The sequence below is a fragment of the Pseudomonas sp. NPDC089741 genome (assembly GCF_044748825.1).
GTDB lineage: Bacteria > Pseudomonadota > Gammaproteobacteria > Pseudomonadales > Pseudomonadaceae > Aquipseudomonas > Aquipseudomonas helmanticensis.
Genome location: NZ_JBIVGT010000035.1, coordinates 1 through 57,671, shown reverse-complemented (window position 1 = coordinate 57,671; position 57,671 = coordinate 1). Strand labels below are relative to the sequence as shown.

General features: G+C 60.4%; 47 protein-coding genes and 2 pseudogenes. 35 read left to right on the top strand and 14 right to left on the bottom strand.

What is annotated here, in order from left to right:
* Positions 1-129: 129 nt before the first annotated feature.
* The 3 genes from ACIPZE_RS24505 (at position 130) to msrA (ending at position 5,320) form a co-directional block, all read left to right on the top strand.
* Entirely contained in the window at positions 130-1,527 is a 1,398-nt protein-coding gene (locus ACIPZE_RS24505) for an alkaline phosphatase D family protein (protein WP_283438663.1), read from the top strand.
* A gap of 247 nt (positions 1,528-1,774) precedes the next feature.
* Complete coding sequence (locus ACIPZE_RS24500) at positions 1,775-4,471, top strand: bifunctional diguanylate cyclase/phosphodiesterase (protein WP_283437947.1); 2,697 nt, start codon at positions 1,775-1,777, stop codon at positions 4,469-4,471.
* 183 nt (positions 4,472-4,654) lie between these two features.
* Positions 4,655-5,320: a peptide-methionine (S)-S-oxide reductase MsrA gene (gene msrA / locus ACIPZE_RS24495; protein ID WP_283437948.1), complete on the top strand. Its 666-nt coding sequence runs from the start codon at positions 4,655-4,657 to the stop codon at positions 5,318-5,320.
* Between the two features lie 129 nt (positions 5,321-5,449).
* On the opposite strand, the gene ACIPZE_RS24490 is transcribed toward msrA, so the two are convergent.
* Positions 5,450-6,289 carry a 23S rRNA (adenine(2030)-N(6))-methyltransferase RlmJ gene (locus ACIPZE_RS24490; protein WP_053116708.1) on the bottom strand — a complete coding sequence of 280 codons (840 nt, stop codon included), beginning with the start codon at positions 6,287-6,289 and terminating at the stop codon, positions 5,450-5,452.
* 330 nt (positions 6,290-6,619) lie between these two features.
* Here ACIPZE_RS24490 and ACIPZE_RS24485 point away from each other — a divergent pair, with 330 nt between their 5' ends.
* Positions 6,620-7,036, top strand: a complete 417-nt coding sequence (locus ACIPZE_RS24485) for a hypothetical protein (RefSeq protein WP_400775827.1) — start codon at positions 6,620-6,622, stop codon at positions 7,034-7,036.
* Between the two features lie 97 nt (positions 7,037-7,133).
* Here the strand turns inward: ACIPZE_RS24485 and ACIPZE_RS24480 are convergent, their stop codons facing one another.
* The 4 genes from ACIPZE_RS24480 to putP form a co-directional block, all read right to left on the bottom strand.
* The gene (locus ACIPZE_RS24480; protein WP_283437950.1) at positions 7,134-7,454 is read right to left on the bottom strand and encodes a hypothetical protein; all 321 of its coding nucleotides are present in this window, start codon (positions 7,452-7,454) and stop codon (positions 7,134-7,136) included.
* 333 nt (positions 7,455-7,787) lie between these two features.
* A complete protein-coding gene (locus tag ACIPZE_RS24475; RefSeq protein WP_400775837.1) occupies positions 7,788-8,492 on the bottom strand; it encodes a DUF4123 domain-containing protein in 705 nt (234 codons plus the stop codon).
* Positions 8,482-10,497, bottom strand: coding sequence for a type VI secretion system tip protein VgrG (locus ACIPZE_RS24470; protein ID WP_400775825.1), 2,016 nt, complete (start codon positions 10,495-10,497; stop codon positions 8,482-8,484). Before ACIPZE_RS24470 ends, ACIPZE_RS24475 begins: the two co-directional genes overlap by 11 nt.
* Before the next feature lie 353 nt (positions 10,498-10,850).
* Positions 10,851-12,335: a sodium/proline symporter PutP gene (putP, locus tag ACIPZE_RS24465; protein WP_129388105.1), complete on the bottom strand. Its 1,485-nt coding sequence runs from the start codon at positions 12,333-12,335 to the stop codon at positions 10,851-10,853.
* A gap of 458 nt (positions 12,336-12,793) precedes the next feature.
* On the opposite strand from putP, the gene putA reads away from it, so the two are divergent.
* Positions 12,794-16,747 (top strand): trifunctional transcriptional regulator/proline dehydrogenase/L-glutamate gamma-semialdehyde dehydrogenase, encoded by a 3,954-nt coding sequence (gene putA / locus ACIPZE_RS24460; protein WP_283437952.1) that lies wholly within the window; start codon positions 12,794-12,796, stop codon positions 16,745-16,747.
* A gap of 278 nt (positions 16,748-17,025) precedes the next feature.
* Positions 17,026-18,828, top strand: a complete 1,803-nt coding sequence (locus ACIPZE_RS24455) for an acyl-CoA dehydrogenase (protein ID WP_400775822.1) — start codon at positions 17,026-17,028, stop codon at positions 18,826-18,828.
* 201 nt (positions 18,829-19,029) lie between these two features.
* Here ACIPZE_RS24455 and ACIPZE_RS24450 read toward each other — a convergent pair whose 3' ends face one another.
* The 3 genes from ACIPZE_RS24450 to ACIPZE_RS24440 form a co-directional block, all read right to left on the bottom strand.
* A complete protein-coding gene (locus ACIPZE_RS24450; protein WP_129388097.1) occupies positions 19,030-20,967 on the bottom strand; it encodes a methyl-accepting chemotaxis protein in 1,938 nt (645 codons plus the stop codon).
* A gap of 99 nt (positions 20,968-21,066) precedes the next feature.
* Complete coding sequence (locus ACIPZE_RS24445) at positions 21,067-21,369, bottom strand: cell division protein ZapA (RefSeq protein WP_129388094.1); 303 nt, start codon at positions 21,367-21,369, stop codon at positions 21,067-21,069.
* On the bottom strand, positions 21,366-21,596 hold the full coding sequence (locus ACIPZE_RS24440) for a hypothetical protein (protein ID WP_129388091.1): 231 nt from the start codon (positions 21,594-21,596) through the stop codon (positions 21,366-21,368). Before ACIPZE_RS24440 ends, ACIPZE_RS24445 begins: the two co-directional genes overlap by 4 nt.
* 247 nt (positions 21,597-21,843) lie before the next feature.
* Between ACIPZE_RS24440 and ACIPZE_RS24435 the strand changes: the two are divergent.
* From ACIPZE_RS24435 to trxC, 6 genes and pseudogenes are all read left to right on the top strand, one after another.
* A pseudogene (locus ACIPZE_RS24435) lies at positions 21,844-22,596 on the top strand (MCP four helix bundle domain-containing protein); the annotation flags it as partial.
* A gap of 30 nt (positions 22,597-22,626) precedes the next feature.
* On the top strand, positions 22,627-23,499 hold the full coding sequence (locus ACIPZE_RS24430) for a methyl-accepting chemotaxis protein (protein ID WP_371042268.1): 873 nt from the start codon (positions 22,627-22,629) through the stop codon (positions 23,497-23,499).
* A 533-nt stretch (positions 23,500-24,032) separates the two neighbouring features.
* On the top strand, positions 24,033-25,775 hold the full coding sequence (locus ACIPZE_RS24425; protein WP_283437956.1) for a potassium/proton antiporter: 1,743 nt from the start codon (positions 24,033-24,035) through the stop codon (positions 25,773-25,775).
* Between the two features lie 34 nt (positions 25,776-25,809).
* Positions 25,810-29,163, top strand: coding sequence for a mechanosensitive channel MscK (gene mscK, locus ACIPZE_RS24420; RefSeq protein ID WP_400775818.1), 3,354 nt, complete (start codon positions 25,810-25,812; stop codon positions 29,161-29,163).
* A gap of 48 nt (positions 29,164-29,211) precedes the next feature.
* The gene (gene selO, locus ACIPZE_RS24415; RefSeq protein WP_400775816.1) at positions 29,212-30,675 is read left to right on the top strand and encodes a protein adenylyltransferase SelO; all 1,464 of its coding nucleotides are present in this window, start codon (positions 29,212-29,214) and stop codon (positions 30,673-30,675) included.
* 80 nt (positions 30,676-30,755) lie between these two features.
* Positions 30,756-31,182: pseudogene (gene trxC, locus ACIPZE_RS24410) on the top strand (thioredoxin TrxC).
* Positions 31,183-31,309: 127 nt separating this feature from the next.
* Here the strand turns inward: trxC and ACIPZE_RS24405 are convergent.
* On the bottom strand, positions 31,310-32,080 hold the full coding sequence (locus ACIPZE_RS24405; RefSeq protein WP_283437960.1) for a ParA family protein: 771 nt from the start codon (positions 32,078-32,080) through the stop codon (positions 31,310-31,312).
* A 352-nt stretch (positions 32,081-32,432) separates the two neighbouring features.
* On the opposite strand from ACIPZE_RS24405, the gene ACIPZE_RS24400 reads away from it, so the two are divergent.
* From ACIPZE_RS24400 to ACIPZE_RS24300, 21 genes are all read left to right on the top strand, one after another.
* Positions 32,433-33,161, top strand: a complete 729-nt coding sequence (locus ACIPZE_RS24400) for a beta-ketoacyl synthase chain length factor (RefSeq protein ID WP_400775814.1) — start codon at positions 32,433-32,435, stop codon at positions 33,159-33,161.
* A complete protein-coding gene (locus ACIPZE_RS24395; protein ID WP_400775811.1) occupies positions 33,137-33,946 on the top strand; it encodes a lysophospholipid acyltransferase family protein in 810 nt (269 codons plus the stop codon). Before ACIPZE_RS24400 ends, ACIPZE_RS24395 begins: the two co-directional genes overlap by 25 nt.
* On the top strand, positions 33,927-34,187 hold the full coding sequence (locus ACIPZE_RS24390) for a phosphopantetheine-binding protein (protein ID WP_110719529.1): 261 nt from the start codon (positions 33,927-33,929) through the stop codon (positions 34,185-34,187). Before ACIPZE_RS24395 ends, ACIPZE_RS24390 begins: the two co-directional genes overlap by 20 nt.
* Positions 34,188-34,196: 9 nt before the next feature.
* Entirely contained in the window at positions 34,197-34,451 is a 255-nt protein-coding gene (locus tag ACIPZE_RS24385; protein WP_064388843.1) for an acyl carrier protein, read from the top strand.
* A complete protein-coding gene (locus tag ACIPZE_RS24380; protein WP_400775809.1) occupies positions 34,448-34,993 on the top strand; it encodes a hypothetical protein in 546 nt (181 codons plus the stop codon). The genes ACIPZE_RS24385 and ACIPZE_RS24380 overlap by 4 nt, the downstream gene beginning before the upstream one ends.
* The gene (locus tag ACIPZE_RS24375) at positions 34,990-36,669 is read left to right on the top strand and encodes an AMP-binding protein (RefSeq protein ID WP_400775806.1); all 1,680 of its coding nucleotides are present in this window, start codon (positions 34,990-34,992) and stop codon (positions 36,667-36,669) included. The genes ACIPZE_RS24380 and ACIPZE_RS24375 overlap by 4 nt, the downstream gene beginning before the upstream one ends.
* Before the next feature lie 77 nt (positions 36,670-36,746).
* Positions 36,747-37,481 carry a glycosyltransferase family 2 protein gene (locus tag ACIPZE_RS24370; protein WP_400775803.1) on the top strand — a complete coding sequence of 245 codons (735 nt, stop codon included), beginning with the start codon at positions 36,747-36,749 and terminating at the stop codon, positions 37,479-37,481.
* The gene (locus tag ACIPZE_RS24365) at positions 37,478-38,425 is read left to right on the top strand and encodes a glycosyl transferase (RefSeq protein ID WP_283437966.1); all 948 of its coding nucleotides are present in this window, start codon (positions 37,478-37,480) and stop codon (positions 38,423-38,425) included. The genes ACIPZE_RS24370 and ACIPZE_RS24365 overlap by 4 nt, the downstream gene beginning before the upstream one ends.
* The gene (gene hutH, locus ACIPZE_RS24360) at positions 38,406-39,950 is read left to right on the top strand and encodes a histidine ammonia-lyase (RefSeq protein WP_129388042.1); all 1,545 of its coding nucleotides are present in this window, start codon (positions 38,406-38,408) and stop codon (positions 39,948-39,950) included. The genes ACIPZE_RS24365 and hutH overlap by 20 nt, the downstream gene beginning before the upstream one ends.
* Positions 39,943-40,368, top strand: coding sequence for a thioesterase family protein (locus ACIPZE_RS24355; protein WP_201230110.1), 426 nt, complete (start codon positions 39,943-39,945; stop codon positions 40,366-40,368). The genes hutH and ACIPZE_RS24355 overlap by 8 nt, the downstream gene beginning before the upstream one ends.
* Positions 40,365-40,967 carry an outer membrane lipoprotein carrier protein LolA gene (locus ACIPZE_RS24350; RefSeq protein ID WP_400775799.1) on the top strand — a complete coding sequence of 201 codons (603 nt, stop codon included), beginning with the start codon at positions 40,365-40,367 and terminating at the stop codon, positions 40,965-40,967. The genes ACIPZE_RS24355 and ACIPZE_RS24350 overlap by 4 nt, the downstream gene beginning before the upstream one ends.
* Positions 40,951-43,290 (top strand): MMPL family transporter, encoded by a 2,340-nt coding sequence (locus ACIPZE_RS24345; RefSeq protein WP_283437968.1) that lies wholly within the window; start codon positions 40,951-40,953, stop codon positions 43,288-43,290. Before ACIPZE_RS24350 ends, ACIPZE_RS24345 begins: the two co-directional genes overlap by 17 nt.
* Complete coding sequence (locus tag ACIPZE_RS24340; protein ID WP_400775796.1) at positions 43,287-44,450, top strand: sodium:proton antiporter; 1,164 nt, start codon at positions 43,287-43,289, stop codon at positions 44,448-44,450. The genes ACIPZE_RS24345 and ACIPZE_RS24340 overlap by 4 nt, the downstream gene beginning before the upstream one ends.
* Complete coding sequence (locus tag ACIPZE_RS24335) at positions 44,437-45,684, top strand: NAD(P)/FAD-dependent oxidoreductase (protein WP_400775794.1); 1,248 nt, start codon at positions 44,437-44,439, stop codon at positions 45,682-45,684. Before ACIPZE_RS24340 ends, ACIPZE_RS24335 begins: the two co-directional genes overlap by 14 nt.
* Entirely contained in the window at positions 45,681-46,406 is a 726-nt protein-coding gene (locus ACIPZE_RS24330; protein WP_400775792.1) for a class I SAM-dependent methyltransferase, read from the top strand. The genes ACIPZE_RS24335 and ACIPZE_RS24330 overlap by 4 nt, the downstream gene beginning before the upstream one ends.
* Positions 46,406-47,002 carry a hypothetical protein gene (locus ACIPZE_RS24325; RefSeq protein WP_400775791.1) on the top strand — a complete coding sequence of 199 codons (597 nt, stop codon included), beginning with the start codon at positions 46,406-46,408 and terminating at the stop codon, positions 47,000-47,002. Before ACIPZE_RS24330 ends, ACIPZE_RS24325 begins: the two co-directional genes overlap by 1 nt.
* Positions 46,999-48,195 (top strand): beta-ketoacyl-[acyl-carrier-protein] synthase family protein, encoded by a 1,197-nt coding sequence (locus tag ACIPZE_RS24320; protein ID WP_400775788.1) that lies wholly within the window; start codon positions 46,999-47,001, stop codon positions 48,193-48,195. The genes ACIPZE_RS24325 and ACIPZE_RS24320 overlap by 4 nt, the downstream gene beginning before the upstream one ends.
* Positions 48,192-48,656, top strand: coding sequence for a hotdog family protein (locus ACIPZE_RS24315; RefSeq protein WP_400775786.1), 465 nt, complete (start codon positions 48,192-48,194; stop codon positions 48,654-48,656). The genes ACIPZE_RS24320 and ACIPZE_RS24315 overlap by 4 nt, the downstream gene beginning before the upstream one ends.
* Entirely contained in the window at positions 48,649-49,377 is a 729-nt protein-coding gene (fabG, locus tag ACIPZE_RS24310; protein WP_129388015.1) for a 3-oxoacyl-ACP reductase FabG, read from the top strand. Before ACIPZE_RS24315 ends, fabG begins: the two co-directional genes overlap by 8 nt.
* Positions 49,377-50,612: a beta-ketoacyl-ACP synthase gene (locus ACIPZE_RS24305; RefSeq protein ID WP_129388012.1), complete on the top strand. Its 1,236-nt coding sequence runs from the start codon at positions 49,377-49,379 to the stop codon at positions 50,610-50,612. Before fabG ends, ACIPZE_RS24305 begins: the two co-directional genes overlap by 1 nt.
* 20 nt (positions 50,613-50,632) lie before the next feature.
* Positions 50,633-51,076, top strand: coding sequence for an excinuclease (locus ACIPZE_RS24300; RefSeq protein WP_400775783.1), 444 nt, complete (start codon positions 50,633-50,635; stop codon positions 51,074-51,076).
* A 48-nt stretch (positions 51,077-51,124) separates the two neighbouring features.
* On the opposite strand, the gene ACIPZE_RS24295 is transcribed toward ACIPZE_RS24300, so the two are convergent.
* Together ACIPZE_RS24295 and ACIPZE_RS24290 are read right to left on the bottom strand one after the other, a co-directional pair.
* Positions 51,125-51,412, bottom strand: a complete 288-nt coding sequence (locus tag ACIPZE_RS24295; protein ID WP_400775781.1) for an addiction module antidote protein — start codon at positions 51,410-51,412, stop codon at positions 51,125-51,127.
* Complete coding sequence (locus ACIPZE_RS24290; RefSeq protein ID WP_400775778.1) at positions 51,409-51,714, bottom strand: type II toxin-antitoxin system RelE/ParE family toxin; 306 nt, start codon at positions 51,712-51,714, stop codon at positions 51,409-51,411. Before ACIPZE_RS24290 ends, ACIPZE_RS24295 begins: the two co-directional genes overlap by 4 nt.
* Before the next feature lie 129 nt (positions 51,715-51,843).
* Between ACIPZE_RS24290 and ACIPZE_RS24285 the strand changes: the two genes are divergently transcribed.
* Entirely contained in the window at positions 51,844-52,281 is a 438-nt protein-coding gene (locus ACIPZE_RS24285; protein WP_400775775.1) for an excinuclease, read from the top strand.
* A gap of 53 nt (positions 52,282-52,334) precedes the next feature.
* On the opposite strand, the gene ACIPZE_RS24280 is transcribed toward ACIPZE_RS24285, so the two are convergent.
* Positions 52,335-53,231: a LysR substrate-binding domain-containing protein gene (locus ACIPZE_RS24280; RefSeq protein WP_400775773.1), complete on the bottom strand. Its 897-nt coding sequence runs from the start codon at positions 53,229-53,231 to the stop codon at positions 52,335-52,337.
* Between the two features lie 118 nt (positions 53,232-53,349).
* Here ACIPZE_RS24280 and ACIPZE_RS24275 point away from each other — a divergent pair, with 118 nt between their 5' ends.
* On the top strand, positions 53,350-54,624 hold the full coding sequence (locus ACIPZE_RS24275) for an MFS transporter (RefSeq protein WP_400775770.1): 1,275 nt from the start codon (positions 53,350-53,352) through the stop codon (positions 54,622-54,624).
* Positions 54,625-54,801: 177 nt separating this feature from the next.
* Here the strand turns inward: ACIPZE_RS24275 and hemE are convergent, their stop codons facing one another.
* Positions 54,802-55,869 (bottom strand): uroporphyrinogen decarboxylase, encoded by a 1,068-nt coding sequence (hemE, locus tag ACIPZE_RS24270; RefSeq protein ID WP_016983859.1) that lies wholly within the window; start codon positions 55,867-55,869, stop codon positions 54,802-54,804.
* A 361-nt stretch (positions 55,870-56,230) separates the two neighbouring features.
* Entirely contained in the window at positions 56,231-57,649 is a 1,419-nt protein-coding gene (locus tag ACIPZE_RS24265; protein WP_400775834.1) for an FAD-dependent oxidoreductase, read from the bottom strand.
* Positions 57,650-57,671 lie beyond the last annotated feature (22 nt).

Here is a 57,671-nt window from a genome sequence, read left to right as displayed (position 1 = left end):
CTACGACCTGAGTCCACTTCACAGCGATCTTTTTATTCTGTCGGCAACTAGTCTTGCGACAACAAAGTCAGCGCATCGACTTTTTCGCAGTGTATGCACTTCGCCTTACTCTTTCGAATGGATTCGAATATGTTAAAACCCGTTATCGGCCCGATTATTGGCCACACCACAACTAACCACGCACGCATCTTCGTTCGTGGCGAATATCAAAAGAACCTGCAAGTGTTTGCCGGCTTGCGTTATCGTCCGAGCAATTCACAACTATGGTCAACCGCCCTGTTTAGCAAACTGGGTGAATTAGGCGACATGTGCAAAGTGTTCATCCTGAATGATTTGCTGGAAGACACCGAGTATGAATTTCAAACCGGCTGGTTCAGCCCGATGAGCCCGGTACATACCGTGGACAGCGTCGCGGAACTGCCGCTGCAATGGCCGAGGGAAATTTATCGCTTGCGTACTCGCAGCAGCGAGCCGTTGCGGCCACGCGCCTATATTCTCGGCTCCTGTCGCTATCTGCGCCTGACAGCAGGCGTGCCGGTATTGCCATTACTGGGGGATCGGATCTTTACGTCCATCAACCAATTGATCGAAGGCCAGCAACCGCCGATCAGCGCAACCATCATGAGCGGCGACCAGATTTATGTCGATGACCTGAACCGGATCGGTCCCGATCGCAGTTATAAAGATATCCTCATTAAATACCGCGCTGCCTTTTCACAACCGGGCATAAAACGCCTGATGTCCGGCACATCAACTTACATGATACTTGACGACCACGAGATTGAAGACAATTGGCCAGCGAATGCCGAACCGGCTGACGACGAGTTATATCGCAACGCCATGGCGGCATACGAGTTATACCAGGCCAGCCATAGCCCGGCCTATGCACTGACAACTAACGGACAACTTGATCATGCTTCACTGGAGCATTACTGGTACCAATTCAGCGAAGCCGATATCGAATGGTTTGTGACCGACACGCGCACCCGACGCGACCTGTCGAACAATGAGCGACGCATCCTCGATGAAGCTCAGGAACTGGCCTTGTGCCAATGGCTGATCAACAGCACGGCGCGGGTCAAGTTTGTGGTGACCAGCGTGATGTTTTTCCCGGATCGCCAAGCCAATGGCGACGATGGCTGGCAGGGCTTTGCCGAGCAACGACTGCGCCTGCTGGAAACCGTGCGCACGCACAAAATCAGCAATGTCGTGATCATTTCCGGCGATGTCCACGGCTCGCTGACTGCGCGCCTGAGCCATAGCGAGGATGCCGATTTCGCAATCCACACCGTGGTGTCTTCGCCGCTGTGCAACAGCAAACTGCTGCCGTATGCCAAGGCGTCGACGTTTGCCCTCAATCAACCGTTGGCGCGCACCGCGGCGGGTGACTATGTGCACGAATTGACCAGCGAGGTGATCAGCCAAGACAACTTTGCGCATATGCTGGTCGAGAGTGATCATATTTTGATCAATTATCATGACCGCGATGGCAAGCCACTGCAGTCGGTCACCATAAAGCTGCGCTAAGCCTTAAAAATCGCAGCCTTCGGCAGCTCATTGTTCGAATTGCCCTGCAGGAGCTGCCGCAGGCTGCGATCTTTGGCTCTTTTCACCCCCACGCTGGAGAAATGTTCAACGCAGCCGACACATTCTTATAGCACTTGGCCTTCATCTCTCTTGTCAGTCAGTGCCGCAATGATGCAACCTTGCCGCAGGCAACGTTAAAGAGGGCGAGAGCCCCCGCGTTCAGCATATTTTCAAGCGAGTTCCCTTCATGAAAAGCCAACCCGATGCCGCCAGCCGTATGGCGGCCGAGGTAGTGACGCAGTTGCCTGTGCCCTCGCGGCTCGGCATGCTGCGTTTCGAGCGCTTGAATGAAGCCAGTTGGGCGATGTTGTTCCTCGATCCCAACTGCGAACGCCAATTCGGTCAACCGGCTGTCGAGCTGTGCGCTCTGGTCGGTTCACCCTACGCCAGCCTGATGGAGCCGGAAGCGCGTTATCAACTGCATGACGCGATCCAGCAACAACTGACCGCCAGCCCGCATTATCTGGTGCGCTATACCCTGCACACTGCGGCCGGTGCGCTGAGCATCCTCGAACTGGGCGAAGCCTACAAACAACACAATCGTCACCTGCTGCGCGGCTATCTGCTGGCAGTCGATGACGTATTTGACGATGCGCCGCTACCGCCTTCCGTCGATCTGGAAACCCAGAACTCGCGCCTGCAAATAGCCCTGGAACTCAACCAGCGCGCCCAGCAGGAACAGCTGCAACACCTCGAACGCGTGCGCGCCCAGCAGGATCTGATTCTGTTGCTCGCCCGTCAGCGCTACAGCACGCACAACTCGTTGCAGGAAGCCGCCGAACTGATCACTCGCTGCGCCTGCGATATCTATGAAATCGACTGCGCCAGCCTGTGGAACCTCGAAGGCCAGCGCCTGGTACCGATCTCCGCGTATCACCGCGCGACGCAGGAATACATCCTGCCCGACGAAATCGACGTCAGCACCTTCCCTGACTACATGGAAGCGCTGCACAGCAGCCGTGCGATCGACGCGCACAACGCGATGCGCGACCCGCGCACCCGTGACATGGCCGAAGCGCTGCGCCCGCGCGACGTCAACGCGATGCTCGATGCGAGCATCCGTGTCGACGGTCAGGTCGTCGGCGTGTTGTGTCTGGAACAGACCGGCGTGACCCGCGCCTGGCAATCCGATGAAATCGCCTTTGCCGGTGAACTGGCCGACCAGTTCGCGCAAGTCATCAACAATCACAACCGGCGCACCGCCACCAGCGCCCTGCACCTGTTCCAGCGTGCGGTCGAGCAAAGCGCCAACGCCTTTTTGCTGGTCAATTGCGACGGCGTGGTCGAGTACGTCAACCCGAGCTTCACCGCGATCACCCAGTACACCACCGAAGAAGTCCACGGTCAGCGCCTGTCCGAGCTGCCGGCACTGGAGAACCTCAGTGAGCTACTGTTCGACGCGCCTTCCGCGCTGGCCAAGAGCAACAGTTGGCAGGGCGAATTCAAGAGCCGGCGCAAGAACCTCGAACCGTACTGGGGCCAGTTGTCGATTTCCAAGGTCTACGGCGACAACCGTGAGCTGACCCACTACATCGGCATCTACGAAGACATCACCCAGACCAAACTGGCGCAGCAGCGCATCGAGCGCCTCGCCTACACCGACAACCTGACCAACCTCGGCAACCGCCCGGCGTTCATCCGTAACCTTGACGAACGCTTCGCCCGGGATAGCGATACCCCGATCAGCCTGTTGCTGGTGGACATCGACAACTTCAAGCGGATCAACGACAGCCTCGGCCATCAGACCGGCGACAAACTGCTGATCAGCCTGGCGCGGCGTCTGCGCAACAGCCTGAGCCCGAGTGGCAGCCTTGCGCGCTTCGCCAGTAACGAGTTCGCCGTGCTGCTCGACAACACCGACCTTGAGGCCGGCCAACAGATCGCCAGCCAGTTGCTGATGACCCTCGACAAGCCGATGTTCGTCGACAACCAGTTGATCAGCGTCACCGGCTCAGTGGGCCTGGCCTGCGCGCCGCTGCACGGGCGCGATCCGCAAACGCTGATGCGTAACGCCGGCCTGGCGCTGCACAAGGCCAAGGCCAACGGCAAACATCAGGTGCAAGTCTTCACCGAAGCGCTGAACGCCGAGGCCAGTTACAAGCTGTTCGTCGAGAACAACCTGCGCCGCGCCCTGACCCAGAACGAGCTGGACGTGTTCTATCAGCCCAAGCTGTGCCTGCGCAGCGGTCGTCTGCTGGGGATGGAGGCGCTGTTGCGCTGGAATCACCCGGAGCGCGGGATGATTCGCCCGGACCAGTTCATCAGCGTCGCCGAAGAGACCGGCCTGATCATTCCGATCGGCAAATGGATCGCCCGCCAAGCCTGCCGCATGAGCAAAGCGCTGACCGCTGCCGGCATGGGCAATCTGCAAGTGGCGATCAACCTGTCGCCGAAACAGTTCTCCGACCCGGATCTGGTCGCCTCCATCGCCAACATCCTCAAGGAAGAAGCGCTGCCGGCCAATCTGCTCGAACTTGAGCTGACCGAAGGCCTGTTGCTGGAAGCCACCGAAGACACGCATTTGCAGCTTGATCAGCTCAAGCGTCTGGGCCTGACCCTAGCCATGGACGACTTCGGCACTGGCTACTCGTCGCTGAGCTATCTGAAAAAATTCCCGATCGACATCATCAAGATCGATCGCAGCTTCATCCACGAAATCCCCGACAACCAGGACGACATGGAAATCACCTCTGCGGTGATCGCCATGGCGCACAACCTCAAGCTCAAAGTTGTGGCCGAAGGCATCGAGACCGCCGAGCAACTGGCGTTCCTGCGCCGGCACCGTTGCGACGTCGGCCAGGGCTACCTGTTCGACCGGCCAATCCCCGGCGCCGAACTGATCCAGGCGCTGAAACGCTACCCGCGCGGCCCGCTCTGCCTCTGATCCCCGCCGCCCTTTCATGTAGGAGCTGCCGCAGGCTGCGATCTTTTGACCTTGCTTTTCAAAGACAAGATCAAAAGATCGCAGCCTGCGGCAGCTCCTACATTGGGTAGTGATTAACTCCGCATCATTGGGCACACTGGCGGTCTGACTTTTTACATCCCATCCTGACTGAGAGGAACGATCATGGTTCTGCGCTCGGAAATTCTGGTGAACAAAAACGTGCTCCCGACTAAAGAACAAGCTCTGCCCGGCCGCGAAACCGCGATGACCCTGCCTGAAAAGCACTTCGTCTTCGAAGAAACCCCATTGCTTGGCCCGTTTTTCCAGGACGTCGACTTTGCGATTTTCGGTCTCGGTTGCTTTTGGGGTGCCGAGCGCCGCTTCTGGCAGCGCGAAGGCGTGGTCAGCACGGTCGTCGGTTACGCCGGCGGCTTCACGCCGAACCCGACCTACGAAGAAGTCTGCTCGGGCCTGACCGGCCACGCCGAAGTGGTGCTGGTGGTGTATGACAAGGATAAAGTCAGCTACGAAGAGCTGCTGGCAATGTTCTGGGAACTGCACAACCCGACGCAGGGCATGCGTCAGGGCAACGACATCGGCACGCAGTACCGCTCGGTGATCTACGCGACTTCGCCAGAGCATCTGGACGCGGCGCTGAAGAGCAAGGCTACGTATCAGGCCGAGTTGTCGAAAGCAGGTCTGGGAGAAATCAGCACCGAGATCGAACAGGCGCCGACCGTGTTTTTCGCCGAGGCGTATCACCAGCAGTATCTGGCGAAGAATCCTGAAGGCTATTGCGGGATTGGCGGTACCGGCGTGTGCATGCCACCGAGCCTGGCGGGTAACTGACCCCTAAAAGCGAAAGACCGCAGCCTTCGGCAGCTCCTACAGGAGATCAGTGATCGTCCGCACATTGGTGGACGACGCCTAACCGTGTAGGAGCTGCCGCAGGCTGCGATCTTTTGATCTTGCCGTTGATCAGCTCTCGGCAATCAACCAATCCATCTGCCAGCCGCCCTGGGTCTGCCCCAGCTTCTTCGACAACCACGGCAGCAACTCACGCAGTTCCTCCTCCAGCCCCCACGGCGGATTGGCAATCGCCATGCCCGAACCGTTCAGGCTGTTCGGCGTATCCAGCGGATGCACCAGCAGCTCGACGCGCAACAACTTCGGCGCACCCGAGCCGGCCAGATCCTGATAGAAACGACGCAACGCGCGTTGATCCTTCACCGGATACCAGATCGCCGCCACTGTTTGGCGCATCCGGCCGATCGCCTCTTTCAACGACGCCGCGCAACGCTGCATTTCATCGAGCTGCTCGAACGGCGGATCGATCAGCATCACCGCACGCTTCTCCTGCACCGGCAACATCGCTCGTGCGACATGCCAGCCTTCGCCGAGATGAACCTTGACCCGACGATCACCGGCCATGTTGTCCTTGAGCAGCACGCCGTCTTCCGGGTGCTTTTCATTGAGCATCACCCGATCCTGCGGACGGGTCAGACGCCGCGCCAGCTCCGGCGAACCCGGGTAATAGCGCAACTGGCCATCAGGGTTCATCTCGTGCAGCACTTTCATGTAGTCAGCGGTCAGCGCCGGCAGATCCGGCTGATCCCACAAGCGCGCGATGCCTTCCAGGTATTCGCCGGTGCGATTCGCCTGATCGCCCTGCAAGTCATACAGACCGATGCCGGCGTGGCTGTCGAGATAGGCAAACGGCTGCTCCTTGCGCGACATCAGGGCGATGAGGCGGGTCAAGGTCAGGTGTTTGAACACATCGGCGTGATTGCCGGCATGGAAGGCGTGACGATAATTCATGGCTGCTCCTGCGAAGGGCGCAAAGTTTACCTTTTACCGGGCGGCAAGTCAGGGGTTGGCGGCTGAGCGGGCAAAAGCCTGCCCTCACCCTAGCCCTCTCCCAGAGGGAGAGGGGACTGATTGAGGTGATCTTGCGGCTTATGTCGACCTGAAAGACCACCGCGATCTCAAGCGTGGCCGGGCAAAGTACGCTGCAGAAGTCGCAAGTCGGCGTACCTCACCCAGCCGACTCGGTCAGTCCCCTCTCCCTCCGGGAGAGGGTTAGGGTGAGGGGCTTCGCTGTCATGCAGTTACACTGGCTAACCATGATCGACAGGAAGTCAAAAACTCATGCGACACCCGATCATCTTCCTACTCGGCGCATTAGGCCCATATCTCGCACTTGCCGACGTAAACCACACCGATCAAGCCCGGCAAAGCCTCAAGAATTACGGCTTGAGCCACTGCCTCCTGGCGCCATTCAATGAGCAATCCGCCCTGAGAAAAGACATCGCATTGGCCGCAGTTGCCTACTCGTTCATGGGCAAGGGCATGCACACCGTTCTGCAAAATGAAGACACGCTGCAGGTGCTGCACGATCCCTATAACGAGACGAGGAACCATGTGTCAGCGGCGTATGCCCAGACCTCCGCCGGCAGCAAATACTCGGATGAAAAAATGGTCTTCCATGCTTGTCTGCAGGTTTACAACTCAGAGGCGTTTGACCGTTTTATTCGGGCTCAGGATGCTTACATCGTTGTTGATTGAGCCTTTTTGAGAGTCAAAAGATCGCAGCCTTCGGCAGCTCCTACACGGCGATTCATGTAGGAGCTGCCAAAGGCTGCGATCTTTTGATCTTGAGCCGTCAGGACGGCATGCCGCCCAACCTGCGCCCAATCACATCCAGCACATCACAGCCATCGCGCAGCGGGATGGCGCAGAGCATGGCGAAGTCGCTGAGGATGATCGAGTCGCACTCGACCGAGCCGCGCATGCACATGTTTTCCAGGACCTGAACCACGGTGCGGATGCGGTGATTGGCGGCGTCCATGAGGATGTCGAGGGGAACGTGGGTGTCGATGAACAGAGTGGGCATGTCGCTGCAATTACCGGTCAGGGCCATGAAGCGGTTGTCGGGATGTGGGATGAGTTTTTCGTAGGGTGGAGCTGGTTTAAGCGTTGTCATATTTTGCACCTCAACTGATTAAATGAGGCTACCAATGACCTTCCTACAGGTTTGGGTGGCAGCCGTACGCGAGAGTAGGAAACTGAGGAACCAGCCAAAACTCAGCTACGCCGAAGCGTTCCCGCGCACAGCCGCCGCGAAAGATGTTACGGACACACGTTAGGTGCCGCAATCAGACAACAGGGCTGGTGCACGGTAAATTCCAAGGGTTCCTACACCCTGCCACCACGCTCGCAGTGACAATGAAAAGACTATCCCTGCAACCCACCGCCCACCAGTTCATGAAAACCGCCGCGACTCGAAGGAAAACTCCCAAGCGCTCGCCCGGAAATATCACTCCGACTCTGCCAGCAAAAACGCCAACAATGCCGATTGCGACGATTCTTCCGACATTGAATCCTGAAAAAACTGCCTGACCTTGCAGCGCAAAACCGCTTCGGGAAAGGTTTCGAAGAGTGCCGGATGCTCTTCGCTCAACCACTGCAACGCATTGGCCGTCCGAGCCTCATCGCCCTGCTGCGTCAACACTGATTGCGGAATCTGCCACCACGGAAATGACCGCGCTAAAACTTGTGCCCTGCCACCGATTTCCAGCGGCTGACCATTGATCAATCCACGCCCGATCACCGGTAACATCTGCGCCGTGTCCACCTCATCAGCCTGCAGGATCGGCAATAGAAACCGCCCGTCCCAGAACCGGAAAAACACTGTTTTGCCGCCCGGCATCAGCACTTGGGTCAGGCTGCGAAAGTGCGCCACTACCTCTTCAAGCGTTGCCGAGGACACCGCCAACCAGCCCCAGTCCCGAGACTCGGTGGTCGCTACCCAATCGAGAAACTCACTGTCGGCAGCGACAACTCCCACGAAGGGCATCACCGCATCCCACTCGGCGTAGATCGTGCCCGCCCAGATCGGGCTCGGCGAAACCAGCGGAGGATTGGCGTCGCTGGCATGACTGAAGATCGCGAACAGTTGCTCTGTCGGTTTCAGCGGTTCCTGCGCCAGCCACACGCGGGGGTCGAGAACATCAGGCTGCACAGACACCGCCCTTGCACCGCTCACACTCTTCGCAGAACGGCGCGTCGCCTTTGAAACTCATGATTTGTGCGGCGGTGAGCATGGCCGCAGGTGCAGCGACCAGCTTCTCCGGCAATCCCGGCACAACCGGCGCCGCACTCATCGCTGCCATCGGCGCGCCGCCGACGACAATTGGCACACTGCTGAAAATCCCGCCCGGGCCGATGTTGATCCACTGTCCACCCGCCTGAATGGTCGCGCTCGCGCCGCCATCGATGACCACTTGCTGACCCGCGCTGACATGAAATTGCCCGCTGGCGCTTAGCGACTGACTGCTGACACGAATATGCCGGTCACCGCTCACTGTCAGATGATCGTCCTGCTTCACCTCGGCCTGCCGCTGACCGTGGGTGATGCGCTGTTCATCAGCCTTCAATTCATGCCGCGCGGTGCCGGTGACGACGATGCTGCGCTGGTTATCAACCTGCACCTGTTGATCGTTCAACACATGCTGCGTCCAGTTGCGTTGGGCGCGCAGGTAGATTTCCTCGGCGCCTTTGCGATCCTCGATGCGCAGTTCGTTGTAACCACCGCCGCCGGGGCTGCTTTGGCTGCGGAAGATGCTGCGGGTCTTGTCAGCCGGAAGATCGAGCGGCACCGGCGTCGCGGCGTTGGGCAGACAGCCCATGACCAGCGGTTTGTCAGCATCAGCGTCGATGAAGCCGACCAGCACTTCCATGCCGACCCGTGGAATCAGCACGCTGCCATAACGATCATGGGCCCAGCCGGTGGCAACGCGCAGCCAGCAACTGGAATGCTCGTTCAACTCGCCATCACGATCCCAGGCCAATTGCACTTTGACCCGGCCGTACTCGTCGCAGTGGATTTCGGTGTCTTTCGGGCCGGTGACAACCGCCGGTTGATAACCGAGCATTCGCGGTTTTTCCGGGCCCAGCGGCGGGCGGAAGAACACTGCCCACGGCGTGGCGAGAAAGGTATTACGGTAACCCTGGAATTCTTCCCCATCGCTGGTGACCGATTCCTCCAGCACTTGCGGCTGTCGGCCATGGTGCTCAACGGCGGTGAGTAGCCACAGATCATTCCAGTCGTGGCGCGGATGGTCGATCAGTTGCAGGAAATGTCCGCAAACCAGTGCGGATTCATCGCTGATGCCCTCGGCCTGACGGTAATCGGCGACATGTCGCTCAAGTGCACGCTGGGCGAGGTGTTTGCCGGTTTCACGATCATTGAATTGACCAGGGAAGTGATAGTCCTCGAGCACCGGGCGTTGCTCGCCGTCAATGCGACTCTCCAGTTGCAGGCGCGGCTTTTCAAAGTTGTAGTCGCGCCGGGTAACCACGCTGGAACGGGTTTCCACACGCACATTGAAGCGCTTGATCGCCGGCGCCCCGGCAGACATGCCGCTACCGGGCAGATAAAGCGTTGGCTCGGCCAATCGCGGGAACACGGTTTGATCGTCGCCGAACACCAATAGATGTCCGGCGGGGCTGTGCTGAAAGTGGTAATGAATACCGACCTCGGCACACAGGCGTTGAATGAACGCCAAGTCGCTCTCGGCGTACTGCACGCAATACTCACGCACCGGGTATTCGCTGCCTAACCGAAACTCGAAAGCGTCACGGAGGATCGCGTGATCTTTAAGCACCTGCGCAACAATTTGCGGCACGCTCTGATGCTGGAAAATCCGCTGATTGATGCGGTGCGCGAGATACGTCAGACGCGGGACAAGACTAAGGTGATAACGCGTCAGGCGTTTCCCGGAATCACCCTGCCCGACCTGATAAATCTGACCGTGAACGCCAGAACCCTGAGCATCAAAACTCAGAAACGCCTGACAGTGCAGCAGGCTTTCGAGGTCCAGATCGGGCCGTTCACTGACCAGTTCAAGCTCGAAACGAAACGGCTGGCTGATGGCTTCCTTGCCCGTGAACTCAAGGACCTTGAGGTCATGCTGGGCGCCTTCGAAGGTCAACGTGAAACGCGGTTGATTGGCAGGCGCGAACATCCGATGTCTCTTTGCAGAATGAAGGGCGGGCGATTCTGCATGAGAGGCAAGGGGGGATGGGTGGGTGACGGGAAAATCAGATTTGCCCTACTTCTATTGCTGAAAACTCCGGCAAAAACCGGCGCCTTCGACTACAGACAAATCCCCCAAACCCACCAGCATCACCTGTAGGAGTGAGCCTGCTCGCGATAGCGGCGTGTCAGTGGCAAAAAATACCGACTGATACACCGCTATCGCGAGCAGGCTCACTCCTACAGGGGAACTGCGGTGAATCAGAGAAATCACAGGCAATAAAAAACGGCCCGTCTCCTGTAGGAAACGGGCCGTTTCTTTGTGAGCCGAAGCTCAGTACATTACTTGTTCAAGTTGAAATCTTTTTCCGCTGCGTCGAAGCGCTGCACCATGCCAGCAGTCGGCGAACCGAGCTTGCTGACGATGAAGATGGCCAGGCTGGCGAAGATGAAGCCCGGAATGATTTCGTACAGCCCCAGCAGTTCGAAATGCTTCCAGACCACAACAGTGATCGCGCCGACCAGGATACCGGCCAGTGCGCCATTGCGAGTCATGTCTTTCCAGATCACCGAGATCAGTACCACCGGACCGAACGCGGCACCGAAACCGGCCCAAGCGTAGGACACCAGGCCCAGCACGCGGTTTTCCGGGTTGGCGGCCAGACCGATAGCAATCAGGGCAACCAGCAGAACCATCGCACGGCCAACCCACACCAGTTCAACCTGGGAAGCGGATTTACGCAGGAATGCTTTGTAGAAGTCTTCGGTCAGGGCGCTCGAGCACACCAGCAACTGGCAGCTCAGGGTGCTCATCACAGCAGCCAGAATGGCCGACAGCAGCACACCGGCAATCCATGGATTGAAGAGGATTTTCGCCAGTTCGATGAACACACGCTCGTGGTTCTCGGTGACAGGGCCGGCCAGTTCCGGGTGTGCCGAGAAGTAGGCGATACCGAAGAAGCCCACCGCCACGGTGCCGCCCAGGCACAGGATCATCCAGGTCATGGAAATACGACGCGCCTTGGCGATCGATTTCACCGAGTCCGCCGCCATGAAACGCGCGAGGATGTGCGGTTGACCGAAGTAGCCCAGACCCCAGCCCATCAGCGAGATGATGCCGATGAAGGTGGTGCCTTTGAGCATGTCGAAGTTGCTTGGGTCTTGCGCTTCGATGGCCAGGAACGTGGTGTCGACACCACCGGTGGCCAGCAGGACGATGATCGGCGTCAGGATCAGCGCGAAGATCATCAGCGTGGCTTGTACGGTGTCAGTCCAGCTCACTGCCAGGAAACCACCGATAAAGGTGTAGGCAATCGTCGCCGCAGCACCGGCCCACAGCGCCGTCTCGTAGGACATGCCGAAGGTGCTTTCGAACAGACGGGCACCCGCCACGATGCCGGAAGCGCAGTAAATGGTGAAGAACACCAGAATCACGATCGCCGAGATGATCCGCAGCAGGCCGCTGTTGTCTTCAAAACGGCTGGCGAAGTAGTCCGGCAGGGTCAGGGCGTCGCCGTTGTGCTCGGTCTGCACACGCAGACGGCCGGCAACGAACAGCCAGTTCAGGTAGGCACCGATGATCAGACCGATGGCAATCCAGCTTTCGGACAGACCGGACATGTAGATGGCGCCCGGCAGGCCCATCAGCAACCAGCCGCTCATGTCGGAGGCACCGGCAGACAGCGCGGTGACGACGCTGCCGAGGCTGCGACCGCCGAGAATATAGTCAGAAAGGTTGTTGGTGGAGCGATAGGCCATCAAGCCGATCAGCACCATTGCTGCGATGTAGATCACGAACGTGATCAGGGTTGGATTGCTTACGCTCATTGAGTTACGCCCTGGCTTTGTTTTTATGTAGCGGCGGTGGTGAACCGCACGCAAACGACGACGTTTGGCAGACGATCCGGGATCCCGCGCATTTAGGACTGATGTTTCCCCAGGAAAGCCATCAGCCGGCACACCGGGTTATTCCCGGTTGCACCTAGGGCGCGAATGCTATGCAACAAAGCAAATAAGGTGCAACCAGTTTCGTGAGAATTAGTTGCACCTAGTCGGATTTATCGACAATCACCCCGTTTTTGCTCCCTTTTGTCGCAGTCATGGCCCTTTGCTAGAAGCAAAAGCACCAAGCAGGAGCAGTACTTTCGTACCAGAAAATAATTCCTGACGAGCTGCCTATTATTCCGACAAAAAAAGGGTTGCACCCGGTTGCACCTCTTTCAGCGCGCGGCTAATCTTGCCGCCAGCTGATGCCACGCAACTGTGGCAACCATGAGGATAAAAATATGGCTACCACCACCCTTGGGGTCAAACTCGATGACCCGACCCGCGAGCGCCTGAAGGCTGCCGCGACCTCGATTGATCGCACACCGCACTGGCTGATCAAGCAGGCAATTTTCAATTACCTGGAAAAACTCGAGGGTGGTGCAACCCTGACCGAGCTGAACGGTTTGACCGCCAAGGACGCCGATGAGGCAGGCGAAGTCCACACCGATCACGCCCACCAGTGCTTCCTCGAATTCGCCGAAAGCATCCTGCCGCAGTCCGTTCTGCGCGCCTCGATCACCGCCGCTTACCGTCGCCCGGAGCCGGAAGTCGTGCCGATGCTGATCGAGCAGGCTCGCCTGCCGGTAGCGATGGCCGAAGCCACTAACAAACTTGCTGCCTCCATCGCGGAAAAATTGCGTAACCAGAAAAGTGCCGGCGGTCGTGCAGGCATTGTTCAAGGCCTGCTGCAGGAATTTTCCCTGTCGTCCCAGGAAGGCGTGGCGCTGATGTGCCTGGCCGAAGCGCTGTTGCGTATCCCGGACAAGGGCACTCGCGATGCACTGATCCGCGACAAAATCAGCACCGGTAACTGGCATCCTCACTTGGGCAACAGCCCATCGCTGTTCGTCAACGCTGCCACTTGGGGCCTGCTGCTGACCGGCAAACTGGTCTCGACGCACAACGAAGCCGGCCTGACTTCGTCGCTGAGCCGCATCATCGGCAAGAGCGGCGAGCCGATGATCCGCAAGGGCGTCGACATGGCCATGCGCCTGATGGGCGAGCAGTTCGTCACCGGCGAAACCATCGCCGAAGCACTGGCCAACGCGAGCAAGTTCGAAGCTAAAGGCTTCCGTTATTCCTACGACATGCTCGGTGAAGCGGCGCTGACCGAACACGACGCGCAGAAATACCTGGCGTCGTACGAACAAGCCATTCACTCGATCGGCAAAGCCTCCCACGGTCGTGGGATTTATGAAGGCCCGGGCATTTCCATCAAGCTCTCGGCACTGCACCCGCGTTACAGCCGTGCACAGTACGAGCGCGTGATGGACGAGCTGTACCCGCGCCTGCTGTCGCTGACCCTGCTGGCCAAGCAATACGACATCGGCCTGAACATCGACGCCGAAGAAGCCGACCGTCTCGAACTGTCGCTGGATCTGCTGGAGCGCCTGTGCTTCGAGCCGCAACTGACTGGCTGGAACGGCATCGGTTTCGTCATCCAGGCTTACCAGAAGCGTTGCCCATACGTGATCGATTACGTGATCGACCTGGCTCGCCGCAGCCGCCATCGCCTGATGATCCGTCTGGTGAAAGGCGCGTACTGGGACAGCGAAATCAAGCGCGCCCAGGTCGAAGGCCTGGAAGGCTATCCGGTCTATACCCGCAAGGTGTACACCGACGTTTCCTACATCGCTTGCGCACGCAAACTGCTGTCGGTGCCGGAAGTCATCTACCCGCAGTTCGCCACGCACAACGCCCACACCCTGTCGGCCATTTACCACATTGCCGGTCAGAACTATTACCCGGGCCAGTACGAATTCCAGTGCCTGCACGGCATGGGCGAACCGCTTTACGAACAAGTTGTAGGCAAAGTTTCCGACGGCAAGCTGAACCGTCCGTGCCGCGTGTACGCACCGGTCGGTACTCACGAAACCCTGCTGGCGTATCTGGTTCGTCGCTTGCTGGAGAACGGTGCGAACACCTCGTTCGTCAACCGCATCGCCGACCAATCGATTTCGATTCAGGAATTGGTGGCCGATCCGGTAGCGCAGATCGAGCAGATGGCGACCGTGGAAGGTGGTTTCGGCTTGCCGCATCCGCGTATTCCGCTGCCGCGTGATCTGTACGGTGCCGAACGCGCCAACTCCAGCGGCATCGACATGGCTAACGAACATCGTCTGGCTTCGCTGTCCTGCGCCCTGCTCGCCACTGCCCACACCGACTGGAAAGCCGCGCCGATGCTCGGTTGCGCGTCCAGCACCGAAACTCCGGCGCCAGTGCTGAACCCGGCAGATCACCGTGATGTGGTTGGTCACGTTCAGGAAGCCACCGTCGAAGACGTCGACAACGCCATTCAATGCGCGCTGAACGCCGCGCCGATCTGGCAGGCCACTCCGCCGGCCGAACGCGCGGCGATTCTGGAACGTGCCGCTGATTTGATGGAAGGCGAGATCCAGCCGCTGATGGGCCTGTTGGCTCGTGAAGCCGGCAAGACTTTCGCCAACGCCATCGCCGAAGTCCGTGAAGCGGTCGACTTCCTGCGTTATTACGCGGTGCAGGCACGCAACGATTTCAGCAATGACGCCCACCGTCCATTGGGTCCAGTCGTATGCATCAGCCCGTGGAACTTCCCGCTGGCGATCTTCAGCGGTCAAGTCGCTGCGGCACTGGCTGCCGGTAACCCGGTATTGGCCAAACCTGCAGAGCAAACTCCGCTGGTTGCCGCTCAAGCCGTGCGCTTGCTGCTCGAAGCCGGCATCCCGGAAGGCGTGCTGCAACTGCTGCCGGGTCGCGGTGAAACCGTCGGCGCCGGTCTGGTTGGCGATGAGCGCGTCAAAGGCGTGATGTTCACCGGTTCCACCGAAGTCGCGCGTCTGCTGCAACGCAACATCGCTGGCCGTCTCGACAGCCAGGGCCGTCCGATTCCACTGATCGCCGAAACCGGTGGCCAGAACGCAATGATCGTCGACTCTTCGGCACTGACCGAGCAAGTCGTGATCGACGTGGTGTCGTCGGCTTTCGACAGCGCCGGTCAGCGTTGCTCGGCGCTGCGGGTACTGTGCTTGCAGGAAGATTCCGCTGATCGTGTCATCGAAATGCTCAAAGGTGCCATGGCGGAAAGCCGTCTCGGCAACCCGGAGCGCCTGTCCGTGGACATCGGCCCGGTGATCGACGCCGAAGCCAAGGCTGGCATCGACAAGCACATCCAGGTCATGCGCGACAAAGGTCGCAACGTCTACCAGGTGGCGATCGCCGACACCGAAGAAGTCAAACGCGGCACCTTCGTCATGCCGACCCTGATCGAACTGGAAAGCTTCGACGAGCTGCAACGCGAGATCTTCGGCCCGGTGCTGCACGTGGTGCGCTACAAGCGCAAAGAGATCGATCAACTGATCGGCCAGATCAACGCTTCCGGTTATGGCCTGACTTTGGGCGTGCACACCCGTATCGACGAGACCATCGCCAAGGTGATCGACAACGTCAACGCCGGTAACGTCTACGTCAACCGCAACATCGTCGGTGCCGTGGTCGGCGTGCAGCCATTCGGCGGCGAAGGCCTGTCGGGTACTGGCCCGAAAGCCGGTGGCCCGCTGTACCTGTATCGTTTGCTGGCGACCCGTCCTACCGATGCCATCGAACAATCCTTCGCTCGCGGTGATGCTGTCGTCGCCCCGGACGTTCGTTTGCGCGACGCCATGAGCAAACCGCTGAACGCCCTGAAAGCCTGGGCCGAAAGCAACAAGTACGCAGAACTGAGCACGCTGTGCGCGCAGTACGCTGCGCAATCGCAGAGCGGCATCACTCGCGTACTGGCCGGCCCGACCGGTGAGAAAAACAGCTACGCGATTCTGCCGCGCGAGCACGTGCTGTGCCTGGCGGAGGTTGAAGGTGATCTGCTGACGCAACTGGCAGCGGTGCTGGCGGTAGGCGGCTCGGCGGTATGGCCGGAGTCCGACATCAGCAAGGCATTGTTCGCACGCCTGCCGAAGGAGATTCAGGCGCGGATCAAGCTGGTAGCTGACTGGAATAAAGACGAAGTGGTGTTTGATGCGGTTCTGCATCACGGCCATTCCGACCAGTTGCGCGGCGTGTGCCAGCAGATTGCCAAGCGTGCCGGCGCGATCGTTGGGGTTCAGGGCTTGTCCCAGGGCGAGACCAACATTGCCCTGGAGCGCCTGGTGATTGAGCGGGCGTTGAGCGTTAACACCGCGGCGGCGGGTGGTAATGCCAGTCTGATGACTATCGGCTAAACCGCTGTAACTCCAGGCGCCCGCAACGGTCGCCTGGAATGCAATTCCCTGTAGGAGTGAGCCTGCTCGCGATAGCGGTCTGTCAGTTAAATAAATGTGTCTGATAGATCGCTATCGCGAGCAGGCTCACTCCTACAAAAGATCAAAAGATCGCAGCCTTCGGCAGCTCCTACAGAAGGCTGCGATCTTTTGCTTCTGTATCACGCCCATCAATCATCCTGTTCAGCCTTTATCCGCACGCCTAGACTCGGCCCAACCCCAATTTCAGGTAGGTCGCCATGTCCGAGACGCTGCTCAGTTCCCGCAATCTGGCTTTCGAGCTGTATGAAGTCCTCGATGCCGAGGGCCTGACCCGGCGTGAGCGCTTTGCCGAGCACAATCGCGAGACGTTCGACGCCGCCATCGGTACCGCACGCAACATCGCCGAGAAGTACTTCGCGCCGCACAACCGCAAGGGCGACGAGAACGAGCCGCGCTACGAGGACGGTAAGGCGATTCTGATCCCCGAGGTGAAACCGGCGGTAGATGCCTTCCTTGAAGCCGGATTCCTCAACGCCGCGAGAAGTTTCGACGCTGGCGGCATGCAACTTCCTACGCTCTTGTCCCAAGCCTGCTTCGCGCATTTCCAGTCGGCCAATGCAGCTTCGACTTCGTACCCGTTTCTGACCATGGGCGCGGCGAATCTGATCGAGAGCTTCGGCACTGAAGAGCAGAAACAACGCTTTCTGCAACCGATGATCGACGGCCGCTTCTTCGGCACCATGGCTTTGACCGAACCGCATGCAGGCTCATCGCTGTCGGATATTCGTACGCGCGCCGAGCCTGCGTCCGACGGCACTTATCGCCTGAAGGGCAACAAGATCTTCATTTCCGGCGGCGATCATCCGCTCTCGGAAAACATCGTGCACATGGTCCTGGCCAAGCTGCCAGATGCGCCTGCGGGCGTTAAAGGCATTTCGTTGTTCATCGTGCCGAAGTTTCTGGTCAACGATGACGGCAGCCTCGGCCAACGCAATGACGTGCTGCTGGCCGGGTTGTTCCACAAGATGGGCTGGCGCGGCACGACCTCTACCGCACTGAACTTCGGCGATAACGGTGAGTGCATCGGTTATCTGGTGGGCGAGCCGCATCGTGGTTTGAGCTACATGTTCCAGATGATGAACGAGGCGCGAATCGGCGTCGGCATGGGCGCGGTGATGCTCGGTTACGCCGGTTACCTGTACTCGCTGGAATACGCCCGCGAACGTCCGCAGGGTCGCGTGCCGGACAGCAAGGACCCGACCGCCGCGCCGGTGGCGATCATTCAACACGCCGATGTACGACGCATGCTGTTGACGCAGAAATCCTACGTCGAAGGTGCCTTTGACCTCGGTTTGTATGCCGCTCGCCTGTTCGATGACACCACCACGCTTGAGTCCGAAGCCGAGCGTAAACAGGCGCATGAACTGTTGGATTTGCTCACGCCAATCGTCAAATCCTGGCCATCGGAGTTCTGCCTCAAGGCCAACGAACTGGCGATCCAGATTCTCGGCGGCCACGGTTACACCCGTGAGTATCCGGTCGAGCAGTATTACCGCGACAACCGTCTGAACCCGATCCATGAAGGCACCCACGGCATCCAGTCGCTGGACTTGCTCGGGCGCAAACTGGCGCAGAACGGTGGTGCCGGGTTGAAGCAACTGATCCGTCTTATCGCCAACACTGCTGAACGCGCGACAGCCTATGAATCGCTAAGCGCACTGCGCGAGCCACTGGAGAAGCTGGTGGCGCGCCTGCAAACGGTGACCATCGGTTTGTTGACCGATCTGGCGCAGGGCAAGGTCAACAGCAGCCTGGCGAACTCGGCGCTGTACCTGAAGGTGTTCGGCCACACGGTGATTGGCTGGCGCTGGCTGGAGCAAGCGATTCGTGCCGAGGAAGGGTTGGCCAAGGGCAATGCGGCAGACGCTGACTTCTATAAGGGCAAGTTGCAGGCGGCGCGGTATTTCCTGACGTGGGAAGTGCCGGGTTGCCACCATGAACTGGCGTTGCTGGAGGCGCGGGATGATACGTGTCTGGCGATGCAGGATGCGTGGTTCTGACACCCTGCCCTCACCCCAGCCCTCTCCCGAAGGGAGAGGGGGCCGACCGAGGTGTCTGGCGCTATACATCGACCTGAAAAACCGCGTCGATTATGGATTCGGTACAGCATTTTCAGGTCGGCGTACTTCCTGAATGCTCCACGGTCAGTCCCCTCTCCCTCTGGGAGAGGGCTAGGGTGAGGGGCTTTTCTGATAGAACACTCAGCTCAGCTTGAACCCACCCATCTGCCGCGCCAGATCATCCGCCAGTTTCTGCAACATCTGGCAGTCTTCACGACAAGCCCGCACCTCACCCGCCGTAGCGCGGGCCAGATCGGAAATCCCCTGCACATTGCGGTTGATCTCTTCGGTCACCGCCGATTGCTCCTCGGTCGCCGTCGCCACCTGATGGTTCATGTCGCTGATGCGTTCGACCTGCCCGGTAATCGCCGTCAACGACGCCCCGGTGCGCTGGCTCGACTCAACCCCGGTGCCGGTCGCGGCCTGCCCCGTGCGCATCGACGACACGGCATTTTCCGCGCCTTGCTTGAGGCTGCCGATCATCTGCTGAATCTCGTCGGTCGACGCCTGCGTGCGGCGCGCCAAGGTGCGCACTTCATCGGCTACGACGGCAAAGCCGCGGCCCATGTCGCCGGCACGCGCGGCTTCGATCGCCGCATTGAGCGCCAGCAGATTGGTCTGTTCGGACACCCCGCGAATCACTGCCAGCACCGAGTCGATCGACGCTACCTGATGCGCCAGTTCACCCACCGCACCCGCCGCCAAACCAATCTCATCCGACATGCTTTCAATATGCCGAATCGAACCGCCGACCACTTCCCGCGCCTGCATCGCTTCATCGCGCGCGGTTTGCGAGGCGAGCGCCGCGTTGCCGGCGTTCTGCGCAATTTCCTGCACGGTCAAGCCCATCTCGTGAACGGCAGTCGCGACCATGTCAGTCATTTCCTGCTGACGGCCGGAGCGCTCTGCAGTGTTCTCGACAACTTTTGCCACCTGTCCCACGGCAGTGCGCAGGCGCTCGCTGGTGGTCAGCACTTCGCCGATCATCCCGCGCTGGCTGTCGAGGAAACGATTGAAGCCGCGAGCAAGGTCGCCCAACTCATCGGCGCGACTGGAATCTAACCGGTGGGTCAAATCTCCCCCACCGCTACCGATTGCTACCAGTGCGGCTGTTACTTGACGAATCGGTCGCACCAGACCTTGCGCCAGCCACACCACCAGGGCGAGGCACACCAGCGCCACCGCCAGGCCGATGCCGCCGCTCATCCACATGGCTTTGCGCGCCTCGGCGTAGATTTGCGACTGCGGCACTTCGGCCACCAAAGTCCAGCCTAAATCGCGCAAAGGCAGACTGAAGGCGAGGAAGTCTTCGCCGTCTCGCTGGAAGTTGCTGCTGACGGCAGTTTTTTGACCGAGGACTGCCTGCGCAGCATTGCTGCCGATCTGCTCGCTTAAGGTGCGCTTGCCACTGAACTGCGCCTCCGGATGCACCTGGATCAAACCATCGGAACGCACGAGATAGACCTTGCCGCGCTCACCAAAGCTGAAGTTGTGGATCAGCTCCGAGAGCTCTTTCATGCTCAGCCCAAGCCCCGCGACGCCGACCACTTTGCCGGCCTGCTCGACCTTCAAATCGATGAACAGCGCCAATTCTCCGGTGGCTCCGTCGTTGTCGATGTTCAGGGTGCGCGGCTGATTGCTGTCGAGAAAGGAATAGAACCAGGCATCGGCCGGTTTGGCCCGGCTGAGGGTGCGATCGAGGCCTTTTTCGGTGATGTAATGATTGGACTCGGTGCCGATGATCAAAGCGGTAAAAGCCTTGTGTTCGGCGCGGATGCCTTCCAGATACTGCGCGAAGCCGGCTGTTTTGCTGCTGTCTTCACCGGAGGCCAGCCAGTCGCGGACCATGGTGTTGCTGGCAATGTCTTTGGCCGCCGTCAGCGGCTGCACGAGGATGCGTTCGATATCGTTGCGCGTCGCTTCGATGCTCGACGGCAGTGCTTGTTCGACCAGATAGCTCTGGGCAAGGCGGTTGACCACAAGGGTATAAATGCCAACCACGATCAGGATACTGACCAGCAGGGCGGTGCCCATGCTGAGGATCAGCTGCCATTGAATACTGCGTCGCCACAACTGCATGGAGCACCCCCAAAGAATAAGTGGCGGAAGCAATGCAACAGCCGTGCCGATTGTATACAACCCGATCGACAATCTATTCTTTGGTTGTGCGCAACCCCATCAACCCTGATTGATGGTCTTGGCGATGGTGTCGACCGTGGCGCTGACTTGCTCTTGGTAACGGTCGAGTTCTTCTTTGTGCTGCTTCTTCATTTCGATCTGTTGCGAGCACAGATTCATCGCTGCCAGCACCAGCAAGCGGTCACCGATCAGCGTCGGGTATTTGCGTTTGGTGTCAGCCAATGCCGCTTTGAGCATCAGTGCCGCGTCCAGCAGGGTCTGTTCTTCCCCGGCCGGTGCCTTGATCGAATAGTCCTCCCCGAGAATGGAGACGACTTTTACCCCTGCTGTGCCGTGGTTCATGCGCTGACAGGACCTGCGTTGACGCGATCAACCAGAGCCTGGATGCGCGCTGCGGTAGCGCCGTGCTTTTCTTCCTGTTCCATCAGGTTCAGTTGCAGGCTTTCGTTCTCATCCTTGGCCTGGGCCAGTTCCGTGGACAGATTCTGGTTGGTTTGCGCGAGGCTCTGGTTCTGTTGCACCAGGTCGCTGACGAGCTGTTCCAATTGGCTGAGGGATGCTTCCAACATTTTGATCTTCCAGGCATTTTCAAAGGGCGCGTACGATAAAGAAAAGTCACCACGGATGCCAGGGTTAAACCGGCGCAAAGCCTTGATTTTCCTGGCGGGAGACCATTCTTGCGAGTTTTAAAGACTGTGATCTGCCGATCTGGTTCCTGCACTTCGTCGCCCCAGCCCTTCTGCGACAAATACGCACACTGCCTCAAGACTTTAGTCGTATGACCGATAAGTCATCCATACAGCAGTCTCAGCCCGCATGGATGCGGCCCTCTCTTGGTATCCGCCCATGTCCCTCCGCAATATGAATATCGCCCCACGGGCGTTTACCGGCTTCGCTTTGATCGGCGGCCTGATGCTGATTCTCGGCGTGTTCGCCCTGAACCAGATGAGCAAAATCCGTGGCGCCGCCGAGGACATCTCCTCTAGCAGCGTGCCGAGCATCAAAAACCTCGACGAGTTCACCCAACTGACCCTGCGCCTGCGCGTGTTGTCGTACCGTTTGCTGGTCAATCGCGAACCGGACGTGCAGCAGAAAACCGTTGAGTTGCTGGACATGCGCAACCAGCAGATCCGCGCCGCTCAGACGGCTTACGAGCCGCTGATCGGCAGCTCCGAGGAACGTGCGGCCTACGACCAGTACGTGCAGTTGCTCGGTCAGTACCGCCAGATCGAAGACCGCATGAAGAGCCTGTCGCGCAACAATCAGGTGGATGAGCTGCGCAACCTGCTCAACACCGAACTGCTCAACAACTCCGAAGCGATGAACACCGTGCTCAACCGCCTGATGCAAATCAACGGCGAGCAGATCAGCGAAACCAACCAGCAAGCGGCAGATCAGTATTCTTCCGCGTTCGACCTGGTGGTGACCCTGTTGGTGATCGCCACTGGCTTGACCTTGTTGTTCGCGTGGTTGCTGACCACCAGCATCACCAAGCCGATCGCCAAGGCCTTGGATGCTGCGGAAACCATTGCCGAGGGCAATCTGACTCAGCCGATCCATGTTGACGGCACCGACGAAGCCGGGCGCTTGCTGGCGGCGATGGCGAAGATGCAATCGAAGCTGCGTGACACCTTGCAGCGGATTTCCGGTTCGGCCACGCAACTGGCGTCGGCAGCGGAAGAGCTGAACAGCGTCACCGACGAAAGTGCTCGCGGCCTGACTCAGCAGAACAACGAAATCGAACAGGCGGCGACTGCGGTCAACGAAATGACCAGCGCCGTGGAAGAAGTCGCGCGCAACGCAGTGAGCACTTCGGAAGCCTCGAAGAACGCCACCACGTCTGCCGGCGACGGTCGTGATCTGGTCCAGGAAACTGTCAGCGCCATCGAACGCATGAGCGCCGATGTGCAGAGCACCGCGAGCCTGATCGGTGATCTGGCCAACGAATCCCGTGATATCGGCAAAGTGCTGGACGTGATTCGTGGTCTCGCGGATCAAACCAACCTGCTGGCACTGAACGCAGCGATCGAAGCGGCGCGTGCCGGTGAAGCTGGCCGTGGTTTTGCGGTTGTAGCGGACGAAGTGCGCGCCCTGGCGCATCGCACCCAGCAATCGACCAGCGAAATCGAACGGATGATCGGCAGCATTCAAAGCGGTACCGAACACGCCGTGGATTCGATGCGCAACAGCACCGAGCGCGCCGAGTCGACGCTGAACATCGCGCGTGGCGCCGGCATGTCGCTGGACACCATCAACACCGCCATCGTCGAGATCAATGAGCGCAACCTGGTGATCGCCAGCGCAGCGGAAGAGCAGGCGCAAGTGGCGCGTGAAGTGGATCGCAATCTGGTCAACATTCGTGATCTGTCGGTGCAATCGGCGACCGGCGCGAACCAGACCAGCGCGGCGAGCAACGAGCTGTCGCGCCTGGCCCTGGACCTGAACAACATGGTTGGGCGGTTCAGCCTTTAATTGAGTAGATCAAGATCCAAAGCACCCTCACCCCAGCCCTCTCCCAGAGGGAGAGGGGGAAAGGGAGCAGATCTTCGTGCTTTTCAAAACCTGAGTTCGACTCCGGACTTTCAGGTCGGCGTACCTCGCACAAACACCTCGATCAGTGCCCTATCCCCCCTGTATGTACCGGAGACATGGTGGACGGGTGTTCGGAGACATGGTGGACACTTTTTAATAGACACATTGCTCATCACCTCGATCAGTGCCCTCTCCCCCCAGGCGAGGGGAAAGGGAGCAGATCTTCGTGTTTTTCAAAACCTGAGTTCGACTCAGGATTTTCAGGTCGATGTACCTTGCACAAACAACTTGATCAGTTCCCTCTCCCTCCGGGAGAGGGCTAGGGTGAGGGCAGCAATCGCCCGCCGAACATAAAACCTGATGCCACACTGAAAAACCTTTTTGACAGCATCACATTTCAACAGGTTAGAATCGCTGGCACGCAGACTGCATGGTCAGTTTGTGCCCGTCTTTACGCTTCTGGAGTACTGCCTTTGAATGCGACGACCATCAACAGCCTGTTCTTGATCGGCGCGTTGCTGGTAGGTGCGAGCATTCTTGTCAGTTCCCTGTCTTCGCGTCTCGGCATTCCGATTCTGGTGATTATTCTTGCGGTCGGCATGGCTGCCGGGGTCGATGGCGGCGGGATCATTTTTGATAATTACCCGACGGCCTATCTGGTCGGCAACCTCGCACTGGCGGTGATCCTCCTCGATGGCGGTTTGCGCACGCGGGTCTCCAGTTTCCGCGTGGCGTTATGGCCAGCGCTGTCGCTGGCCACGGTCGGGGTGTTGATCACCACAGGGCTGACCGGCATGGCGGCCGCGTGGCTGTTTGACCTCAACCTGATTCAGGGCCTGCTGATCGGCGCCATCGTTGGCTCTACCGACGCCGCGGCGGTGTTCTCGTTGCTGGGTGGCAAAGGCCTGAACGAACGAGTCACTGCCAGCCTGGAAATCGAATCCGGCAGTAACGATCCGATGGCGGTGTTTCTCACCGTCACCCTGATCGACATGCTCGCCAGCGGCCAGACCGGTCTGCACTGGAGCCTGCTGACGCATCTGCTGCGCGAGTTCGGCATCGGCGGCGTGATCGGCCTCGGCGGCGGCTGGCTGATGCTGCAACTGGTCAACCGGATCAACCTCGCCGCCGGCCTCTATCCGATATTGGTGATCGCTGGCGGTCTGGTGGTGTTTGCCTTGACCAACGCCCTGCACGGCAGCGGCTTCCTCGCGGTGTACCTGTGTGGCCTGGTGATCGGCAACCGTCCGGTACGCAGCCGCCACGGTATTCTGCACATGCTCGACGGCATGGCGTGGCTGGCGCAGATCGGCATGTTCCTCGTGCTCGGCCTGCTGGTCACTCCGCATGACTTGCTGCCGATCGCCCTGCCCGCCCTCGGTCTGGCGCTGTGGATGATACTGTTTGCGCGGCCGCTGTCGGTGATCGTCGGCCTCCTGCCGTTCAAGGCCTTCCATGGCCGCGAAAAAGCCTTTATTTCCTGGGTCGGCCTGCGCGGCGCGGTACCGATCATTCTGGCGGTGTTCCCGCTGATGGCCGGGCTGCCGAATGCGCAGCTGTACTTCAACCTCGCCTTCTTCATCGTGCTGGTGTCGCTGCTGGTGCAGGGCACGAGCCTGCCGTGGGTGGCCAAACTGCTCAAGGTCACGGTACCGCCGGAGCCTGCACCAATCTCGCGATCGGCGCTGGAAGTGCACATAACCAGCGAGTGGGAACTGTTCGTTTACAAGCTCGGTGCGGAGAAATGGTGCATCGGCTCGCCCTTGCGTGAACTGAAAATGCCCGAAGGCACACGTATCGCTGCGCTGTTTCGTGGCCAGCAACTGCTCCATCCGTCGGGTAGTACGGTGCTGGAAGTCGATGATTTGCTGTGCGTTATCGGCCATGAACACAACCTGCCGGCGCTCGGCAAACTGTTCAGCCAGGCACCGCAACGCGGCCTCGACCTGCGCTTCTTCGGCGACTTCGTGCTGGAAGGAGACGCCCAGCTTAAAGCGGTCGCAGCGCTGTACGGGTTGCCGGCAGAAGGCATCGATCCTGACACGACCCTGGGCGCCTTCATTGCCCACAAAGTCGGTGGTGCACCGATCGTTGGTGACCAGGTGGAGTGGAACAACACTCACTGGACAGTCGCGGTCATGGACGGGAACAAGATCGGCAAAGTCGGCGTCAGATTCCCCGAAGGAAGTCGCCCGGGTCCCGGGCTCTTCCTCTAAACTGCGTCCACTCTCACTTGCTTGACCGGTCTCTATGCCTACCCTGCGCTCCTTTTTCGCCGCGGCCCTGCTGGGCCTGAGTCTTACTGTCGGCCCGCTGTACGCCGCCGAACCACCGTCCAGCGAAGCCGTACAGGCGAGCCTCGACAAGCTCGCCGACAGCAAACTGCCGGATGCCGACAAAAAGACCCTGCAAACCGTCCTGCAGAACACTCTTAATCAGCTGAACAATCAGCGTGATTACGAACAGAAGCTGATCGATCTCAAACAGCAACTGGCGACGGCGCCCAAGCAGACCATCGAAAATGCTCGCGAACTGACGCGCCTCAAGGCCACCAGCGTGGTGCCGGTGGCGCAGCGTTTCCCCCGCGAATCGATTCCGCAGCTGGAGCAGATCCTCACCGAGCGCTCGACCCAGCAGAGTGACCTGCAAAAAGCCCTGGCCGACGCCAACAGCCTGATCATCACCGCACAGACCCGCCCGGAGCGCGCCCAGGCGGAAATCTCTGCCAGCCAGACACGCATTCAGCAGATCACCAACATCCTCAAGTCCGGCAAGGACGCGGGTAAAACGGTCAGCGCCGAGCAACATGACCAGTTGAACGCCGAACTCGCCGCGCTGAATGCGCTGATCCCGCTGCGCCGTCAGGAACTGGCCGGCAACAGCCAGTTGCAGGATCTGGGCAACGCCCAGCATGACCTGCTCTCGGAGAAATCCGACCGCCTCGACCGCGAGATCCAGGAACTGCAAACCCTGATCAACCAGAAGCGTCTGGCGCAGTCTCAGGAAACCGTCACCCAGCAGTCGATCGAAGCACAAAAGTCCGGCGGCAGCAGCCTGCTCGCCAGCGAAAGCACGGCCAACCTCAAGCTCTCGGACTATCTGCTGAAAAGCACCGACCGCCTCAACGAGGTGACCCAGCAGAACCTGCAGACCAAACAGCAACTCGACAGCCTGACCCAAAGCGACTCGGCACTCGACGAGCAGATCAACGTGCTCAAAGGCAGCCTGCTGCTGTCGAAGATTCTCTATAAGCAGAAACAGGCGCTGCCGCGCTTGAAGGTCGACCGCGACCTCGCCGATCAGATCGCCGACATTCGCCTGTATCAGTTCGAAGTCAGCCAGCAACGTGAACTCCTCAGCAACCCCTCGACCTACGTCGACAATCTGCTGGCGACGCAACCGCCGGAACAGGTCACCCCGCAACTGCGCAAAAGCCTGCTTGATCTGGCCAACACCCGCGCCGACCTGCTCGAACGCTTGAACCGCGAACTGAGCGCGGTGCTCAACGAATCGATCACCCTGCAACTCAATCAGAAACAACTGCTGAGCACCGCGCAAAGCCTGCGCGCGACCCTCGATGAGCAAATGTTCTGGATTCCCAGCAACAAGCCGCTGGACATCGAGTGGATGCGCAGTGTGCCGGAGCGCCTCAAGCGCCAGATCGATACGCTGCCTTGGGCGTCCAGCCTGAGTGAGCTGACCGACGGTCTGATCCAGCGCCCCTTGCTGTTCCTGCCGCTGGCCCTGCTGATCGGCGCCCTGCTGTGGCGACGCAAAGCCCTGTACGGCAGACTCAACAAGGTTCACCAGGACATCGGCCACTTCAAACGCGACAGCCAGTGGCACACGCCGCAAGCGATCCTGATCAATATCCTGCTGGCAATGCCGGTGGCGCTCGGCCTGGCGCTGTGCGGCCTGGCGTTGCAGATCGACGCTCGCGGGCAGAACGCCAACATGGGCGCAGCCCTGTTGCAGATGGGCCAGGCGTGGCTGGTGTTCTACACCGCGTATCGAATTCTGGCGCCGGGCGGCGTGGCGGAACTGCACTTCCGCTGGGAAAAACCGCAGGTCGAATTCCTGCAAGGCTGGATCCGTCGGCTCGGTCTGGTGGTGATGGCGCTGGTGACCATTGTCGCCGTCGCCGAACTGCAACCGGCGGCGCTGGCCGACGACGTACTCGGGATGCCCGTGGTACTGACCTGCTACGCATTGATGGCATGGCTGCTCAGCCGTCTGTTGATCAGCAGCCCGGCCCACGAAAACACCTCGCTGTTCCGCAAGGCCGTCGGCGTGATGTTCACCCTGCTGCCGATCGCACTGTTCGTCGCGGTGTGCTTCGGCTACTACTACACCGCGCTGAAGCTCAGTGATCGTTTGATCAACACCCTGTACCTGCTGATGTTCTGGCTGGTGATCGAGGCCACCTTCGTCCGTGGCCTCAGCGTTGCCGCGCGGCGTCTGGCCTACCAGCGTGCGCTGGCCAAACGTCAGGCGGCGAAAGAGGCCGGCGACGGCGAGGCGGTGATCGAAGAACCAACGCTGGACATCGAAAAGGTCAACGAACAGTCTCTGCGCCTGATTCGCCTGGCCCTGCTCGGTGGCTTCATCGCGGCGCTGTACTGGGTCTGGTCGGACCTGATCTCGGTGTTCTCGTACCTCGACAACATCACCCTCTACGAATACACCAGCGGCACCGGCGCCAACATGAGCATGGTGCCGATCAGCATCGGCGACATGCTCGGCGCGCTGATCATCATCGGCATCACCTTCGCCCTCGCACGCAACTTGCCGGGCCTGCTCGAAGTGTTCGTGCTGTCCAAGCTCAATCTGGCGCAGGGCAGTGCCTACGCGACCACCACGCTGCTGTCGTATGTGATCGCCGGCGTCGGTTTCGTCTCGACCCTGTCGACCCTCGGCGTCAGCTGGGACAAGTTGCAATGGCTGGTGGCAGCGCTGTCGGTCGGCCTCGGCTTCGGTATGCAGGAGATCTTCGCCAACTTCATCTCCGGCATCATGATTCTGTTCGAGCGCCCGGTGCGGATCGGCGACACCATCACCATCGGCAACCTCTCGGGCACGGTGAGCAAGATCCGCATCCGCGCCACGACCATCACCGACTTCGACCGCAAGGACATCATCGTCCCCAACAAGACGTTCATCACCGGGCAACTGATCAACTGGTCGCTGACCGACACCATCACCCGTGTGACGCTGAAGCTCGGCGTCGATTACGGTTCCGATCTCGATCTGGTCAGAGAATTGCTGCTCAAGGCTGCCCGCGAAAACCCACGGGTACTAAAAGAACCCGAGCCGCACGTGTACTTCCTCAACTTCGGCGAAAGCACCCTCGACCACGAGTTGCGCATGCACGTGCGCGACCTCGGTGACCGTAACCCGGTGCTCGATGAGGTCAACCGCTTCATCAACCGCGAGTTCAAGAAGCAGCACATCAACATCTCGTTCCGCCAGATGGAGGTTTACCTGAAGAACCTGCACGGCCAGGAATACAAGTTGGTGCCGGTCGAGGCCGATGCGAAAACCATCGTGCCGGTCGCCGACGATCAGAAACCGCTGCAAGAGCCGCCGCCGGCCAAACTCGACTAACCGGTCTGATCCCAGCAGAATGCTCGGACATTCTGCTGGAGCCGGCCCTTGAAAGCCCTCGACGAACTGACCTTCGACAATCGCTTTGCCCGCCTGGGCGACGCGTTCTCCGCCCATGTGCTGCCCGAGCCGATCGACAATCCGCGTCTGGTCGTGGCGAGCCCGGCGGCCCTGGCCTTGCTCGATCTCGACCCGGCGACCGCTGAAACCGAGGAATTTGCCGAACTGTTCGGCGGCCACAAGCTGTGGGCCGATGCCGAGCCGCGAGCGATGGTCTATTCCGGGCATCAGTTCGGCGGCTATACGCCGCAACTGGGTGATGGTCGTGGTTTGTTGCTCGGCGAGGTCTACAACACGGCCGGCGAGCATTGGGACTTGCACCTGAAGGGCGCCGGGCAGACGCCGTTTTCGCGCATGGGCGATGGCCGCGCGGTGTTGCGTTCGTCGATCCGCGAGTTCCTTGCCTCCGAAGCCTTGTACGCGCTGAACATTCCTTCCTCGCGGGCAGCCTGCGTGATCGGCTCCGACACCCCGGTGTGGCGCGAAAAGCAGGAACGCGCGGCGATGGTGCTGCGTCTGGCGCCGAGCCATGTCCGCTTCGGCCACTTCGAATATTTCTACTACACCAAACGTCCCGAGCAGCAAAAGCAGCTCGGCGAACACGTCTTGGCAATGCACTTCCCTGAGTGCCTGGCGCAACCGGAACCGTATCTGGCGATGTTCCGCGAAATCGTCGAGCGCAACGCCGAACTGATCGCCAAATGGCAGGCCTACGGCTTCTGCCACGGCGTGATGAACACCGACAACATGTCGATCCTCGGCATCACGTTCGACTTCGGCCCGTTCGCCTTCCTCGATGACTTCGACGCCAACTTCATCTGCAATCATTCGGATGATCAGGGGCGTTACTCGTTCAGCAATCAGGTGCCGGTCGGCCAATGGAACCTCAGCGCACTGGCGCAGGCGTTGACGCCGTTCATCAGCGTTGAAGCCCTGCGCGAAACCCTCGGCTTGTACCTGCCACTGTTCCAGGCGCACTACCTCGACCTGATGCGCCGGCGCCTCGGCTTTACCAGCGCTGAAGATGACGACCAGCTACTGCTGGAAAACCTGCTGCAACTGATGCAGAACAGCGGCGTCGACTACACGCTGTTCTTCCGCCGACTCGGTGAAGAGTCGGCCGAACAGGCCGTCGCCCGGTTGCGTGATGACTTCGTCGACATCAAGGGTTTTGATGCCTGGGGTGAACGCTACGTCGCCCGGGTTGCCCGCGATGGCGATGCTGATCAAACGCAGCGCCAAGCGCGGATGCATGCGGTCAATCCGCTGTACATCCTGCGCAACTATCTGGCGCAAAAAGCCATCGATGCGGCTGAGCAAGGGGATTACTCAGAAGTACGCCGACTGCATGCGGTGCTGAGCAAACCGTTTGAAGAGCAGCCGGGAATGGAGGGGTATGCCGAGCGGCCACCGGAGTGGGGCAAGCATTTGGAGATCAGTTGTTCTTCCTGATGGCCAACGCCTCATCTTGATAAACAGTTCGTACGACTCCAGATAAGTCGTACGAACCGCAGAACTCCAATGAGCCAAACATGACCAACCCAGTCCTCATCCCCTGCCCCTCCTGCAACGGCCTCAACCGTATCCCCGCCGAGCGCCTCGCTGACCAGCCCAAGTGCGGTCGCTGCAAATCCGCGGTGCTGTTGAGCAAACCGTTCGAACTCAAGCAAGGCGATTACGCCAGTCAGATCAAGGGTGATCTGCCGTTGCTGGTGGATGTCTGGGCGCAGTGGTGTGGGCCGTGCAAGTCGTTTGCGCCGGTGTTCGAGCAGGCGGCGGCGCAATTGGCGGGCAAGTGTCGGTTGGCCAAGCTCGACAGCGAGGCGAATCAGCAGTTGTCGGCGCAGTTGGGGATTCGCTCGATTCCGAGTCTGATTCTGTTCAGGAACGGCCGGGAGGTGGCGCGGTGCGTTGCCGTTGCCGCAATTGATGGCGTGGCTGCGTAGCCAAGGGATCTGACACACCTCCAAACAATGTAGGAGTGAGCCTGCTCGCGATAGCGTCCTGTCAGCCAACACTTGAGTGACTGAAAGGAAGCTATCGCGAGCAGGCTCACTCCTACAGGGGATCTGCGTAGCTCAAGAGATCAGTGCCCTTCGAGCAAGTTATGCAGTTCAACAAACTGCTGAGTCAGCTTGTGTCGCGGATCGAGATGGATCAGCGGCGTGCTGGCCTGGTGCGACTCGCGCATGCGCACTGAGCTGGTCAGGTACACCGGCAGCACCGGCAAGCCTTCGGCAATCAGCTCATCGAGAATCTGCTGCGGCAGGCTGGCCCGGGCCTGGAACTGGTTGACCACGATGCCTTCGACTTCCAGGCCTTCGTTGTGGTCATCCTTCAATTCTTCAATCTCGGCCATGAGACCGTAGAGGGCCTGACGCGAAAAACTGTCGCAATCGAAGGGAATCAATACCCGATCAGCGGCAATCAGCGCCGATACCGCGTAGAAATTCAATGCTGGCGGTGTATCCAGGTAGATCCGGTCGTAATCTTCCGCCAACTCATCGAGCAACTTGCGCAGCTTGTTGATCTTGTGTTTCGCCTCGAGCTTGGGTTGCAGGTCGGCCAGCTCGGCGGTGGCGGTGATGATGTGCAGGTTGTCGAACGGCGTTTCGTAGATGTCCGCCTGGTTTTTCTTCGAGAACGGCCCGGACGACAGCGTCTGCTTGAAGAAGTCGGCAATGCCCATCGGGATGTCGTCGCCGGTGAGCCCGGTCAGATACTGAGTGGAGTTGGCTTGGGCATCGAGATCCACCAACAGCGTGCGATAACCCTCGCTGGCGCTGACCGCCGCCAGATTGCAGGCAATGCTGGACTTGCCTACGCCACCTTTCTGATTGAACACCACGCGCCGCATGACAAAACCTCCGTGTATCAAAGAATGACCGAGTGTAGATGCGCGCGACCTCGCTTCGCTACCTTCACGGACACGGACTACAAAGTCAGGTGCAAATATCTCCGTGTGCCTAGCGCAAAAACTGTCATTGATCGTCGCGATGCCCGACAGACAAGCCGCCGCCAATCTGGATAATGGCCAAGTGACAGTTTTTCAGCGTACGACTCAGTACATTTTACTGCGCAAAATGTAACCAGCATTTGCTACACACTCGTCGCACCGGGATAATGCGCGCCACCCGGCGCCAAGCGCCACGTCAAGCCTGCTGCGGTTCTGGCGACTCAACGCGTCAACAATAGCCCGCAGGGGCGGGATGAAATCCGTGATCAACTTCAACATCGCCCAATGGCGCGCGTGGGCCCCCGGGCTCGACAGCGTGGACGCCTGGCAGGCCTGGAGCCGACAACCGGTGGTGCGCCAGGCCAGTGATGCCGCGCCCGATGTGTCGTTTTTGCCGGCCATGCAGCGTCGGCGTCTCAGTCGCTTGGCGCGGATGGCGTTCAGTGTCGGCTGGCCACTGGCCGACGGACGGGAAAACCTGCCCCTGGTATTCGTTTCCCGCCATGGTGAAACCCCACGCACCTACGAGATTCTCCGCGATCTGGCCACCGAGCAACCGCTGTCGCCGACCCAGTTCAGCCTGTCGGTGCATAACGCGATCATCGGCCTGTGGTCGATCATGCGCGGTGAAACCAGCGAAATGACCGCCCTCGCTGCGGCGGGCGACGGTCTCGAACATGGCATGCTCGAAGCCGCAGCGCTGCTCAACGAAGGCGCCCCGGCGGTGCTGCTGGTGATCACTGAAGAACAACCGCCCGCAGCGTATTCGGAGTGGATCGACGATGTGCCGTTTCCGTATGCGGTCGGTCTGTTGCTCACCCCGGGTACCGATTGGCGGCTGACCCTGAACAGCACCACAGAAGCACTGTCCAAAGCGCACTGGCCCCACGCGCTCAATCTGCTGCGAACCCTGCTCGGCCAGCAACCCCTTTGCCAACATGCCTGGAAAAATCGCGTATGGACCTGGCAACGCAGCCTGTGACCGAGAAAAACCGCGACGCCTACTACTGGCGCCTGCTGGCCACCGCCGCCAGCTTTGCCCTGTTCGGGCTGGGCGGGTTGTGCCTGCGCGTGCTGGTGTTTCCGCTGCTCGGCTGCCTGCCCGGCGATGCGCTCGCGCATCGCCGGCGTGCGCGGCAGACCGTCAGTCGGCTGTTCTGGTTTTTCGTGCGGTTCATGGCCCGCACCGGCGTGCTGACCTACGACATTCAAGGCGCCGAGCGTCTCGGTCGGCCAGGGCAGATGATCATCGCCAACCACCCGTCGCTGATCGACGTGGTGTTCCTCATCGGTCTGGTGCGCCAGGCCAACTGCGTGGTGAAGAAAAGCCTCTGGGAAAACCCCTTCACGCGCGGACCACTGCGCAGCACCGAATACATCAGCAACGACGGCAGCATGGACATGCTCGATGCCGCCGCCCAAGCCCTGCAAAACGGCCAGACCCTGATCATTTTCCCCGAAGGCACGCGAACCCAGCCGGGGCAGGCGCCGGCCTTTCATCGGGGCGCGGCGGCGATTGCCCTTCGCGGTGCGAAAATCCTCACCCCGGTGATTATCAAGGTCAACCCGACCACGCTGACCAAAGCCGAACCGTGGTATCGGATCCCATGCCGCCGCGTGCACTTCAGTTTTCGAATCGGCGCCGATATAGACCCACAGACCTTCGCCGCGCAGGGGCCTGCACCGCAAGCCTCGCGCAAGCTCAACGATTATTTGCACTCTTACTTTATTAAGGAGCTCGCCGAAGATGAGCGATCTGAATCGTGACATCAAACTGCTGATCATCGATGCCCTCGGTCTTGAAGACATCAGCGCCGACGACATCGGCGACGAGCAGACGCTGTTCGGCGAAGGCCTCGGCCTGGATTCCGTTGACGCGCTGGAACTGGGGCTGGCGATCCAGAAAAAATACGGCATCAAGATCGACGCCGATGCCAAAGACACCCGTAACCATTTCACCAACGTGGCCAGCCTTGCGGCGTTCGTCACGGCAAAACAGGCAGCTTGAGACCGGACCATGCAAACTCGTGACGATATTTTCAACACCCTGCGCGATGCCCTGGTCGAGCTGTTCGAACTGGATCCGGCCCGTGTGAGCCTGGACTCCAACCTGTATCAGGATCTGGAAATCGACAGCATCGACGCCGTCGATCTGATCGATCACATCAAGCGCCAGACCGGCAAGAAAATCGCCGCCGAAGAATTCAAATCGGTGCGCACCGTCGGTGACGTGGTCGAGGCGGTCTACCGTCTGGTTCAACCGGCCGCATGAGCCGATTGATCGGCCTCGGCCTGCTGCTGGCCGGTCTGCTGTACCCCTTTGCGGTGTATTTCGGCATGGAGCATTTTGCCCCGTGGCAGTTCGGTCTGCTGCTCGGCAGTCTGTGGCTGGCGCGGGCCCTGAGCGGCGAGCGCAAGCCTGGCAGCCTATGGATGGCGTGCGTGGCCATTGTCTTCTGCGTGTTGTTGGCGCTGTTCGACAGCCCGCTGTTGCTGCGCTGGTATCCGGTGCTGATCAGCGGCTTCATGCTGGTGCTGTTCAGCCTGAGCCTGAAATACGGGCCGCCGATGGTTGAGCGTCTGGCGCGCCTGCGTGAGCCGGAGCTGCCGGACATCGCGATTCGCTACACGCGCAAGGTCACGGTGGCCTGGAGCGTGTTTTTCTTCTTTAACGGTTTGTGCGCCGCCCTCATGACCCTGTGGGCGCCGCTGAATTGGTGGATGTTGTACACCGGCCTGATCTCCTATGGATTGATCGGCCTGATGTTTGCCATTGAATGGCTGATACGACAACGGGTAAGAGGCCGTACATGAACTGGATAAAACTTGAGCAGCTGTTGCTCAAGGCTGTGCCGGCGCGGGCAATCAGCCACGCACCGGCCATTGATCACGCGCAGTTGTGTGAACAGGCGCTGAGCGTCGCCGCCGGCCTGCAAGCCCGGGGCGTCAAGCGTGTGGCTGTGCATCTGGAAGATGCTGCCGACCTGGCCATCGTCTTGCTGGGTGCGTGGCGTGCAGGCGTCAGCGTTCTGTTGCCATCGGATCTGCAAGCGCAAACCCGCCAGCGTTGGTCAGGCGAAGTTGACTTGTGGCTGACCGATCAATCCGCTGACGCGCAACTGCACGACTTTCAGCAGCCACCGCTGCCTGGCGCTGCACTGGATCTCGATCAGTGCCGCCTGAGCCTGTGCACTTCCGGCTCCAGCGGTGAACCCAAGCGTATCGACAAGACCCTGCGCCAACTGGCCAATGAGGTCGAGGCGCTGGAACAACTGTGGGGCGCTGATCTCGCTGACGCCTGCATCATCGGCAGCGTCGCCACCCAGCATATCTACGGTTTGCTGTTTCGCGTGCTGTGGCCGCTGTGCGCCGGACGCCCGTTCGTGCGCAAGCAACTGGCATTCCCCGAAGACTTGCAACGCGCCAGCCGCGAATGTCCGGCGTTCGCCTGGGTCGCCAGCCCGGCGCTGCTCAAGCGCATGGGCGACAACCTCGACTGGCCGGCCCTGAGCGTCGTGCGCCGGGTGTTTTCCTCCGGTGGCGCGTTACCGGCAGACGCCGCACACAGCCTGCATCAGCGGTTGCAGCAGTGGCCGACCGAGATTCTCGGCAGCTCGGAAACCGGCGGCATCGCCTGGCGTCAGGGCGAACAACTGTGGCAGCCATTTGCGGGTGTTGAATTGAGTCAGGACGCCGACGGTGCACTGCTGATTGCGTCGCCTTATCTGCCTGCCGGCCACATCGAACACACCGCCGATGCCGCGCGCATCGCCGCCGATGGCCGCTTCGAGTTGCTTGGACGTCTGGACCGCATCGTCAAACTGGAAGAAAAACGCATCTCCCTGCCGATGCTCGAGCAAGCTTTGGTCGCCCATGCCTGGGTCGCCGAAGCGCGCCTGGGCGTGGTCCAGGAAAATCGCGCGTCGCTGGGCGCCCTGCTGGTCCTCAGCCAAGCGGGCCTGTTCGCCTTGCGTGAACACGGCCGGCGCAGCCTGACTGAGGGCCTGCGCCAGCATTTGCGTCAACATTGTGAAGCGCTGGCCCTGCCGCGACGCTGGCGGCTGGTGCGGCAATTGCCGCTGAACAGCCAAGGCAAACTGCCTCAGGCTGACGTCGAAGCGTTGCTGCTGGCGCCACGGCCGAAGGCCCCCGAAGTGCTTGAGCAAATCGAGACGGACGGCGAGTGGAGCCTGCAACTGGGCGTGCCGGCGGATCTGGCCTATTTCAGTGGGCACTTTCCCAAGGCCCCGGTTTTGCCGGGCGTTGTGCAGGTGGAATGGGCGCTGAATCTGGCTCGGCAACTGCTGAATCTGAACGGCCCGTTTGCCGGCATGGAAGTGCTGAAATTCCAGCAACTGGTGCGCCCGGGGGATGAAATTCAGCTGCATCTGCGCTTTGATCCGGAGCGCAGCAAGTTGTATTTCGCTTATCGCAATGACACGGCGACGTGCTCCAGTGGGCGGATTCTTTTGGGTGTAGAGCATGATTGACCTTGGTGAGTGCTGCGCACTCAATCGCGAGCAGGCTCACTCCTACAGGGATCGCGGTTTTCCACAGGAGAACTGTTATGCATAACCCTTGCGCGGTGATTCCGGTTTATAACCACGAAACAGCGATCGGAACGGTGGTCGAGGCTCTGCTCGAGCAAGGTCTGCCGTGCATTCTGGTCGACGATGCGAGCACACCCTCCTGCGCCCGCGTACTCGATACGCTGGCCGAGCGCGACAACGTGCATCTGGTACGCCTCACCGCCAACCAAGGCAAGGGCGGCGCGGTGATGACCGGCCTGCGTGAGGCCTCAAGACTGGGCTTCAGCCATGCCTTGCAGGTCGATGCCGACGGTCAGCACGACTTGCACGATGTCGCGCGGTTTGTCGACGAATCCCGCACCCACCCCGAGGCGTTGATCTGCGGTTATCCGCTGTTCGACGAGAGCGTGCCGAAGGGCCGCCTGTATGCGCGCTATCTGACCCATGTCATGGTCTGGATCAACACGCTGTCACTGCAGATCCGTGATTCGATGTGCGGTTTTCGCGTGTACCCGCTGGTGCCGACACTGGCCCTGATCGACTCGGCAAAAATCGGCAAACGGATGGATTTCGACTCGGACATTCTCGTCCGCCTGGCGTGGCGCAATCAGCCGATGCGCTGGCTGCAGACCAGCGTGCATTACCCGCTGGACGGCATGTCGCACTTTCGCCTGTTCCACGACAACGCGCTGATTTCGAGCATGCACACACGCTTGTTCTTCGGCATGTTGCTGCGCCTTCCCGTGATCCTCTGGCGACGGTGGCGAGCATGACCGGCGAAACCGACAAGAAGCACTGGGCGGACCGCGAGGAACGCGGCAGCTTCCTGCTGATGAAATTCACGGCGCTCGCCGCCAAGCTCTTGGGGCGACGTCTGCTCAGCCCATTGTTGTACGGCATCGTTCTGTACTTTTTCCTGTTCGGCCGCACGGCACGGCGCAGTGCCTGGCAATACCAGCAGCGCCTCGCCGAATCGACCCGGCGCGAAGATTTGCGTCCGAGTCATCGGCGGGTGTTTGGCCAGTTCATGGCCTTCGCCGACTCCATGCTCGACAAACTCGACGTGTGGAACGGCAAGCTGCGCATCGAACAGATCGAGATCATCGACCCGGCGCTGCTGCGCAACCAGTTGCGCGGCAGTCGCGGGCAACTGCTGGTCGGCGCGCACCTGGGCAACCTCGAGGTGTGCCGCGCACTGGCGGAGATCGGTGAGAAGGTCACCATGAACGTGCTGGTGCACACCAAGCACGCCGAGCAATTCAACCGTTTGCTCGGTGAAGCCGGAGCGACCAACCTGCGCCTGATTCAGGTCAGCGAGCTCGACCCGGTGATCATGCTGCAACTGCATGAGCGGTTGGAGCGCGGCGAGTGGCTGGCGATTGCCGGTGACCGTGTGCCGCTACACGGCGGGCGCAGCGTGACCGTGGACTTTCTCGGCCATCCGGCGCCGTTCCCGCAAGGCCCGTGGCTGCTGGCCGGTTTGCTCAAATGCCCGGTCAATCTGCTGATGTGCCTGAAACAGCCGGACGGCCACTATCGCCTGACCCTCGAACCCTTCGCCGAGACCATCGTGTGGAAGCGCAGCGAGCGCGAGCAGGTCATTCATCAGTGGGCCACCCGCTATGCGCAGCGCCTGAGTCACTATTGCCTCGAAGCGCCGCAACAATGGTTCAACTTTTACCCTTTCTGGAAGACCGATGACGACGCCAACCCATGAGCCGGTAACCTTCGGCGAACGCCCATTGCGCATCGAAGACGTGCTGGCTCTGGCCAACCGTCAGGCGCCCGTGCAATTGCAGAGCGACGCCGATTACCGCGAGCGCATCGCCAAGGGCGCGCGGTTCCTTGATTCGCTGCTGGACAAGGAAGGCGTGATCTATGGCGTGACCACCGGTTACGGCGACTCCTGCGTGGTCGCGGTGCCGTTGCATCACGTCGAAGCGTTGCCGCGTCACCTCTACACCTTCCACGGTTGCGGGTTGGGCAAACTGCTCGACGCGCAAGCCACCCGCGCGGTGCTGGCAGCGCGTTTGCAGTCGTTGTGCCACGGAGTTTCCGGGGTGCGCGTAGAGCTTCTCGAACGCCTGCACGCCTTTCTCGAATACGACATCCTGCCGCTGATTCCCGAAGAAGGCTCGGTCGGTGCCAGCGGCGATCTGACGCCGCTGTCCTACGTCGCCGCGACACTCTCCGGCGAGCGTGAAGTGATGTTCCGTGGCGAGCGCCGTCAGGCTGCCGACGTGCATCGCGAACTTGGCTGGACGCCTTTGGTGCTGCGTCCGAAAGAAGCGTTGGCGCTGATGAACGGCACCGCCGTAATGACTGGCCTCGCCTGCCTCGCCTTTGCCCGCGCCGACTATCTGCTGCAACTGGCCACGCGCATCACCGCGCTCAACGTGGTCGCGCTGCAAGGTAATCCGGAACACTTCGACGAACGTCTGTTCGCCGCCAAACCGCATCCGGGGCAAATGCAGGTCGCCGCGTGGCTGCGCAAGGATCTGGCGATCGACGCGCCGACCGCGCCGCTGCACCGCTTGCAGGATCGCTACTCGCTGCGTTGCGCCCCGCACGTGCTCGGCGTCTTGGCTGACAGCCTGAACTGGCTGCGTTCGTTCATCGAAATCGAACTGAACAGCGCCAACGACAACCCGATCATCGACGCCGAAGCCGAGCGCGTGCTGCACGGCGGGCACTTCTACGGTGGCCATATCGCCTTCGCCATGGACAGTCTGAAAAACCTCGTGGCCAACGTCGCCGACCTGCTCGATCGGCAACTCGCGCTGCTGGTCGACGAGCGTTACAACCACGGTTTGCCGAGCAACTTGTCCGGCGCGCCAGCGGATCGCGCAATGCTCAACCACGGCTTCAAGGCTGTGCAGATCGGCACCAGCGCCTGGACCGCCGAAGCGCTGAAAAACACCATGCCGGCCAGCGTGTTCTCGCGCTCCACCGAGTGCCACAACCAGGACAAAGTGAGCATGGGCACCATCGCCGCCCGCGATGCGATCCGTGTGCTGGAGCTGACCGAACAGGTCGCCGCTGCCACCCTGCTCGCCGCCAACCAAGGCGTATGGCTGCGCGCGCAGGCCGAGGACGCGCGGCCGCTGCCGCCGTCGTTGGCGGCGATGCACGCAGAGCTGGCCAAGGACTTCCCGCCGGTGATCGAAGACCGCGCGCTGGAAGGCGAACTGCGCCTGTGCCTGCAACGCATCGCCGCGCAACACTGGAGGCTGCATGCGTAGCGCCGGAGTGCTTCACGCCGACACGGAAATCCTCGTACCGTTTTTCGACGTCGACACCATGCACGTGGTCTGGCACGGCCATTACGTCAAATACCTCGAAGTCGCGCGGTGTGCGCTACTCGACAAGATCGGCCACAACTACACGCACATGGTCGAATCCGGGTTCGCCTGGCCGATCATCGACCTGCAACTGCGCTACGTGCGCGGCGCGGTGTTCGGCCAGCGCTTGAATGTGCGCGCCAATCTGGTCGAGTGGGAAAATCGCCTGAAGATCAACTACCTGATAACCGACCTGCAAACCGGCGAGCGCCTGACCCGCGCCAGCTCGGTGCAGGTCGCCGTCGACGTGAGCAGCCGCGAGATGCAGCTGGCTTCGCCGAAAGTTTTCACCGATGCCGTGGAAAGGATGCTGCGATGAATGTTTTTGTTAAAACCTTGAGCGTATTGGCGCTGCTGACGGTGTCGGCGCTGGCCAATGCTTTCGACCTGCAACAATTGAGCGAGCAACTGGCAAAACCGGAGGTGATCCACGGCCGGTTCATCCAGGAAAAACACCTGCGTGCCCTGCCGCAGCCGCTGCTCAGCAAGGGCAATTTCGTTCTTGCGAAAAGCCGCGGCCTGCTCTGGCTGCTGAAAACGCCATTGCAGCAGGACTACCGCATCACCGCACAGGGCATCGCTCGTCGCGACGATAACGGCTGGCAACTGCTGCCGAACAAGAGCGCCGGGGCCGAGCAGAACCGCTTGTTCCTCGCCGTACTGCAAGGCGACAGCAGCGGCCTGCAACGCGACTTCGAACTGGCCCTGAGCGGCGACGCGCAGCAGTGGAAACTCACCCTGACCCCGCGCTCGCTGCTGCTCAAGCAAGTGTTCAAACAGATCAACATCGACGGCGGCGCGCTGGTGCAGACCATCGAACTGCTGGAAACCCAGGGCGACAGCACTGTGCTGCGCATGCAGGACAGCATCGCCAATCAACCGTTGAGCGACGCGGAGCAACATGACTTTGCCGAGTGAACGCAGGCTGCCCTGGCTGTTTCTGATCCTGCTGCTGGCAGTCGTTGCGCTGGCCGGTTGGCAGTGGCGTGACGGCGCGCCGCTGTCGGCGAACCTGATGGAACTGGTGCCCGGCACCAACCCTGATGCCCTCGAACTGCGCGCCGAACAGCGCATGCAGGAACCGCTCAACCGCGAAATGCTGGTGCTGGTCGGCCACGCCGATCGCCAGCAAGCGGTGGCCATGGCGCAGACGCTGGGCGAGCAATGGCAGGCCAGCGGGCTGTTCGAAAAAGTCCAGTGGAACCTGCAAGCGGACTTGCCGGCCTTGCGCACGCAATTGCTGCAAGGGCGGCTGGCGATGCTCTCGGCGGACGACCGGCAACTGCTCAGCGAACACCCCGACGTGTTCATTCAACAACGCGTGCAGGCGCTGTTCGACCCGTTCACTGGGTTCAGTCTGGTGCCGAGTCAGGACGACTGGCTGGGCCTGACCGGACGCATCCAGAACAGCCAGCCGAAACACGGCGCAGTGCAACTGGACATCGGCAGCGGGGCATTGGTCGCCGATGCCGACGGCAAGAGCTGGGTGATGCTGCGCGCGCGCACAACCGGCAACGCCTTCGACATGAACCTGCCGCTGCAAGTGGCCGACCTGCTCCAGCACAGTCGCGAGCAAGCGGCAAAATCCGACGTGCAACTGCTCGCCGCCAGTGGCCTGCTGTACGCGGCCAACGGTCAACAACAGGCAACGCGCGAAATGACCTGGGTCGGCGGCGGTGCCACGCTCGGCATTCTGCTGTTGCTGCTGTTGGCGTTTCGCCGCTGGCGGGTCTTGCTGGCCTTCGTGCCGGTGCTGGTCGGCATGTTGTTCGGCGCGGTGGCGTGCGTGGCACTGTTCGGCCACATGCACGTGATGACGCTGGTACTGGGCTCAAGCCTGATCGGCGTCGCCGTCGATTATCCGCTGCACTATCTGTCGAAAAGCTGGAGCCTGAAACCATGGCGCAGTTGGCCGGCGCTGCGCCTGACCGTGTCCGGGCTGACGCTGAGCCTGATCACCAGCGTCATCGGATATCTGGCACTGGCCTGGACGCCGTTTCCGGCGCTGACGCAAATTGCCGTGTTCTCCGCAGCCGGGTTGCTCGGTGCGTATCTGTCGGCGGTGTGTCTGCTGCCAGCGCTGCTGAAAAACCTCGAGCTGCGTCCCGCACAATGGCCGCTGCGACTCGCCGAACGCTTGGTCAATCTGCGCGAAAAACTGCTTGAGCGGGTGCGTACCCCGGTCCTGCTAGCGCTGCTGATCGCCTTCTGCACCGGCGGTCTGGTGCAGCTGCAAAGCAAGAACGATATCCGCCAATGGGTCGGCGCGCCGCAGCGTCTGACCGATGAAGCGCAGACCATCGCGCGCATCACCGGCTATCAGCCGACCAGCCAATTCTTCCTCGTGCGCGCCGCCGATCAGCAGCAACTGCTTGAACGCCAGGCGGCGCTCAGCGAGCGCCTGGAACAACTGGTCAACCTCGACAAACTGCAAGGCTATCTGGCCCTCGATCAACTGGTCAGCCCGCCGAGCCAACAGGAGCAGGTGCGCGCAGCGCTGAATAAACTGCCGCAATACTGGCAGCCGCTACTCGACCTTGGCGTTCCGCTCGCGGCGCTGCAAACCGAGTTGCAACAGTTGCAAACGGTGCCTGCCGAAGACATCGACACCGCGCTGGCCGGCCCGCTCGGCGAGCCTTATCGCATGCTCTGGCTAGGCCCGAGCGCCGAGGGCGTGGCGGCGATGACCAGCCTGCAAGGCTTGAACAACCCTGCGCTGTTGCGGATTCAGGCACTGGACTTACCGGGTGTGACATTGGTCGATCGTCTCGGTGAATTGAATGCGGTGTTCGCCGCCACGCAGATCAGCGCAGCCGAATTGAAGCTCGCCTCGTGCGTGTTGATCGTGCTGGTACTGATCCTGCCGTTCGGCTTCGGCGGTGCCTTGCGTATCGTTGCCCTGCCGCTGCTGGCAGCGCTGTGCAGTCTGGCCAGCCTCGGTTGGCTCGGCCAGCCGCTGACCCTGTTCAGCCTGTTCGGCCTGCTGCTGGTCACGGCGATCAGTGTCGATTACGCGATCCTCATGCGTGAACAGGTCGGCGGTGCGGCGGTGAGCCTGCTCGGCACATTGCTGGCGGCGCTGACGACATGGCTGTCGTTCGGTCTGCTGGCGGTTTCGAGCACGCCGGCGGTGAGCAATTTCGGCCTGTCGGTAAGCCTCGGTCTTGCCTTCAGCTTCCTGCTGGCACCGTGGGCCGGACGTCACGAACACCCTGCGCCGGTTGCGGAGCCGGCAGCATGATGGTCGTTGCCTTCTGGCTGCTGGCCCTGGCGTTGTTTGTCGCGGCCACCCGTGTCGGTCGTCATTTCGGCTTGATCCCGATTGTCAGTCAGTTGCTGTTGGCGAGTTTCGGCTTGCCGCTGCTGATGTACTTCTGGATCGAACCGGGCTGGCAGCTCAGCGGCGCGCAACTGATCGCACCGGACTGGTTGAAGAGTCTGTACAGCCTGAGTTTTGCCCTGCTGCTCGGGCATATCCTCAGTGATGTGATCGATCTGCAACTTGATCGCCAAAGCGTGAAAATCGCCGTGCCGAGTTTCGCCGTGCCATTCGTCTGTGGCCTGGCGACGGCTTACTGGCTGCTGCCCACACAACCATGGCTCAACTCACTGGCTATCGGCCTGGTGTTCGCGATTACCGCGATTCCGGTGCTGTACCTGTATCTGCGCCATATCGACTATCCACCGGCCGCCACCCGACGGCTGGTGCAAACCGCGATCCTCATCGACCTGACGTGCTGGACGCTGTTCGGCCTCGCTCAGGGTAGCCTGCACCTGAGCAGTCTGTTACTGCCGGTGGGGCTTGCGTGCGTGCCATTGCTGCTGCGTCTGCTCGGTGTAAGGCGACCGCTGACCTACAGCCTCGGTTTCTTCGCGCTGCTGGTCATGGCCGAGCATTACAAACTCAATGCGCTGATTTTCGGCATCGGCTATCTGCTGTGCATGGCTGCGCTGAAAGTGCCGCTGGTGCTGCCATTACCGGCGCGCTGGATAAGCCGCTTGCAGACGTGGATCGCCATCCCGTTGATCCTCACGTTCGGCATCGTGCAGATCGATGTGCACAGCGCCGTCGCCAGCCTTGGCGCCCTGCAATGGGCAGCACTGTTGCTGGTGCCGATTGCCAGCAAACTGCTGGGCAACTGGCTCGGCCTCGGCTGGGCTGGCGCCTCGTTCGAAGGCGCCAGCCGCTGGCGCGAAAGCGTGCTGCTGAACATTCGTGGCCTGAGCGAAATCGTCTTTCTCAATTTGCTGCTGCAACAACAGCTCATCACGCCTGCGCTGTACTTCGCGCTGATGCTGATGGGCCTGATCGCCACACTGTTGCCGGCCCTGATCGGCCTGCACAGCGCCCCTCTGAATTTGAATAACCCTTTGCCCCGGAGCTCGCGTGCCAATCGTTGAAATGGAATCCCGTCAGGTCGTGATCATCGGCGCCGGCCCGTCCGGCGCAATCGCTGCAGCTTTGCTCAAGCGCAAGGGCCACGATGTGCTGGTCATCGAACGCCAGCACTTTCCGCGTTTTTCCATCGGTGAAAGCCTGCTCAGCCATTGCCTGGATTTCGTCGAAGAAGCCGGCATGCTCGAGGCGGTCAACGCCGCCGGTTTCCAACGCAAGACCGGTGCTGCGTTTGCCTGGGGCGAGCGTTATAGCGCGTTCGATTTCAGCGATACGTTCTCCGCCGGCAAGCCCACTACTTTCCAGGTGCAACGCGCCGATTTCGACAAGCTGCTGGCTGATCAGGCGGCGTTGCAAGGCGCCGAGATTCGCTATGGCGATGCCATCGTCAGCGTGGATTTCGAGCGAGTAAAACCGCAGCTTGATGTACGTCGCGAGGACGGCAGCGAATACCGCGTCGAAGCGGATTTCGTCCTCGATGCCAGCGGCTACGGCCGGGTGCTGTCACGCTTGCTCGATCTCGAAGCGCCGTCGAATTTCCCGGTGCGTCAGGCGGTGTTTACCCACGTCGAGGATCACATCGACAGCCCCGCGTTCGACCGTGAAAAAATCCTCGTCACCACCCATCCGCAGCATCGCGACATCTGGTTCTGGACGATCCCGTTCAGCAACGGTCGTTGCTCAGTGGGTGTAGTCGCGGCCGCCGAACATTTCGCCGGTCGCGATGCCGACCTCGATGCTTGCCTGCGCAGCTTCATCGCTGAAACGCCAAGCCTTGCCGGCGTCCTCGACAACGCCGTATGGGACACCCCCGCGCGCACCCTCGGCGGCTACGCAGCCAACGTCAAAACCCTGCACGGCCCGGGTTTTGCCCTGCTCGGCAACGCAGCGGAATTTCTCGACCCGGTGTTCTCCTCCGGGGTGACCATCGCCATGCGGTCGGCGAGCATGGCGGCGGCGGTGCTGCATCGTCAGTTGCAAGGCGAAACGGTCGACTGGCAGCGCGAATTTGCCGAGCCGCTGAAACGTGGCGTCGACACCTTCCGCTGCTACGTCGAAGGCTGGTACGCCGGCACGTTCCAGGACGTGATTTTCTACGAGGACAGCCAGGCGGAGATTCGCCGGATGATCTGCTCGATCCTCGCCGGTTACGCCTGGGACGAACGCAACCCGTTCGTCAGCGAGGCGCGCCGCCGTTTGAAGATGATTTCCGAACTCTGTGCAAAGGACGCCACATGAACTACTTGAGCGACAGCTACGTCGAGGAAACCCGTTTCGGTTTCTGGTTCCTGCGCAGCCATACCTGGCAGCACCATGTGTTGCGCGTGGCGATCAACGATTTGCGCGGGCTGTTCAGCGAACCGTTGCCGGAACATCCGGTGTTGCTGGACGCCGGTTGCGGCCAGGGCAAGTCGTTCGGTCACTTGCGCCAGACCTTTGCACCACAGCGCTTGATCGGCATCGATGCCGACCCGCACAGCCTTGAACTGAGCGGCGAGGAAGCCAAACGTCTGAGCCTTGATGTCGAGCTGATCGGCAGTGACTGCGCCACCCTGAATGTGCCGGATGCGAGCGTCGACCTGCTGTTCTGCCACCAGACTTTTCATCATCTGGTCGAACAGGAAAAAGCCCTCGCCGAGTTCTATCGCGTGCTCAAGCCGGGCGGTTATCTGCTTTTCGCCGAGTCCACCGAGGCTTACATTGATACTTGGGTGATTCGCTGGTTGTTCCGCCATCCGATGCATGTGCAGAAAAGCGCGGGGCAGTACCTGCAGATGATTCGCGAGCAGGGTTTCGAGTTTGCCGAGCGCAATGTTTCGTACCCGTATTTGTGGTGGAGCCGCTCGACGGATTTTGGCTTGCTTGAAAGATTTGGCCTGCTCAAGCCGAAGCCGTTCGGGCAGCGTGAAGAAACGCTGGTCAACGTCGTCGCGCGCAAACCTTTGGCAGAGGTTTCCTGATGTACTCCATCACCTGTAGGAGTGAGCCTGCTCGCGATAGCGGTGGGTCAGCCAACCTTTATTTTGAATGCATGACCGCTATCGCGAGCAGGCTCACTCCTACATTATTCGCAGCGCTGCGACTGGTGATGATCGGCGTTGTATTGTTGTTAAGTGCCTGCGCCAGCCAGGCGCCGTTGCCGGCGGGCAACCCGACTCTGCCATTGCCGCTGCAACTGCACATCGAGCGCGAGCAGGCCGGGCAACGCCAGGACTGGCTGCTGGTGATCCAGCGTGAAGGCTCCGGCATTCGCTGGTCAATGATGGACCCGCTGGGCATTCCCCAGGCGCGTCAGCAACTGATCGACGGGCACTGGCAGGCCGATGGTCTGCTGCCGCCCAATCCGGAAGCTCGCGAGCTGTTCGCTGCGCTACTGTTTGCTCTGACCCCGGCCAACGAACTGCTGCAAAATTATCCCGACGCGCAACAACAGGTCGGGCAACGTTCGCTGCCGGCGCGCTGGGACATCCGTTATGCACAACCGCTGAGCTTTCAAATGAATCTGCCCCAAGGCCCGCACTATCGCGTGTCTGCGCTGGATGAATCGACACCATGACCGCCTACCTGAATGCCCTCGGGGTAATTTGCTCACTGGGCCGCGACAAGCAAACCATCGCGCGCAAGCTGTTTGCCGGCGACTGCTCGGGCATGCGCCACGAATCCGGCTGGATCGCGGAGCGTAATTTGCCGGTGGCTGCCGTGCACGGTGAACTGGCCGCGATTCCAGCAGCACTCGCCGAGCAGAGCAGCCGCAACAATCAGTTGTTGCTCGAAGCCGCATTGCAGATTCGCGATGACATCGATCAGGCGATCCGCAGCTACGGCCGTGAGCGCATCGGCGTGGTGCTCGGCACCAGCACCTCGGGCATCGACGAGGCCAGCCGTGGCCTGGCGCACTACATTCGTGAGCAGCAATTTCCGGCGCAATACGATTACCGTCAGCAGGAGCTTGGCGCTCCAGCGAATTTCCTTGCCGACTGGCTGCAACTCAGCGGCCCGGCCTATGTGATTTCCACCGCTTGCACGTCGAGTGCGCGGGCCTTGATGAGCGCCCAGCGCCTGCTCGACCTGGGCCTGTGCGACGCGGTGCTGTGCGGCGGGGTCGACAGTCTGTGCAAACTGACGCTCAACGGTTTCTCGTCACTTGAGGCGGTTTCCACTGAACGCTGCAATCCGTTTTCGGCCAATCGCAACGGCATCAATATTGGCGAAGCGGCGGTGTTGTTCGTGATGAGCAAACAGCCAGGCGACGGCCCGGCCATCGTCTTGCTCGGCGCCGGTGCCAGCTCCGACGCGCACCATATTTCCGCGCCCGAACCGAGCGGCCGTGGCGCCCTGCAAGCGATGCAGAAAGCCCTGAGCCGCGCCCAGTTGCAGGCCGCGCAAATCAATTATCTGAACCTGCACGGCACCGCCACGCAACACAACGATGCCATGGAAAGCCTCGCCGTCGCCGCGCTGTTCCCCGAAGGCGTCGCCTGCTCATCGACCAAACCGCTGACCGGCCATACCCTCGGCGCTGCCGGCGCGCTGGAAGCCGCGTTCTGCTGGCTGAGCCTCAGCGCCGACAACCCCGCCCACCTTTTGCCACCGCACGTCTGGGACGGTCAGGCCGACCCGGCTCTGCCGCCCCTGAAGTGGGTGACCGCAGACGAGCGCCTGACGTCCATTGCACCCCGCTACCTGATGAGCAACTCGTTTGCTTTCGGCGGCAACAACGTCAGCCTGATTATCGGAGATGCCCCATGACTGCCTGGCCGCTCGCCGAGCTGCTGCCCCATGCGGGCGACATGATCCTGATTGACAGCATCGAAAGCTTCGACGATGAACAGATCTACACCACGCTCACGGTCAAGCCTGACGGTTTGTTCAACCTGCCCGACGGCAGCCTGCCGGCGTGGGTCGGCATCGAGTTGATGGCGCAAAGCGTCGCGGCCTTCGCCGGTTGCCATGCGCGCCAGCAAGGCAAACCGGTGGAGTTGGGTTTCCTGCTCGGCACGCGCAAGTTCGAGTGCAACGTCGACGCGTTTCCTGAGGGGAGCGAATTGACCATTCATGGCATTCGCTCGCTGGAAGACGACAACGGCATGGGCGTTTTCGAATGCCATATCAACGCTCCCGGCATCGAAGCGACTGCCCGGTTGAATGTGTTCCGGCCGCCTGCAGCGGCTGATTATCTTGTGCAAAAAAAGGAGTCGAACGATGACTGAATCCGTACTGGTCACCGGCTCCAGCCGTGGCATCGGCCGCGCCATTGCCTTGCGCCTGGCACAAGCCGGGCACGACATCGTCGTGCATTGCCGCAGCGGCGTAGCGGAAGCCCAAGCGGTGCAGGCCGAAATCGAAGCGTTGGGGCGCAAGGCGCGCATTCTGCAATTCGATGTCGCCGACCGCGAAGCCTGCAGAAGCATTCTCGAAGCCGACGTTGAAAACCACGGTGCCTATTACGGCGTGGTGCTCAACGCCGGTCTGACCCGCGACGGCGCGTTTCCAGCGCTGAGCGATGACGATTGGGACGTGGTGCTGCGCACCAACCTCGACGGTTTCTACAACGTTCTGCACCCGGTGATGATGCCGATGATCCGCCGCCGCGCCGCCGGTCGCATTGTTTGCATCACTTCCGTCTCGGGGCTGATCGGCAACCGTGGCCAAGTCAACTACAGCGCCTCCAAGGCCGGTGTGATCGGCGCGGCAAAGGCGTTGGCGATCGAGCTGGGCAAGCGCAAAATCACCGTTAACTGCGTCGCGCCCGGCCTGATCGACACGGCCATGCTCGACGAAAACGTGCCGGTGGAAGAACTGATGAAAATGATCCCCGCGCAACGCATGGGCACGCCTGAAGAGGTGGCCAGTGCGGTGAATTTCCTGATGTCGGCGGAAGCCTCGTACATCACCCGCCAGGTCCTGGCGGTCAACGGAGGCTTGTGCTGATGAAGCGCGTTGTCGTCACCGGCATGGCCGGTATCACTTCGCTGGGCAGCGACTGGCAGACCATCGCCGGCAATTTCGCCGCCAACCGCAGCGGCATCCGCCGGATGGACGAGTGGGATCGCTTCAGCGAACTCAACACGCGCCTCGCCGGCCCCATCGATGACTTTGTCGTGCCCGCGCACTGGACGCGCAAACAACTGCGCAGCATGGGCCGGGTGTCGCGGCTAGCAGTCGGCGCGGCGGAAAAAGCCCTCGCCGATGCCGGTCTGTTGGGCGACCCGTCGATCAAGGACGGGCGTATGGGCGTGGCCTGTGGTTCATCTACCGGCAGCACCGACGAGATCAAGGCGTTCGGCAACATGCTGCTCAACTCGGTGGCTGAAGGCCTCAACGCCAACTCCTACGTGCGGATGATGCCGCACACCACGGCAGCCAATATCAGCATCTTCTTTGGCCTCACCGGGCGTTTGATCCCGACGTCCAGCGCCTGCACCAGCGGCAGCCAGGGCATCGGCTACGCCTATGAGGCCATCAAGTTCGGTCGCTTGCCGCTGATGCTTGCCGGCGGCGCCGAAGAACTCTGCCCGACCGAAGCGATGGTCTTCGATGCGCTCTACGCCACCAGTCTGAAAAACGATGCGCCGCAGACCAGCCCGCGTCCGTATGACAAGGGCCGCGACGGTCTGGTGATCGGTGAAGGCGGCGGCATGCTGGTGCTCGAAGAGCTGGAACATGCCCTCGCGCGCGGTGCGCACATCCACGCCGAGCTCGTCGGTTTCGGCAGCAACGCCGACGGCCAGCACACCACCCGCCCCGAGCAAACGACCATGCGCCGCGCGATGGAACTGGCGCTGGAAGACGCCGGGCTGACACCGGATGCCATCGGCTATGTCAACGGCCACGGCACCGCCACCGAACAGGGCGACATTGCCGAAACCCTGGCGACCAGCAGCCTGTTCGGCGAACGCATGCCGATCAGCTCGCAGAAGAGCTTCCTCGGCCACACGCTGGGCGCCTGCGGTGCACTGGAATCGTGGTTCAGCATTGAGATGATGAATCGCGACCAGTACGTGCACACGTTCAACCTCGACGAGGTCGATCCGCACTGCGGCAAGCTCGACTACCTGCGCGGTGAATTCCGCCAGATGCACCACGACTATGTGATGAACAACAATTTCGCGTTCGGTGGCGTCAACACCTCGTTGATTTTCCGTCGCTGGCCGCAACCGAATTAATCCAGGTCAAGGAGACCTTCATGCGCTTCAACAAACTCGCTGTCACCACCCTGCTGCTCTGCGCCTTGCCGGCGGTCAGCCAGGCCCGTGACACGGCGGTTTACCTGCCATTCGACAAAGCCGTCGCCGAAGCCACCAGCTCCGGCAAAATCGATGGCAGCGTCAAGTTCTACCTGGCCGGCAACACCCCGGCCGGCAAAGTTAGCGTCATCAGCCCCGGCGCCGTCACCAACAAGAAGACCAACGCCTTCAACAAGTCCGACGCAGAAGCCTGCCAATGGGTTGCACAGTCGGCCATCATCAGCCTGCACCAGGCCGCGAAAAGCGCCGGCGCCAATGCCGTGACCAACATCGTCAGCTTCTACAAAAGCAACGAGCGCAAGGATGCGCAAACCTACGAATGCCACGCCGGCGCGATCATGGCGGGCGTTGCGTTGAAGGGTGACCTGGCGAAGGTTCAGTAAACGCCAGAAACGACAAAGGGCGCCATTCGGCGCCCTTTGTCGTTTTGATCATGTGCTGGCGTGCAACTTCAGACCTAATGCTCTGATGACTTTGAGAATTGTCCCAAACTCCGGATTTCCTTCGCCTGACAAAGCACGATAAAGGCTTTCTCGCGAGAGACCCGCATCTCTTGCAACTTGTGTCATGCCTCGTGCCCGAGCAATGGTACCAAGCGCCTTGGCGATGAACGCGGGATCATCCCCCGCCTCCTCCATGCAAGCGTCCAGATAGTTAGCCATGTCCTCTTCTGTCTTGAGGTACTCGGCAGAGTCCCAGCGAGTGAATTTTTCGGTCATGGATTTTGCTCCTGCCAAGACTTCGCTAAAAGCCTCGCTTGTTTGATATCTCGAGGTTGACTGCTTTTATCTCCACCACAGAGAAGGATGATCAGTTGACGACCTTGCTGCATGAAATAAACCCGATACCCCGGACCGTAGTCAACTCTGGCTTCAACTATCCCCTCTCCGATGGATTTCACGTCGCCAAGATTTCCATCGGCCATACGGTCAATTCGTGCCTGAATCCGCACCCTGGCGCGAGTATCAGCCAGCTTCGATAGCCAGCCGGAGAATGTTGAACTTCGAAGAAGTTCAGTCATGTGACCGAATGTAGCCCACGAGCTACATTCGCTCAAACTGGAATTGTTTGCAAGTGATACACGTTGTCTACACTCGCTACTTATGGAAAACGCTCAAACCAATGTGGTTGTGACGTCAAGGAGATGACCATGCAAGTGAAAGCCCTGATAACCGCCGCGCTTCTCACTCTGTTGCCGAGCGCCAGCCATGCCACCAATCTCATGTATATGCCCTTTGAAACGGTCGTGTCGGATGCGCTGCGGGCCGGGCGGCTGGATGGCAGTGTGAAGTTTTATCTGCTTGGCAATGGGCCGCAGGGTACTCAGCAGTTGCTGCGTCGGGATGTGATCAGTGATCTGAGCACCAACGGTTCCAACAAGAGTGATCATGATTCCTGCGAGTGGGTGTTGCAGTCGAATCTGATCAAGTTGCAGGCGGACGCCAAGCGGGTCGGGGCGAATGCGGTGGTCAATCTCGTCAGTTATTACGACCAGCATGTGCGCAAGGATTTGAATACGTATGAGTGTCGGGCGGGGATTTTTGTCACGCGGGTGGCGTTGAAGGGGGATCTGGTGCGGTTGCCATAACGGCAAGATCAAAAGATCGCAACCTTCGGCAGCTCCTACAGGGCTGCGGTCTTTTAAGCAGACTCGACCTTGCGTGTGAGCAGGTCGACAAAGGCCTTGGCCATCGGGGATTTCTGATCCTTGCGCTGCACCAGCCACACGGCGGTCACCGCTTCGGGATCAAGCAATGGCCGATAGACCACGCCATCGATGCGCATCCGCTGATACGACGCCGGCATCACCGACACACCCAACCCCGCTGCCACCAGACCGATAATGGTCATCGCCTCGCCAGCCTCTTGCGCGAAATGCGGGCTGAACCCGGCGTCGCGAGCCAGGCTGAGCAGTTGCGCATACAAACCGCTGCCGTAACTGCGCGGAAAGAACACAAACGGTTCATGGGCCAGCGCCGCGAGAAACAAGCCCTCTTCCGAACCCTGCGCCAGCGGATGCTTGGAACTGAGCACCGCGACCAGCGGCTCTCGCATCAATTCCACTACGCTCAGTGAATCCGGCAAACCCAGCGGTCGCATGATGCCGACCTCGATCGACTGATCGACCAAGGCATCCGCAACCATGGTGCTGCTCATCTCACGCAGGTTCAGATGCACCGCCGGAAAGCGCTGGCGAAAGGCAAAAATCGCCTGAGGAATGGTCGAGTTGAAGGGTGCCGAAGAGGTGAAACCAATCTTCAACTCGCCCAGCTCACCCAACTGTGCACGCCGTGCCACATCCGCTGCTTTATCAACCTGGGCCAGCACCAACCGCGCCTCTTCGAGAAACAGTCGACCCGCTTCGCTCAACTCGACCCGACGATTGGTCCGTTCGAACAGCCGCGCGCCGACCTCCTGCTCCAGCGCCTGAATCTGCTGGCTCAGCGGCGGCTGGGAGATGCCCAGCACCTGTGCGGCACGGCCGAAATGCAACTCTTCGGCGACGGCGATGAAGTAGCGCAGATGACGAAATTCCATGGATATCTCATTAGGTCGTAAAAGCTATCAAACAGGTCGAACAATATATTGGATAGAAACATTAGCCAGCTATATGATTTTTTCATTGCCTGCCTGGCCGTGCCCTCCGAGGTCTGAAGTGAAAACTGCTGTCGCGCCCCTAGCCCATGAAGTCCCGCCTGCTGCGGCGGACGATGTCGTCGCCGAGCTGCAAGAGATCTACATCGAAAAAGGCACGCCGATGTTCATGCGCACGGTACTGGCGCTGTTCAGCGGCGGCTTCGCGACGTTTGCGCTTCTGTACTGCGTGCAACCGATGATGCCGCTGCTGTCCCACGAATATGGCATCAATGCGGCGCAGAGCAGCCTGATCCTCTCGGTGGCCACCGGCATGCTCGCCATCGGCCTGCTGATTACCGGGCCGATTTCTGATCGGGTCGGGCGCAAACCGGTGATGGTGACTGCGCTGTTCGCGGCGGCGCTGTGCACGATGGCCAGTGCAATGATGCCGAGTTGGGAAGGCGTGCTGATCATGCGCGCACTGATCGGGCTGTCGCTGAGCGGTCTGGCGGCGGTGGCGATGACCTATCTGAGCGAAGAGATTCACCCGCAGCACATCGGTTTGGCGATGGGTCTGTACATCGGCGGCAACGCGATTGGCGGGATGAGCGGGCGCTTGATCACTGGTGTTCTGATCGACTTTGTCAGCTGGCACACGGCAATGCTGGTGATCGGCGGTCTGGCGATGATCGCGGCGGCGGTGTTCTGGAAAATCCTGCCGGAGTCGCGCAACTTCCGCTCGCGCTCCCTGCACCCGCGCAGTTTGCTCGACGGCTTCACCATGCACTTTCGCGATGCCGGTTTACCGCTGCTGTTTCTTGAGGCGTTCGTGCTGATGGGCGCGTTCGTCACACTGTTCAACTACATCGGTTATCGCTTGCTCGCGGCGCCGTACAACCTTGATCAGGTGTTCGTGGGTTTGCTGTCGGTGGTGTACCTGTCGGGGATCTACAGCTCGGCGAAGATTGGTTCGCTGGCGGACAAGCTGGGCCGGCGCAAGGTGTTGTGGGCCACGATTGCATTGATGTTCGCCGGCCTTGCGCTGACGATGTTTACGCCGCTGCTGCTGGTGATTGTCGGCATGCTGATTTTCACCTTCGGCTTCTTCGGCGCGCATTCGGTGGCGAGTAGCTGGATCGGTCGTCGCGCGATCAAAGCGAAGGGACAGGCGTCGTCGTTGTACCTGTTCAGCTATTACGCCGGGTCGAGCATTGCCGGCACGGCGGGCGGGGTGTTCTGGCATTTGGGCGGGTGGAATGGGATTGGCTTGTTTATCGGTTCGTTGCTGCTGATCGCGCTGCTGGTGGCGCTGAAGCTGGCGAAGTTGCCGCCACTGGGTGGCGTCAAGGCCTGACGCGTACCCATGTAGGAGTGAGCCTGCTCGCGATAGCGGTGAGCCAGTCGCCCAATATGTTGGCTGACACACCGCTATCGCGAGCAGGCTCACTCCTACAATTGATCTGCGTACGATGTTGAATCGTGGAAACAAAAACGCCCGGCATTTAGCCGGGCGTTTTTTTTTGTGTGGCGATCACTCGTGATACTGCGCCGACAACTCATGCACTGCGCGCAGGAACGCACCGGCGTGCTCCGGATCAACCTCAGGCGTGATGCCATGACCGAGGTTGAACACGTGACCGCTGCCCTTGCCGTAGCTGGCCAGAATGCGTCCGACTTCAGTGCGGATCGCTTCCGGTTTGGCGTAGAGCACGGTCGGGTCCATGTTGCCTTGCAGGGCAACCTTGTCGCCAACACGGGCGCGGGCGTTGCCGATGTCGCAGGTCCAGTCCAGGCCCAGTGCATCGGCACCCGCGTCGGCGATGCTTTCCAGCCACAGGCCACCGTTTTTGGTGAAGAGGATCACCGGCACTTTGCGCCCGTCGTGTTCGCGGATCAGGCCGCTGACGATTTTCTTCATGTAGGCCAGCGAGAATTCCTGATACGCCGCGGCCGACAGGTTGCCGCCCCAGGTGTCGAAGATCTGCACCGCTTGCGCGCCAGCCATGATCTGGCCGTTGAGGTACGAGGTCACCGACTGCGCCAGTTTATCCAGCAGCAGGTGCATGGCTTGCGGGTTGTCGTAGAGCATCGCTTTGGTCTTGCGGAAGTCTTTCGACGAGCCGCCTTCAACCATGTAGGTCGCCAGGGTCCACGGGCTGCCGGAGAAACCGATCAGCGGCACACGACCGTTGAGCTCGCGACGGATGGTGCTGACCGCGTCCATCACGTAGCCGAGATCTTTGTGTGGATCAGGGATTGGCAACGCTTCGATGTCGGCGAGGGTGCTGACGACTTTCTTGAAGCGCGGACCTTCACCGGTCTCGAAGTACAGGCCCTGGCCCATGGCATCGGGAATGGTGAGGATGTCGGAAAACAGGATCGCCGCGTCCAGTTGTGGATAGCGGTCGAGCGGTTGCATCGTGACTTCGCAGGCGAATTCCGGATTCATGCACAGGCTCATGAAATCACCAGCCTGGGCGCGGCTGGCGCGGTACTCCGGCAGGTAGCGGCCGGCCTGACGCATCATCCACACCGGGGTGACGTCAACGGGTTGCTTGAGCAGGGCGCGGAGGAAACGGTCGTTCTTCAGGGCAGTCATGTCGGCATCCGGAAAAAAAGTGCGGGCATTTTCTCAGAGCGCGACGCAAAAGGCACGGATGCAGGTCAGCCTTTTGTCTATCGGGTCAATTTATTGCGCAATGATCGTTCCCACGCTCTGCGTGGTAACGCCTCCTGTGACGCTCTGCGTCACGCTTTTTGGGACGCAGAGCGTCCCCGACTGCATTCCCACGCAGAGCGTGGGAACGATCAATGCGTTATCACTAACACCGAGAAACAACTGTGGGAGCGAGCCTGCTCGCGAAGAGGTCGGCACATCCAACATTTAAGTTGGCTGGCAGACCGCTTTCGCGAGCAGGCTCGCTCCCACAGGTTTATTGCGTTTGGCTCAGGAGCCGGGTTTAGACACCCAGGTAATCAAGGATCCCTTCGGCGGCGTTGCGGCCTTCGAAGATCGCCGTTACCACCAGGTCGGAACCGCGCACCATGTCGCCACCGGCGAAGATTTTCGGGTTGCTGGTCTGGTGCTTGTACTGACCTTGCTCAGGCGCGACAACGCGGCCCTGGCTGTCAGTCTGGATTTCGAACTGTTCGAACCACGGCGCCGGGCTCGGGCGGAAGCCGAAAGCGATAACCACGGCATCAGCCGGGATGATCTCTTCGGAACCCGGGATCGGTTCAGGGCTGCGACGGCCACGGGCATCCGGTTCGCCGAGACGGGTCTCGACCACTTTGACGCCTTCGACCTTGTCTTCACCGACGATCGCGATCGGCTGGCGGTTGTAGAGGAATTTCACACCTTCTTCCTTGGCGTTCTTCACCTCTTTGCGCGAGCCGGGCATGTTCGCTTCGTCACGACGATAAGCACAGGTCACCGACTTGGCGCCCTGACGGATCGAAGTACGGTTGCAGTCCATCGCCGTGTCGCCACCGCCGAGTACCACGACCTTCTTGCCTTTCATGTCGACGAAATCTTCCGGCGACTTTTCAAAGCCCAGGTTGCGGTTGACGTTGGCGATCAGGAAGTCCAGCGCGTCATAAACGCCCGGCAGATCTTCACCGGCAAAACCGCCCTTCATGTAGGTGTAGGTGCCCATGCCCATGAACACTGCATCGTATTCGGCGAGCAGTTGCTCCATGGTCACGTCTTTGCCGACTTCTGTATTGAGACGGAACTCGATGCCCATGCCGGTGAAGACTTCGCGACGATTGCTCAGCACGGTCTTTTCCAGCTTGAACTCGGGGATGCCGAAGGTCAGCAAACCACCGATTTCCGGGTTCTTGTCGAACACCACCGGGGTCACGCCGCCACGTACCAGCACGTCGGCACAACCGAGACCCGCCGGGCCTGCGCCGATGATCGCAACACGCTTGCCGGTCGGTTTGACCTTGGACATGTCCGGGCGCCAGCCCATGGCGAACGCGGTGTCGGTGATGTACTTCTCGACCGAACCGATAGTCACCGCGCCGAAGCCGTCGTTAAGGGTGCAGGCACCCTCGCACAGACGATCCTGTGGGCACACCCGGCCGCAGACTTCCGGCAAGGTGTTGGTCTGGTGAGACAGCTCGGCGGCCTGAAGGATATTGCCTTCGGCCACCAGCTTCAGCCAGTTGGGAATGAAGTTGTGCACCGGGCACTTCCATTCGCAATACGGGTTGCCGCAACCCAGGCAGCGGTGGGCCTGATCGGCCGACTGCTGGGGTTTGAACGGTTCGTAGATTTCGACGAACTCTTTCTTGCGTTGACGCAACAGTTTCTTCTTCGGATCTTTGCGCCCGACATCGATGAACTGGAAGTCGTTATACAGACGTTCAGCCATTGTTAAATGCTCATAAAACTCT

Coding starts and splice junctions, on each gene's coding strand:
- msrA (WP_283437948.1), top strand. CDS start 4,655: ATGGTTCTGCGCTCGGAAATTCTGGTGAACAAAAACGTGCTCCCGACT.
- ACIPZE_RS24350 (WP_400775799.1), top strand. CDS start 40,365: ATGAATGTTTTTGTTAAAACCTTGAGCGTATTGGCGCTGCTGACGGTG.
- putP (WP_129388105.1), bottom strand. CDS start 12,335: ATGAGCGTAAGCAATCCAACCCTGATCACGTTCGTGATCTACATCGCA.
- ACIPZE_RS24285 (WP_400775775.1), top strand. CDS start 51,844: ATGCAAGTGAAAGCCCTGATAACCGCCGCGCTTCTCACTCTGTTGCCG.
- ACIPZE_RS24455 (WP_400775822.1), top strand. CDS start 17,026: ATGTCCGAGACGCTGCTCAGTTCCCGCAATCTGGCTTTCGAGCTGTAT.
- ACIPZE_RS24485 (WP_400775827.1), top strand. CDS start 6,620: ATGCGACACCCGATCATCTTCCTACTCGGCGCATTAGGCCCATATCTC.
- ACIPZE_RS24340 (WP_400775796.1), top strand. CDS start 43,287: ATGATGGTCGTTGCCTTCTGGCTGCTGGCCCTGGCGTTGTTTGTCGCG.
- ACIPZE_RS24440 (WP_129388091.1), bottom strand. CDS start 21,596: ATGTTGGAAGCATCCCTCAGCCAATTGGAACAGCTCGTCAGCGACCTG.
- ACIPZE_RS24380 (WP_400775809.1), top strand. CDS start 34,448: ATGAGCCGATTGATCGGCCTCGGCCTGCTGCTGGCCGGTCTGCTGTAC.
- ACIPZE_RS24330 (WP_400775792.1), top strand. CDS start 45,681: ATGAACTACTTGAGCGACAGCTACGTCGAGGAAACCCGTTTCGGTTTC.
- ACIPZE_RS24390 (WP_110719529.1), top strand. CDS start 33,927: ATGAGCGATCTGAATCGTGACATCAAACTGCTGATCATCGATGCCCTC.
- putA (WP_283437952.1), top strand. CDS start 12,794: ATGGCTACCACCACCCTTGGGGTCAAACTCGATGACCCGACCCGCGAG.
- ACIPZE_RS24370 (WP_400775803.1), top strand. CDS start 36,747: ATGCATAACCCTTGCGCGGTGATTCCGGTTTATAACCACGAAACAGCG.
- ACIPZE_RS24470 (WP_400775825.1), bottom strand. CDS start 10,497: ATGTTCGCGCCTGCCAATCAACCGCGTTTCACGTTGACCTTCGAAGGC.
- ACIPZE_RS24480 (WP_283437950.1), bottom strand. CDS start 7,454: ATGACAACGCTTAAACCAGCTCCACCCTACGAAAAACTCATCCCACAT.
- hemE (WP_016983859.1), bottom strand. CDS start 55,869: ATGACTGCCCTGAAGAACGACCGTTTCCTCCGCGCCCTGCTCAAGCAA.
- ACIPZE_RS24295 (WP_400775781.1), bottom strand. CDS start 51,412: ATGACCGAAAAATTCACTCGCTGGGACTCTGCCGAGTACCTCAAGACA.
- ACIPZE_RS24355 (WP_201230110.1), top strand. CDS start 39,943: ATGCGTAGCGCCGGAGTGCTTCACGCCGACACGGAAATCCTCGTACCG.
- ACIPZE_RS24430 (WP_371042268.1), top strand. CDS start 22,627: ATGGCGAAGATGCAATCGAAGCTGCGTGACACCTTGCAGCGGATTTCC.
- ACIPZE_RS24385 (WP_064388843.1), top strand. CDS start 34,197: ATGCAAACTCGTGACGATATTTTCAACACCCTGCGCGATGCCCTGGTC.
- ACIPZE_RS24490 (WP_053116708.1), bottom strand. CDS start 6,289: ATGAATTATCGTCACGCCTTCCATGCCGGCAATCACGCCGATGTGTTC.
- ACIPZE_RS24280 (WP_400775773.1), bottom strand. CDS start 53,231: ATGGAATTTCGTCATCTGCGCTACTTCATCGCCGTCGCCGAAGAGTTG.
- ACIPZE_RS24500 (WP_283437947.1), top strand. CDS start 1,775: ATGAAAAGCCAACCCGATGCCGCCAGCCGTATGGCGGCCGAGGTAGTG.
- mscK (WP_400775818.1), top strand. CDS start 25,810: ATGCCTACCCTGCGCTCCTTTTTCGCCGCGGCCCTGCTGGGCCTGAGT.
- ACIPZE_RS24290 (WP_400775778.1), bottom strand. CDS start 51,714: ATGACTGAACTTCTTCGAAGTTCAACATTCTCCGGCTGGCTATCGAAG.
- ACIPZE_RS24320 (WP_400775788.1), top strand. CDS start 46,999: ATGACCGCCTACCTGAATGCCCTCGGGGTAATTTGCTCACTGGGCCGC.
- ACIPZE_RS24375 (WP_400775806.1), top strand. CDS start 34,990: ATGAACTGGATAAAACTTGAGCAGCTGTTGCTCAAGGCTGTGCCGGCG.
- ACIPZE_RS24445 (WP_129388094.1), bottom strand. CDS start 21,369: ATGAACCACGGCACAGCAGGGGTAAAAGTCGTCTCCATTCTCGGGGAG.
- ACIPZE_RS24345 (WP_283437968.1), top strand. CDS start 40,951: ATGACTTTGCCGAGTGAACGCAGGCTGCCCTGGCTGTTTCTGATCCTG.
- ACIPZE_RS24265 (WP_400775834.1), bottom strand. CDS start 57,649: ATGGCTGAACGTCTGTATAACGACTTCCAGTTCATCGATGTCGGGCGC.
- ACIPZE_RS24315 (WP_400775786.1), top strand. CDS start 48,192: ATGACTGCCTGGCCGCTCGCCGAGCTGCTGCCCCATGCGGGCGACATG.
- ACIPZE_RS24365 (WP_283437966.1), top strand. CDS start 37,478: ATGACCGGCGAAACCGACAAGAAGCACTGGGCGGACCGCGAGGAACGC.
- ACIPZE_RS24325 (WP_400775791.1), top strand. CDS start 46,406: ATGTACTCCATCACCTGTAGGAGTGAGCCTGCTCGCGATAGCGGTGGG.
- ACIPZE_RS24305 (WP_129388012.1), top strand. CDS start 49,377: ATGAAGCGCGTTGTCGTCACCGGCATGGCCGGTATCACTTCGCTGGGC.
- ACIPZE_RS24395 (WP_400775811.1), top strand. CDS start 33,137: ATGGACCTGGCAACGCAGCCTGTGACCGAGAAAAACCGCGACGCCTAC.
- fabG (WP_129388015.1), top strand. CDS start 48,649: ATGACTGAATCCGTACTGGTCACCGGCTCCAGCCGTGGCATCGGCCGC.
- ACIPZE_RS24400 (WP_400775814.1), top strand. CDS start 32,433: ATGAAATCCGTGATCAACTTCAACATCGCCCAATGGCGCGCGTGGGCC.
- ACIPZE_RS24405 (WP_283437960.1), bottom strand. CDS start 32,080: ATGCGGCGCGTGGTGTTCAATCAGAAAGGTGGCGTAGGCAAGTCCAGC.
- hutH (WP_129388042.1), top strand. CDS start 38,406: ATGACGACGCCAACCCATGAGCCGGTAACCTTCGGCGAACGCCCATTG.
- ACIPZE_RS24300 (WP_400775783.1), top strand. CDS start 50,633: ATGCGCTTCAACAAACTCGCTGTCACCACCCTGCTGCTCTGCGCCTTG.
- ACIPZE_RS24505 (WP_283438663.1), top strand. CDS start 130: ATGTTAAAACCCGTTATCGGCCCGATTATTGGCCACACCACAACTAAC.
- ACIPZE_RS24450 (WP_129388097.1), bottom strand. CDS start 20,967: ATGCAGTTGTGGCGACGCAGTATTCAATGGCAGCTGATCCTCAGCATG.